28 protein-coding genes and 2 pseudogenes (1 of these 30 cut by a window edge) are annotated in these 41967 nt (G+C 68.6%); 19 read left to right on the top strand and 11 right to left on the bottom strand.

Going from position 1 to position 41967, the window contains the following annotated elements; genetic code table 11:
• Window positions 1-391: 391 nt before the first annotated feature.
• The 4 genes and pseudogenes from AB0K05_RS38215 to AB0K05_RS38200 form a co-directional block, all read right to left on the bottom strand.
• Window positions 392-6910 (bottom strand): polymorphic toxin-type HINT domain-containing protein, encoded by a 6519-nt coding sequence (locus AB0K05_RS38215; RefSeq protein WP_364235939.1) that lies wholly within the window; start codon window positions 6908-6910, stop codon window positions 392-394.
• A gap of 216 nt (window positions 6911-7126) precedes the next feature.
• Entirely contained in the window at window positions 7127-10492 is a 3366-nt protein-coding gene (locus AB0K05_RS38210) for a LamG-like jellyroll fold domain-containing protein (protein ID WP_364235937.1), read from the bottom strand.
• Window positions 10493-10694: 202 nt separating this feature from the next.
• Window positions 10695-13523, bottom strand: coding sequence for a BTAD domain-containing putative transcriptional regulator (locus tag AB0K05_RS38205; RefSeq protein WP_364235934.1), 2829 nt, complete (start codon window positions 13521-13523; stop codon window positions 10695-10697).
• Window positions 13524-13963: 440 nt separating this feature from the next.
• Window positions 13964-14182: pseudogene (locus AB0K05_RS38200) on the bottom strand (transposase); the annotation flags it as partial.
• A gap of 732 nt (window positions 14183-14914) precedes the next feature.
• Between AB0K05_RS38200 and AB0K05_RS38195 the strand changes: the two are divergent.
• Window positions 14915-15592, top strand: a complete 678-nt coding sequence (locus AB0K05_RS38195) for a hypothetical protein (protein WP_364235931.1) — start codon at window positions 14915-14917, stop codon at window positions 15590-15592.
• On the top strand, window positions 15589-16431 hold the full coding sequence (locus AB0K05_RS38190; protein ID WP_364235928.1) for a hypothetical protein: 843 nt from the start codon (window positions 15589-15591) through the stop codon (window positions 16429-16431). Before AB0K05_RS38195 ends, AB0K05_RS38190 begins: the two co-directional genes overlap by 4 nt.
• Window positions 16432-16680: 249 nt before the next feature.
• Here the strand turns inward: AB0K05_RS38190 and AB0K05_RS38185 are convergent, their stop codons facing one another.
• Complete coding sequence (locus AB0K05_RS38185) at window positions 16681-17109, bottom strand: transposase (protein WP_364235926.1); 429 nt, start codon at window positions 17107-17109, stop codon at window positions 16681-16683.
• A gap of 171 nt (window positions 17110-17280) precedes the next feature.
• Between AB0K05_RS38185 and AB0K05_RS38180 the strand changes: the two genes are divergently transcribed.
• The 9 genes from AB0K05_RS38180 to AB0K05_RS38140 all read left to right on the top strand — a co-directional run bounded on the left by AB0K05_RS38180 (window position 17281) and on the right by AB0K05_RS38140 (window position 28593).
• Entirely contained in the window at window positions 17281-17454 is a 174-nt protein-coding gene (locus tag AB0K05_RS38180) for a hypothetical protein (protein WP_364235924.1), read from the top strand.
• 90 nt (window positions 17455-17544) lie between these two features.
• Entirely contained in the window at window positions 17545-19002 is a 1458-nt protein-coding gene (locus AB0K05_RS38175) for a hypothetical protein (protein WP_364235921.1), read from the top strand.
• Window positions 19002-19445, top strand: coding sequence for a hypothetical protein (locus tag AB0K05_RS38170; RefSeq protein ID WP_364235919.1), 444 nt, complete (start codon window positions 19002-19004; stop codon window positions 19443-19445). The genes AB0K05_RS38175 and AB0K05_RS38170 overlap by 1 nt, the downstream gene beginning before the upstream one ends.
• 34 nt (window positions 19446-19479) lie before the next feature.
• Window positions 19480-20928 (top strand): hypothetical protein, encoded by a 1449-nt coding sequence (locus AB0K05_RS38165; protein ID WP_364235916.1) that lies wholly within the window; start codon window positions 19480-19482, stop codon window positions 20926-20928.
• Window positions 20925-23066: a hypothetical protein gene (locus AB0K05_RS38160; RefSeq protein WP_364235914.1), complete on the top strand. Its 2142-nt coding sequence runs from the start codon at window positions 20925-20927 to the stop codon at window positions 23064-23066. Before AB0K05_RS38165 ends, AB0K05_RS38160 begins: the two co-directional genes overlap by 4 nt.
• Entirely contained in the window at window positions 23063-23518 is a 456-nt protein-coding gene (locus tag AB0K05_RS38155; RefSeq protein ID WP_364235912.1) for a hypothetical protein, read from the top strand. Before AB0K05_RS38160 ends, AB0K05_RS38155 begins: the two co-directional genes overlap by 4 nt.
• Before the next feature lie 144 nt (window positions 23519-23662).
• Complete coding sequence (locus AB0K05_RS38150) at window positions 23663-25927, top strand: NACHT domain-containing protein (RefSeq protein WP_364235909.1); 2265 nt, start codon at window positions 23663-23665, stop codon at window positions 25925-25927.
• Window positions 25928-25936: 9 nt separating this feature from the next.
• Window positions 25937-26224 (top strand): hypothetical protein, encoded by a 288-nt coding sequence (locus tag AB0K05_RS38145; protein WP_364235907.1) that lies wholly within the window; start codon window positions 25937-25939, stop codon window positions 26222-26224.
• A 101-nt stretch (window positions 26225-26325) separates the two neighbouring features.
• Entirely contained in the window at window positions 26326-28593 is a 2268-nt protein-coding gene (locus AB0K05_RS38140; protein WP_364235904.1) for an NACHT domain-containing protein, read from the top strand.
• A 92-nt stretch (window positions 28594-28685) separates the two neighbouring features.
• Here AB0K05_RS38140 and AB0K05_RS38135 read toward each other — a convergent pair whose 3' ends face one another.
• Entirely contained in the window at window positions 28686-28820 is a 135-nt protein-coding gene (locus AB0K05_RS38135; RefSeq protein WP_364235901.1) for a hypothetical protein, read from the bottom strand.
• 466 nt (window positions 28821-29286) lie between these two features.
• Between AB0K05_RS38135 and AB0K05_RS38130 the strand changes: the two genes are divergently transcribed.
• Window positions 29287-29685: a hypothetical protein gene (locus AB0K05_RS38130; protein ID WP_271280123.1), complete on the top strand. Its 399-nt coding sequence runs from the start codon at window positions 29287-29289 to the stop codon at window positions 29683-29685.
• Between the two features lie 219 nt (window positions 29686-29904).
• Here the strand turns inward: AB0K05_RS38130 and AB0K05_RS38125 are convergent, their stop codons facing one another.
• Both AB0K05_RS38125 and AB0K05_RS38120 read right to left on the bottom strand, forming a co-directional pair.
• A complete protein-coding gene (locus tag AB0K05_RS38125; RefSeq protein WP_364235897.1) occupies window positions 29905-31563 on the bottom strand; it encodes an ABC transporter ATP-binding protein in 1659 nt (552 codons plus the stop codon).
• On the bottom strand, window positions 31560-33188 hold the full coding sequence (locus tag AB0K05_RS38120) for an ABC transporter ATP-binding protein (protein ID WP_271280125.1): 1629 nt from the start codon (window positions 33186-33188) through the stop codon (window positions 31560-31562). Before AB0K05_RS38120 ends, AB0K05_RS38125 begins: the two co-directional genes overlap by 4 nt.
• A 117-nt stretch (window positions 33189-33305) precedes the next feature.
• Between AB0K05_RS38120 and AB0K05_RS38115 the strand changes: the two genes are divergently transcribed.
• Genes AB0K05_RS38115 through AB0K05_RS38100 form a run of 4 tightly spaced genes read left to right on the top strand, consistent with a single transcriptional unit; the run spans window position 33306 to window position 37046 of the window.
• Entirely contained in the window at window positions 33306-34325 is a 1020-nt protein-coding gene (locus AB0K05_RS38115) for an ABC transporter substrate-binding protein (protein ID WP_364235894.1), read from the top strand.
• Window positions 34322-35308, top strand: coding sequence for an iron ABC transporter permease (locus AB0K05_RS38110; RefSeq protein ID WP_271280127.1), 987 nt, complete (start codon window positions 34322-34324; stop codon window positions 35306-35308). The genes AB0K05_RS38115 and AB0K05_RS38110 overlap by 4 nt, the downstream gene beginning before the upstream one ends.
• Window positions 35305-36276: an iron ABC transporter permease gene (locus AB0K05_RS38105; RefSeq protein ID WP_364235891.1), complete on the top strand. Its 972-nt coding sequence runs from the start codon at window positions 35305-35307 to the stop codon at window positions 36274-36276. Before AB0K05_RS38110 ends, AB0K05_RS38105 begins: the two co-directional genes overlap by 4 nt.
• On the top strand, window positions 36273-37046 hold the full coding sequence (locus AB0K05_RS38100) for an ABC transporter ATP-binding protein (protein WP_271280129.1): 774 nt from the start codon (window positions 36273-36275) through the stop codon (window positions 37044-37046). The genes AB0K05_RS38105 and AB0K05_RS38100 overlap by 4 nt, the downstream gene beginning before the upstream one ends.
• 19 nt (window positions 37047-37065) lie before the next feature.
• Here AB0K05_RS38100 and AB0K05_RS38095 read toward each other — a convergent pair.
• Window positions 37066-37374: pseudogene (locus tag AB0K05_RS38095) on the bottom strand (transposase); the annotation flags it as partial.
• A gap of 81 nt (window positions 37375-37455) precedes the next feature.
• On the opposite strand from AB0K05_RS38095, the gene AB0K05_RS38090 reads away from it, so the two are divergent.
• From AB0K05_RS38090 to AB0K05_RS38080, 3 genes are read left to right on the top strand one after another with little or no spacing between them, the layout of a single operon-like run.
• Window positions 37456-38334 (top strand): alpha/beta fold hydrolase, encoded by an 879-nt coding sequence (locus AB0K05_RS38090; protein WP_364235889.1) that lies wholly within the window; start codon window positions 37456-37458, stop codon window positions 38332-38334.
• Window positions 38335-38340: 6 nt separating this feature from the next.
• On the top strand, window positions 38341-39099 hold the full coding sequence (locus tag AB0K05_RS38085) for an ABC transporter ATP-binding protein (protein ID WP_364235946.1): 759 nt from the start codon (window positions 38341-38343) through the stop codon (window positions 39097-39099).
• A complete protein-coding gene (locus AB0K05_RS38080) occupies window positions 39096-40691 on the top strand; it encodes a hypothetical protein (protein WP_364235887.1) in 1596 nt (531 codons plus the stop codon). Before AB0K05_RS38085 ends, AB0K05_RS38080 begins: the two co-directional genes overlap by 4 nt.
• Before the next feature lie 141 nt (window positions 40692-40832).
• Here AB0K05_RS38080 and AB0K05_RS38075 read toward each other — a convergent pair whose 3' ends face one another.
• Together AB0K05_RS38075 and AB0K05_RS38070 are read right to left on the bottom strand one after the other, a co-directional pair.
• Window positions 40833-41330, bottom strand: coding sequence for a hypothetical protein (locus tag AB0K05_RS38075; protein WP_364235884.1), 498 nt, complete (start codon window positions 41328-41330; stop codon window positions 40833-40835).
• 219 nt (window positions 41331-41549) lie between these two features.
• On the bottom strand, window positions 41550-41967 hold the 3' portion of the coding sequence (locus AB0K05_RS38070; RefSeq protein ID WP_364235881.1) for a VOC family protein. Its footprint extends 8 nt past the window's final position; the window shows 418 of its 426 coding nt (coding positions 9-426); the start codon falls outside the window, past its right edge; the stop codon is at window positions 41550-41552.

The raw sequence follows: 41967 nt of genomic DNA, 5'->3' as shown, positions 1-41967 counted from the left end.
CGCGCCTTCACCGGCAACCTCTGGATGCCGCCGGTCGCACTCGAAGCCTGATCAGCACCTATCACCCAGCGTCACAGAACCTTCTGATTGCTTACGGCCGACTTCGCCAAGCTCGGCATGCCGACTTGGCGAGACCGGTCCACCGACGCGCTTCGATCTCTCGGTGGACCCGAGCCGCCGCCGTCCGGGGACGGTGTCTAGACACCGTCCCCGGAGGGGTCGGGCGGAGCTGTCGAATGACTGTCGCAGTCCAGCACTTCCACCTGGTGCAAAGAACATTTGCGGTCGGGTGGATCAGCGAGTGGGACTCCCAGGAATGTTGCGGTACCGAGTATTAGCCCCCGATATTGCTGTCCTGAACATTGCGATTAATCTCCCGTCGAATTGATAATCAAGGTTTCCTGCCTGTCGCGAACCCATAGACCGCGGCAGCGCCTCGGAGGCCCCACTGCACCCAGGTGTTGGGCACCCACGTCGTGAGGGTGTTGGCGGCCTCCTGACTGTGGACCGCCGCGTCGATGCGCTGGGTCGTGAGGAGCCCAGGCGGTCTATCTGGAGTACCTTGGGGCAGCCCGAGCTCGGCACGCAGTTGCGCCGCTGTGGGATTGTGGTATCTGGCCGCTGCCTGACGCTGGGCCCGTTCGACGTTGTAGTTCTGGTTGTTACGGCTTACATTGTCCCGGTGCGTCGGTCCACAATCGCCGGGCGTCCCGTTCGTGTTGTGCACCAGGACATCTGCGTATCCCGCGGTCACATAATATGTGTGCACTCCGTCGACCGTCAGGTTGTGGACGCGTTGCCTCGCTCCCCGTTCGTGCAGGGCGATTATCGGTAGCCTCTTCCCCTGTGATGTAAGTATTGTGTCGCCCACCTCCAGGTCGGTGGCGTCCACCCAGCGGCTTTCGGAGTCCACCCAGAATGGGTGGCCGCCGGTGGCGACCAGGAAGCCGGTCGCGTTCCCACGGGGGCCGTCGGTGTCCACCGTGACCTTCACCAGCTGCTTGTCACCGTCGCCGACGATGGTGGCGGTGACTGTCCGGTTGCTGGTCTCTCCGGTCTCGGGATCGGTGGCAGTCACCTCGTCGCCGGGCTGCACGTCTTCGATCGGAGTATGTGACCCGTCCGCCATCAGCACCGTCGTACCGGGCACGAAGCTGTTCGGGCAGGATGGGCCGCGGGTTCGGACCTTGGGCAGCTTCACTCCGTCAGGCGCCAGGCGTTGCAGGCCGTCGCCCACGCCGCCACCCGCTGGTCCCGCGCGTTTGGCGGAGTTGGCCGCATCCTGGGCCTTCTTCCACTTAGCCAGATCGTCCTGGTACTTCGCTGCTGCGGCTGCTGCCTCGTCGGCCTCGGCCATGACCCGGCGCGCCCATTTCAGCCGGTCGCGCCAGGCGAGGACGGCCTTTGCCGCTTTGTAGGCTCCCTTGAGCGCCTTGCCGAGCTTGAACCAGGGGACCACCCCGGCCACCGCCACCGCGCAGGCGCCGATGTTGCCCTGCAGGCAGTCCCGGACGTCGTTGTAGCCGATGATCTCTTTGATGATCTCGCCGCCGGCCTCGAGGGCCACCTCGGTCCAGGACTTCTTCCTTGTCTTCTCCGCTTCGTCCTGGTCTTTCTTGCTGGGGCCGGCGGGAGGTGGCGGAGGAGGATTGGAACCCCCGCTGGAACCGCCGCCGGAACCGCCGCCGGGCGGCCCATCCTGACACTGGCCCGGGTAATTGCCACACAGGTCCTTCATTCCTGATGGGTCGGTGTAGGTGACGGGGCTGTTGTCGCTGTAGGCGTAGCCGTTCAGGTTCTGAGGGTCGCTCGGCTCCATCAGGGCATCCACCGAGACGAACCGGCCGATCGACGGGTCGTACTCGCGAGCCCCGATATGGGTGAGCCCGGTTGGGTCGTCCACTCCGCCGACGAAACCGCGGTCTGACGGCCAGGAACTCGGCGGGGTACCGCGCGGGTTGCCAAACGGGTCGAAATGCCGCCGGGTGGCCGCCAGTGTGGCGGCGTCGATGGCGAGTTGGCCGGTGCCGTTGTGGTCGGCCACAACCCATGTGAGCTGCTGCGCGTTGGTCCGGACCGCGACCGGTTCGCCGCCGTGCGAGTAGAACCTGATCGCGGTGGTGGCCGTGGCGTTCTTGGCCAGCCGCACCTCCATGCCGGCCACGTAGAGCGTGGTGCCGGCCGGATCGCGACGGATGAGCCGGTTGCCGTCGGCGTCGTAGAGGAAGGTGGTGGCCCCGCTCGCCTCGGTGACCTTGGCCAAGCGACCCTCCGCGTCCCACTCCATGCGCTGCTCGGCGGAGCCCAGCTTGCGCAGGGTCATGTTGCCCGCGGCGTCGTAGGAGTAGGCGTCCAGCCTGCCACCGCCGGGCCCCGTCGTGGTCACCTGCTGGAGCGCGTGCGGGCGGGACTGTCCGGCGTCCGGGTAGGTGTACGTGCTGTTGGTGTCGCCGCCTGCGGCGTGGCGGGTCTCGGTGACACGGTTGCCCGTCTTGTCATAGCTGTAGGACTGCCAGTAGGGCGCCGCCCCGCCGACCACGGCCGCGTTGGGCGCCGACGTGCAGCCGTCGGTGGCCGTCCATGCCTGGCTGAGCCTGCGCAGGTAGTCATAGGTGAAGCACTGCACGTCGGCGGGCGCGTTCGCGGCGGGCGGGGTGTCGGCGATCTTCGTGATGTTCCCGGCCTGATCGTAGGAGTAGGCGACATCGGCCTGGCGTACCTTGTCGGCCGTCTCCCTGTCGGTGATGCGGCGCAACACCCGGCGGGTGCCCTCCTCATAGGTGTAGTCGTGCAGGACCTGCGCGCCCTCCGAGCCCCAGCGCACCTGCAATTGCTCGCCGCGCTTGCTGTAGAGCGTGTCGTTGACGTACATCGCCAGGGTGGACCGGGTCTGCACAGGCAAGCCCAGGTCGGTGTACGTGGTGCGGACGGTCTCCGCCGGCAGGTCGGCGGCCGCCGGGTATTTTACGGAGCGGACTGTGCCGTCCAGGTTGTAGCTCGGTTCGAAGGTGTACGCGCCTGCCAGCGCGCCCTCGGCCGCCGGGATCACCTGAGTCATCGACGTGGGCCGATAGCGCACGTCGTAGGCGTCGATTCTGCTGGTGTAGGCGTAGCCATCGACGTAACGGACAGCCGCAACAGGAAAGCCCTTCACCGAGGTGCCGTCGGACAGCGTGTCGTAGGTCCACTCCGCGATCTTCGGCCCGGTCGCCGAGCCCTCCCGCGTGGCGGTCTTGCGGCCCAACGCATCGTAGGCGAAGGCCAGGGTCCGCCCGCGGGCGTCCGTGCTGGAGGTCGTCTGGCCGAGCACGTCGTAGGTGTAGGTCGTCGTGCCCCGGTCCGGATCTTCTTCCTTCGTCACCCGATTGCGCAGGTCGTAGTGGGTGCGCCAGACGTTGCCCGCCGGGTCGGTAACGCTCGACTCCAGGTCGTTCCTGCTGTAGGCGTACTTGGTGGCGTCGTACTCGCCGGTCGGTGATGCCCCCTTGTACTGCCGCAGCTCGACGGTGCGGCCCTCGGCGTCGAGGATCGCCGTGGTCGGTACCGCCCCGACGGGCGGGTCCGTGTCGACCCTGTCGGGGAAGTGGGTGGTGGTGGTCCGCCACTTCTCCGTGCCCATCACCTTGAACGCCTCGGAGACGGTGCGGCCGAGCCCGTCGTAGCCGTAAACGGTCTGGGCGGGCACGGCGCTGTCGGCCACGCCGAGGATCGTCGTGCCGGGCGGGTCGGGGTTGGTGTACAGATCGTTCTTCTTCGCTACTTGGCCGAGAGTGTTGTAGACGGTGTCGCTGAGCAGGCGGCCGCCCCCGTGTGCGGGGAGTTGCGTCTGGCGGAGCCGCAGCAGGCCGTCGTACAGCTCGTGGCCCTCGGTGAAGGTGCCGTCATCGCGCAGCGTCTTGGTGGTGACGGCGACCGGACCGTTGTTCCGCACCAGGTAGGAGAACTCCCCGTTGGGGCTCTGGTCGGTCGTGCGGCCCGGCAGCCAGACCTTCGCCAGCCGCCCGATCGGGTCGTAGGCCAGTTCGCTGCGGCGACCGTTCGCGTCCTCCTGCGCCGCTACCGCGCCCCACTCGGGCTTCAACCACGTCTTCGTGACGTGGCCGAGCGGATTGGTGGCGGTCGTCTGCGTCACCGGGCCGCCGGTGGCGGGCGTGTAAGCGGTGGTGGACTTGCGATCCTGCGGGTCCTGGCTCTCGGTCACCCGCCCGTAGGTGTCGTAGACGTTGCGAGATATTGGAATGTAAACCGGCTGGCCGTTGGCGTAGGAGTCCAGCTCCTCGACTCTGGTCTGGTCGCCCTTGGTGGGCGCGGCGCCGTGTGTGCCGCCGTCATAGAACATTCGCGCGTCACCGAGCACGTCCCCGGGCCGCTCTGGGGTCGCCGAGCAGGCCACCCCGACGGTCTCGATGCGGCTGGGCAGGTGCAGGATCCACGCTGTGGTGTTGCGGGTATAGGTGTACCTCGTGCACTTGTCGTCGTCGGGGGTGGCGGTGTCACCCAGGTCGTCGATCTGGGAGATCGCGCCGATCGAGTCGTAGGAGCGGCGGGTCTCGGTACGGCGCCACTCGCCCGTGCTGAGCTTGGCGCGGCTGCGGACCTTCGCGGTGTCCAGCCGGTACGCCTGGTCGCCACCGCCGCTCGCGGTCGGACCCGACAGCCACGGATCATTGATGGTGCCCGACTGTTCGGCACCGCCCGGGCCGTCGAGGTAACGGGTCTCGCGCTCGAACCCCTGCAGCCGCCAGTGGTCGTCTACTTCGGTCCCCTCCGAATCGGTGACCCTGACGCTGCGGGTGCCGCTGGGCTGCTTGTCGCCGTGCATGCCACGGAAGAACAGGTGCTCGGTGGCCGTCCGGCGATCGCTGCTCTCGCCCTTGGTGACCACGACCTTCTCGTAGCCTCGCCACTGCGACCAGGTGCGCCGCTCGGCGGGCACCAGCTCTTGGTCGTCGTAGGCCCAGGCGGCCGGGCCCAGGTAGGAGTAGTCGGTGCGCACGATCGGGGAGCCGCCGGTGAGGTCGGCCTCCAACACCTGCACGGCCAGGTACTTGTGGAACCAGTCCAGATAGGGGTCGACCGCTCCTTCAGGTGCCCAGTAAGTGGGGAAGCAGCGCTTGGCGTTCGTGTGCGGCTGCGGTGTCGAACCGCGCACGCACTCCGGCTGGGAGTAGTTGACGGTGAGCCGTCCCCCGGTTTCGTTGTTCACACTGCGGATGCGCCACTTCATCATCGGGGCGATGCCCTCTCGGGCGTCGACCCGGTTCGGCATCTCCACGCCGTCTAAGTCCACGGCCGGCATGCTCTGCGTGCCGCCGACGTGTCCGGCGTGCTGGATCTTCTCCAGCCACAGTGCGGCGCTCATGCCGTCTCCCGGCTTGGGGAAGGTGTGCGTGAGCGTCCAGGAGTCGACGTTTTTATACGCTGTCCCTTCCAGCACCTGGCTGGTGATCTTGGCCAGCCGTTTGCGACTGAAGAACGTGGCCGAGTAGTTCTCGCAGTCCTTGCCCGCGGCGCAGAGCTGGTCGGCAGGCACGTCGGGCCAGTGTGCGGCGTTGGCCTCGGTGAGCTTGGCCGGGGCACAGTCGAACGTCGCGGTCGGCAGGCACCGCTCGGCGACGGTGAAGGTCACACGGGCGGTGGCCGGCGTTGTGTACACCTGGCCGGCGCGCTGTCCGTACTCAAGGCGCTCCAGGTAGCCACCCGCAACGTACGGCGTCTCGTCAGTCTTCTTGATGTTGCGCCCGTAGTGATTGATCTCCTGGACGTAGAAGTAGCTCAGCGTGTTGCCGTGCGTGTCGACGACATGATCGAGGTTCCACCGGTAGGCCTGCTGGCACCAGGAGGCGGCGTAGTCAGAGGCGTGGCAGGGCTCGCCGGAGTCGTCGCCGTACACCGGCATGGTCCACGCCGACTTAGTCTCCTGCTTGCCGCCGGTCCAGCCGGGCAGCCGGTTCAGGCCGAAGAAGTACTGCACGCCTTCGGACGTGGTGATCTTCCAGTGCTCGCCGTCGTTGTCGCCGTTGGCGGTGCCGGTCAGCTTCTGCACCCGCGAACCGTCGTCGTGCTTGGGCCGCCAGGCACCGCTGTCCGAGTCGCGTACCAACTCGGTGGAGCGGCCGCCGAGCATCATGATCGCGTTCTCGCCGGCCCAGCACTGCTCACCGTTCTTCGGCGTGACACCGTCGTCATTGCACGACTTGTACCGGCGCTCGATGAAGCCGCCCGGCGTGAAGTCGAACCCTTCCCCGGCCCAGCCGGGCTGGTTGTTGGTGGACACGGTGCGCCCGTCGACGCTGCCGGCGGAGTAGCTCAGCGCGAGCTGCGGGGTGGGCCCGCCCAGGGACGGCGGCGTGCGCATCGGATAGGACCAGGCGAAGTCCCCGGACTGGGCGCTCACCTGCCACTTGGCGGACGGGGCGAGGGTGCTGGCGGTGAACGACCCGGTGCTGCCCGACGAGGCGGCCATCACGGCGTACAGCCCGCCGGCCGCAGTGGCGGTGACATCGGCGGTGATCGTGGCCTGCTTGGTATCGTTCACCGTCGGCAGCGGCTTGGGTGGCGGGCAGATTGCCGACGTGGCGCCCTCGGACAGGCCACAGGACGGTAACTCGACCAAGTGGAGTCGCGCCGCCCAGTCCCCGCCGTAGGCGTGGCGGAAGCCGGAGTAGTCGAACGTCAGGCTCAGCGGCGCCGCGGCCGTGCCACCGTCGGCCCGGGTCACCCGCAGCGGCACCTGCGCGACGGCCGATACCGGCCGGTCCAGGACCTCCACCTGGACCCGCTCCGGCCCGGCGGCGGCCTTGCTCTGGGCAACCCGCACCGGCAGGCCGGACAGCTGGGCCGTGCTCTGGCTCACCTCGGTGTTCGCGCGGCCGGACCGGGGCCACACCACCTGAGGCGGCTCCTTCATGGCGCTTTGCTCAGCCGGGTCTGGTGGCGCGGTCTGCGCCGCGATTGGCTCACCTTCCACCAGTCGGTCGCTCTGCGGCGTCGGCGGATTCCAGCGGTCGGCGTACGCCGGCGTGGCCAAGCTGGGCAGAACAGCGGTGAGCATGACAAGTGTTGCGGCAAGGGCGATCCGGCGTCGTACGGCGCAACGCATGCGTCCCTCCAGGGCGCTGAGAGCCTACTCGTAGGCCAGGTCGGCGATCTCGTCTTCGGTGAGCACGCCCGAGTAGGCACGCACGTCGTCGATCGTCAGGTATTGGTGCTGCAGGGGGATGTTCCGCGCCTTGCCGATCACGAACTTGCCGCCGACGTACCAAGGGGGGAGGTGGGTCGCCGTGGTCTCCAGGACCCCGTCGACGTAGAGCCGGATCTCTCCGGTGGGGTAGTCGTACGTCACCGCCAGGTGCGTCCAGGTGTCGAAGGCCGGCGGGTCGGGCGCGTCCACCTCGACGCTCGTGCCCCCGGCGGTGCGCATGATCGCGCCCCAGCGGTTCTTGTCACGGTCATACGTGAGGGAGAAGGGCCCGAGCAAGCCGTCGTCCTGGGTCAGCACTATCCAGGTGCCGGAGTCGGTCGGGAGCCGGACCCAGGCGGCGACCGAGAAGCTCCTGTCGACGCGCAGCACGGGGCTGGTGGTGACGTGCCCAGGAGGGTCGGCGGTGCCATAGCGGCCGCCGAATCTGGCCGCGCCGCCCAACCAGCCGTCCGTCCACTGCGGTGCGCCCTGCCAGGTCCCGTGCCGGTTGCGGCCAGAGGAGTCGGCGGCGGCGTTTCCTGAAGCCTCGTCGAACCTCCAATGCCCCTCGGCGATGACAGGCCGGTTGGTGAGCTGGACGATCTCCGAGGGATAGATCAGCCGGTTGTAGACGCGGACGTCGTCCACCTCGCCCCACCACGGGACGTCGGGGTTCTTGCCTCTGCCGATGTTGATGACACCTGTGGCGTTCCACGGACTCGACTGCGTGCTGGTAATGGCCTGCAGGCGCCCGTCCACGTAGAGGCTGATCTGCCGGCTTACGGCGTCGTAGGTGCCCACGAGCTGGGTCCAGTTGTTCATCGCGGGCGGAGCGTCGGAGCGGGCCATGTGATAGGTGACCGCCTCGGCGGTGTCCGCGGAGGCCATGACCATCGCCCACCGGTCGAAGGTCGCGTTGTACATGAGATGGAAGCCGTCGCGATGGTTGCCGTCCACGCTGAGCGCGATCCGGTTGTTGGCCTTGTCGGTCAGCCGTACCCATGCCGCCACGCTGAAGTTGCGGTCGGTGCGGATCAGCCCGGTCTGCTGCGACTGGAACCGGCCGCCCTTGCTCATCCTCACCGCCCCTTTGTCCCTGGCCTTGATCCAGGTCGGTCCGTCGGCGGCGGTCGGGCCAGCGACGCGGGTGGCGTGGTGGCCGTTGCCTGAGGAGTCGTTCGCGATCTCGCCGGCGCTCTCGTCCAGCTTCCAGTGGGCCGCCGGGCCCGCCGCCGGGCGCACGCTGAACTCGTATCGCTTGTATGGGCCGATGTGGCCTGCCTTGTCGCGGCTCCACACGTACAGGGTGTTGAGCAGACTGCGCGAAGGGGTCGCCCGGATCACGGCGCTGCCGTCCGCCGCGGCGATGACGGCCGTCGCGGTGCCGGGGTCGTCGCTGTTGAGGGCGTACAGAAAGGTGTTCACGTCGGTGTCCGACGCGGCGCGGCGGATGGTGAAGGACCCCATGACGCCGACTCCGCCGCCGGGGACGGGGTCGCCGCCCTCGGGCGTCTCCGGAAAGTCCGTCGAGCTCACCGCGGGCACGCCCGCAGGTCTGCTCAGGTCCGCGATCACCTCGCACCAGGGCGACCAGGCGCTGGTGCCGCTGGTGGCGGTGCCGTCCTGAGCACGTACCCGCCAGGAGACGCGTGCGCCGTCGATGATCGCCCCGGCGGGGACAGGCGCGGTCACCGGCGTGCCAGAGGCGACGTAGGTGGTGATCCGCTCGCCGATTTTCGCGCCGCCGGTGCGGTGCCATTCGAAGTGGGCGCGCACGGTCTGTCCGTTGGCGCCGTCGGGGTCGCTCACTCGGGCGCGCAAGGTCGGCGTCAGCGTGGTGATGTACGGCGCGGCGGCCCCGGTGGCGCACGGCACCCCCGCGCTGACGCCGACGACGGCCGACCGCTGGTCGGGCACGTTCGGCGTGGTGTTGTAGGTGATCTCCAGTACGGGATTGTTGCGGAACTTCTTCCACCCGAACGTGTCCGCTTCGTTGGTGGCGCGCAGTCCTAGGGTGAGGTTGGACCACTTACGGCCCGCCGCCTCGACTACGGCCGACGTGGCGTCGAAGTCGACGCCGCCGTCGTTGCAGCTGGAACTGTACCCCTTGGCCACGTTCACCGTGGCGACCCGAGCGACCCAGGACGGCTGGTTGTTCCAGGTGGTTCCAGTGCCGATCGAGCCGGTGCGCCACAGCTCCACCGGTCGCGCCGAGCACGACCAGGAGTGCACCTCGAAGGTACGGAGCGTCGCCCTGATGATGTGCTTGCCGTTGACCGGCGCGGTGTTCATCCGAAAGAAGGACCGGTAGGTGTCCCTGGTTGGGCCGGTGGGCACGTTGGGGTCGTCGTAGTAGCCGACCCGGGCCACGTCGCCGCTGCCGTAGTACTTGGTGCCGGCGAAGTGCTTGGAGACGAAGGCGAAGGCGGATCGGCCGGCCGCGTGCATGGGCGGGTCGATGTACACCGGAAAGGTCAGGCCGGGCGCGCCCAGGAAGTCCTGGTCTAGGCTGAGCACGAGGGCGCTCCCCTCCATCCGCGCCCCCACCGCGGCGGTCGCGTCCCCGGTTCGCGGCCCGATCAGGCGGTCGCCGATCTCGGTGGCCGAGCCCGATGAGTCCCACATCTGCGGCGCGTTGCCATGCATCGCGACATCGCCGCTCTCGTCGAGTACGGTGATGTTCCCCACCTTGTCGATCTGCAGCGTGCCGCCCGTGACCTGAGTACCTAAGCGGACCTCGGCAAGGTCCGGTACTGGTTGCCGCAACACGAGTACCTGAGAGAAGCCGTCGGGTCCTGCGGTGAGCTTCAGGTCCACGCCGGGCAGCACGTCGGCGTAAGTCGCGGTCGCGCCGCTCAGCGTGGGCGCGGGCAGCGGCACCGGCCACGTGTACGCGACCGACACGCCGTCCTTGGTGGCCCGTACCAGCGGCCCGGAGCCGCCCCCGGAGAAGGCCATGTCGAGGTCGGCGGCGGCGGGCGCCACCGTGCCGCCGGCCTGCGGCTCCAGCGCTGGGTCGATGTCCACCCAGGACGAGCCCTTCAGCGCGAACATCGGCAGAGCCGAGGCGACCATGCGCTGGTTGCCGTCCGGCTCGGCGAAGACCTGCGTCGTGGAGGTCCGCCTCGACATGATCTCCACCGGCTGCCCGAGCTCTCTGGCCCGTTGCATCGCGGATGACTCGTCGTCGGGCGGCGCCACGCCCCCGACCGCCGCCGCCCGGCCTCCCCCACGGGTCTCCCCCGCTGCCGGAAGGCCCACGACGAGCCCCACGATCAGCGCAATGACCATGAACACCACTCGGAGCATCCTGTCCACCCCTGACCAGCCCATTTGTCCCGGCCTGCAAACCTAGGAAGATCCGGTCACACGCCGGTATGTCGTAGCGGACCCCGTGGTTGTCCAGCCAGGGCTGATCGGCTGGCCAATCCGGTGTTCGCTCGTTGAGGTGTGCATCGACGATGCTGACAAGTCGGTCTCACCGGGAACTGACCGGGAACTGACCGGGCTTTCACTCGGCGGCGGCGGCGCGCTCGCTCTGCTGCAGCAGAGTCTCGGCCTGTAGCCGTTCGGCTGCCGCGGCCTCGACATCGCCCATGTCCTGGTGAAGGGCGGCCAAGGCGTGGAGCATGTCCGCCTGCCACAGCGGCGCGCGCATGTCCCGGCCCACCGACAGGGCCTCGGTCAGGCAGGCCAGAGCCGCGTCGAAGGCGGCGCGACGGCGGTGCAGTTCGCCCAGGGCCAGCAGGACGTGTACCTTGTTGCGCCGCTCATCCAATTCGGTGCTCAGGGTCAGTGCGCGGCGCAGCAGCGGCTCAGCCTCCAGAAGACGGTCGTGACGTAGCCGAATCAGCCCGAGGCCGTAGAGCGCGTATGCCTGCAGATGAGGAGCGTCGTGCTGGTCGGCGTAGCAGCGAATCTGACTCAAGTCGGCTTCGGCCCGGTGGAAATCGCCTACGGCCAGCCGGGCCTGCGCGACGAACCACAGGGCTCGGGCCTGCGGGTGCGGGCCGAGCCCAGGACTGACGTGAGCCACCGCATGCGCCCGCTCCATGGCCGTCAATGCCCGGTCCGGGCGGCCGAGCTGGAGGTGCAGCTCGCCGATGCAGGCCAGTACCAGGAACTCACCACCCCGGTCCCCGGCCTCTCGCACAACGGCCAGCGCTTTCTCAATCCGGGACAGGACTCCATCGAAGGTTCCGCGCATGTAATCGATCCATGCGCCGATCACCGTGGCCAGGGCCAGCCCGCGTCGCTCGCCGAGCCGCTCGAACAGCTCCGTGGCTGTGGCGACCTCGGCCACGGCGCTGTCGTAGCGGTGCTGGTGGATGTCCACCAGTGCGGCCGCCGTGCTCATGACCGCCACACCGGTGTCATCACCGGCCTGCCGGGCCGCCGCCAGAGCCAGGGCGTGCACCTGCCGCCACTCGTCGTAGCGGCCTCTGGCCTCGAAGAGGTGCAGCGCCGAACCGGCCAGATCCCAGCACAGCTCGCTCGCGCCGGTCCGCGCGGCCTGCCCCACCGCCGCCACGATGTTGACCCACTCGGCGTCACACCAGCCCAAGGGGTCGGTCATCAGGTGCTCGACGCCCTCCTGAGGCCGCCAGCGGGCGGTGCCGCCGTGCAACACCAGGAAATCCCCGCCCCACAGCCCGTCGTTGGCGTACTCGGTCAATGCCAGCCAGCCGCCTAGAGCTCGCGCCAAGGCCGAGTCCCGGCTCGTCGGCGTCTCCTCTGCCTCTGCACGCTCCCGGGCGAAGGCCCGCACCAGGTCGTGTGGACGGTAGCGGATCTGGTCGCCTGCCAGTGGCCGTACCGCCTCCAGCAGGTGCGCATCGGCCAGGCGCTCCATCAGCTCCTCGGCGTCGGCAAGCGGGCTGTCCAGGAGCGCGGCGCCGACCCAGGCCGCGACATCATCCATCTCCAGCAGGCCGAGCAGGCGCAACAGGCGACGCGCGGGCTCATCGAGCGAGCGGTAGCCGACGGCCAAGACGGCGCGGACCTCCATCGCTCCCAGGGTCAGGTGATCGAGCGGCCGGCCCGCGCGTTCGAACTGGTCAGTCAGGCGCGTCACCGTCCAGTGCGGGCGTGCCGCCAGCCGTGCCCCGGCGATCCGCAGCGCCAACGGCAGGTGACCGCAGGCTTCGATGAGCCGCCGCACAGGTTCGGGCTCGGCCTCCGTACGGGCGTCGCCGATCAGGCGCTTGAGCAGCGCGACAGCCTCAGATGGCGGCATGACGGGCAACCGGATGCAGGTCATGCCGTACAGCGCCGCCAGATCGGTCCGGCTGGTCAGTATGGCCGCGCAAGAAGGGCCGGTGGGCAGCAGCGACTGGATCTGCCCGGCATCGGCGACGTTGTCCAGCACAATCAGCACCCGGCGTCCGGCCAACCGCGCGCGCAGCAACTCGGCACGCTCCTGCTGGCCGTCAGGGATCGCATTCGGCTGCTCGCCCAGGACCCGCAGCCAACGTCCCAGCACCTGGGCCACCTCGGCAGGGCGGCCGTCGGGCCCGTTCACATCGGCGAACAGCTGCCCGTCCGGAAATCGGCTGCGAAGCAGGTGACCCGCCCGGACGGCCAGGGCGGTCTTGCCGACCCCCGGCATGCCGCAGATCGCCACCGTGGACGTGATGTCCGCCTCGGCCGATAACACCGTGGTGATGCGGTCCAGCTCTGCTTGGCGCCCGGTGAAGTCGGGCAGGTCGTACGGCAGTAGGCAGACAGGCGGCAGTGGCGGGCCGGGCACCGGCAGATCGCCGCCGAGCAGCGCCACATGCGCCCGGCGTAGCCCCGGGCCCGGGTCCACGCCGAGTTCGTCGGCCAGATGACGCCGGATCAGTTCGTAATGCCGTAGCCCTTCGGCGCGACGGCCGGCATGCCCGAGCAGGGTGATCAGCTGACTATGGATGGTCTCGTCGTAGGGGAGCGCCTTGGCCAGGCGCTCCAGATGGTCGATGGCGTCGGCGGCGCGTCCGCAGCGGACGGCAGCCTCCGCCAACTCTCGCGCACTATCGATTCTGGTCTGCTGCAGTTCCGCGGCCGCAGGCAGGACGTGAGGCCACTCCAGATCCTCGGCCAGCACCGGACCACGCCACAAGTCCAGCGCCACGAACAGCAGATCCGTCCTGCGGCCCGGATCCCGCTCCTCTCGCGCGCTAGCGACGGCGATGCGGAAACGGGACGCGTCCACCTGCTCTGGCGGCACCTCGATGCGGTAGCCGCCACCTTCCCGTACGACGCCGATGCCGGTCAGCCTCAGCCACTCCCGCAGCCGGTACACCGCGCTGTGCAGCGCCGCCGGCTCGCATCCTGCCGGTCCCCACACGAACTCGATCAACCGCGCTCGATCTACCAACCGGCCCGGGGTGAGCAACAGCGCGCCCAACAGCCGACGCACGGCCGGCTGGGACACCGCGCGCTCCCGGCCGCCCACCCACACTCGCAACGAGCCGAGCACCTCGAAGGAGGGCAGGGAACTCCCGACACAAGCCACATCATTAAGAGATCGCCGTGAACCTCCTGATACACCGCAGGTGGATGGATCGGCGCCTGTCTGATAGAGGGGGCACCATCGCCTCCTGGCCGTGCGCGAGCACGGCCCGTGAGCAAGGAACTCGGGATCATGGCCCACGGACCCACCACCCGCAAGCTCCCGACCGCCTGACCGAACTGCTGGTGATGTGGAACCACAACCGGCCTGCCCGGCTGCGCATCACCGCTCACCCGCCGCCGCCCGCGCCATCTGCTGCCGGCTTCCGGATCGAACGGTCCGATACCCTCGTTCAGCCGCCGCCAGCACGTCATGCCCGAGCCGTAGCCGAGTTCCTGCGGCAGGTGCTCCCAAGCTATCCCGGTGTGCAGGACGAACAAGATGCCCTGCAGCGCCAGCCGGTCATCCAGCCGCTTACGTCCCGGATGTCGGAACCGGCGCTGACGCTGCGGCAGAAGCGGCTCGATCGCCGCCCACAGTTCGTCGCTGACCTCCCACGGCTTCAGCTTGGCCACCCGTGCCCCTCTCACCTGGCTACAGCGAGAGATCAAAGCACAACAAAGATCATTCTGTTAGGCGCTCTTAAGTCGCTGGGGTATCGCTTGCGCTCGCTCACCCGGCCATCCCAGCACAACCGGGCTCGCCGACCGGTGGTAACGCCACACATCCAGCCGATCACACTGCGACATCGCGGCCATCAACTCGCGAACCGCCCTCTGACAGCGTGGGCAGGGCTGGACGTCCGTCGCATGTGCCAATGCGACTTCCTTGGCCCGCGTCGGCCGGCCTGCTCCAGCCGCCTGCGGGGGGCGGCCGCCAGCTCGGCAGTCAGCCTGAGCTGGACCTGCAGGCGGTCGGGCTGGCTGACCTCGCCAGCGCGGACGACCCCGCCCGCGCCCTGGCTGACCTGGCCGCCGTCGGCCTGCCGGCAGACCTGCGCACCGCCATCGACGGCACCCGGAGCCGTTGTCGGCTCAGGTCAACCGTCGCGGGCCGCAAAGGAATATGGGCAGCTTCTTTGCAATCTCAGGCTGAAATACGTAGCAGCTAATGACAACATCATTCGATGAATTAATGGTTAAACAGAGTGGCGAAAAAGCCTGGCCAAGACCGGAATGGCTTCTCGGCGTCAGGGGTAGCAGTTCAGATGTCTACCAGACCTCAATTCTCCTTGGCGATGCCCCGAAAGGGAAACCATGCCAGGGGACGAATCGGCACCCCAACCGAAAAGGACAGCCATGCCTGGCGAAGAGAGACGCTATCCTGAGCCGCTGCCGCCACCTGGCCTATTCAGCGCCGAGATCCCCAACCTGGGACCCGTCATCGACCCCCCCTTCGTCGATGTTCCGGACTTCAGCCAATACCTGACCCCGGCGGACGCCACACCCGTGGACTTCGAGCCACTCGAGCCCAGGATCACCGACGAGAGCCGCCGGCAGGCGGTGGACTGGGCCCTCGCCTCCGACAGGGTCACCCGAAAGCTGGAAGGCAAGCGCTACGAGGTCCTGGAGGTGGGAACGCGTTCGCTGGATCGCCAGACCGACTATCCCTTGGTGATCATCTATAACTACACCGACGACGTCGTTGTGGAAGCCATGATCGACCCGATCCGCAGAGCGGTGCTCGAGGTGGACGAGAAGTGCTACCAACCACCGCTGACCGCCTCCGAACACAGTGAAGCGCTGGAAATGGTCCGCGACGACGACCGGCTGTCCGAGGCCGGCATCGACGTCGCCACCGGAGTGGGCCTGATCGTCGAGGACGTGAACCTCCGAAGCCCACGCCACGGGCACCGACTCGTGGACCTGCGCTTTGGTCCCGCGGACCGGTACCTGCCCACCGCCTTTGCCATCGTCGACCTCAGCGACCGGGAAATCGTCAGGACCGGCCTCGTGCCGCAGGAGGGGTCATCATGAGCGTTTCCGGCCGGGTGAGCTGGCCTCCTGAGGCTCCTGTGTGGACGTTTCTGTGGGAGCTCGTAGACGGCGACACCGAGGCCATCGCCTTTCGGGATGTGTATTTCCTGGGCAGGAAAGTCTTCCATAAGGCGAGCCTGCCGATGATCCGCGTCCGCTACGACTCCGGCGCCGGCCCTTACAAGGATCAGTTGAGCATCGGGAACATGCAGGGGCCGGTCAAGGTATTCGAGCACAATCAGTCGGGCTTTCGCCACTTGGTGGTGGAGAGCTACCACACAATCGGCCGTTACCACCTCGTCAACCGATGGTTCTTCCGCTACGACGGGCTCATCTTGCCGCAACTTCACAGCGCGGGCCTGCAGCATCCGTCCACCCACCAGCACCATGTCTATTGGCGGTTCGACTTCGACGTCGGCGGAGCATCCAACAACCTGGCGCTGGAATACACTCCGGGCGATAGCACGAATTGGGGTTACGGCATCGGCTGGAGACCGATCACGGGTGAAGAGGCCTTCTGGTTCTCGAACAAGCGCTGGGCGGTGATCAACAAGCAGTTCCCCAACGTCGGGTACTTCATCAACCGTGGAGAATTCGACGGCCAGGCTGACTCTTTCTCCCAGATTGAGGGGGCGGCGGTTCTCTACCGCGGAACCGAAGACTTGAGGGGACGCCTGGGATCGCCCATCGATGATGGAATCTATCAGCATGTCACCGGCGAAAACATCGATGGGAAGGATGTGGTGTTCTGGTATGTCGCGCACCTGAACCATCATTACCACGGCCCCGAGTTCGAGTGGCACGTGTGCGGACCGCTTCTCTGGCCGCATCGCTACTAGATCCTTTGGTGTCCTGCGTCAGAAATTCGTCGACTAATAAGGCAACTCGGTAGGGCGTTTTTGGCAGAAGGCGTGGATGTAGTTCCTTCGTGACCACCACGGACGATATCCGGCGTTGGGCCACGGCGGTGCTTGAGGTCGAAGAGATCAGCCACCACCGTTTCCGCGCCCCCGTCTTCAGGGTCCGGGGCCGGACCTTGCTCGGCATGGCGGCTGTATTCCGTTGCGGCACACGGTTTAGACCGTGTCCTATGTGGTGAGCCGGATGAACCTCTTGTAGCAGCACAGTGCGGCGGCCAGGCCGAGAAAGGCCAGGTAGTTGCCGGAGTAGCGTTCGTAGCGGATGGTGAGTCGTCGATAGCCGGTCAGCCAGGACATGGTTCGCTCGATCACCCAGCGATGTCGGCCTAATCGCTGGCTGGACTCGACTCCCTTGCGGGCGATACGAACCGCGATGCGCTTGCCGCGCAGCCACCGACGCAGGTCATCGCGGTCATACGCCTTGTCCGCGTGGAGCTTTCCGGGCTTGATGTGCTGGCCGTGGCGAGGGTCGCGTCTCGTTTGGAGCTCGGTCTCAATGGGCTTGAGGCCCTCGCTGTCGTGGGTGTTACGAGATGAGACACCGACCACGACGGGCAGTCCGGACCGGTCGGATTGCGTTCCCGGCTGCGGGAACATCGTCCGCACCGACCGGCACGCCGCCGGGCTGCGCGCCCGCGCCGACGTTCTTGACAAGCGAGCTGCGCATGCGCCTCAGCCGGTCGGCGACCGGCTCCTGGCTCGCGCCGCCAAACTGCGCGGCCTGGCCGACGACCATGACCGCACCCGGATCACTCTGGAGACGACGACGTGAGCCCCGCCTTCGACGAGCGTGAGCGCATCCGCGCCGCCATGGACCGCATCCTGGCCGGCGCCCCTGAGAACTCCACTGGCGCGCTGACGATCACCGCGTGGCAGGAGGCCGATGTCCCCAGGAACGCGCTCACGCAGCGCTTCTCAGGGCGGTTCAGTTCTGTCTCTTGACTGCGTCTAGCCTCCGCCATGTGCCCGACGCGCCTGTGATGGTTTCCGGTACCTCTTCTGCCAGCACTGTCTCAGACAGGGGAGCGTACGGTGCAGGTGTTCTACGTGAACGCGAAGCTGGCCAGGCGCCACATCGATCATCCGGCGATCTCCGGTGATGAGGTAGCCGGGCTGCTGGACGAGCGGGCGATCGCCGACGGTACGCCGGTGTACCTGGACGATGAGACGATGATGCCTCTGGAGCCGTTGTGCTCCTGGGGCCGGAAACTGTCGGGTGCGGAGCTCGCCGAGGGCACGCTAAAGGACTACGGCCGGATGGTCGCGCGGTTGGCGGACTTCCAGTCCGAGCGCGGCCGTGACCTTCTGTCGGCGACCGAGTCTGATCTTCAGGCGTACAAGAAGGTACGGACCGAGCTGCAGGAGCGGCCGGTCGGCGACCGGACGTGGCACAAAGAAGCCCAGCTCATCGACCAGTTCTACAGCCATCTGGTGGAACGCGGTGTGCTGCGGAGCCGGCCGCGGCGGATGGTCGTACGCGGTCGGCGGCTGAAGCAAAAGATGGACATCCGGCACCTGACGTTCGGCCAGTACCGGTACTTCCGCGACGTGGGCCTGGGCGGTCAACTGCCGGACTCGTCGGTGAACCGGTCGTTTCGCGGATGGGCGCCGCACCGCAACCGGGCCGCCGCGGATCTGGCGCTGAGCACAGGCATGCGCTGGCGGGAGTGGGCCACCGTGCTGCTGCCCGAGTTGGGCGTCGGGGCGGGGTATCGCGTCGACGAGGTGACCTTCACCGTCCAGGCCTGCGCGAAGTACGGCAAGGCCCGCACGATCTACGTGCCGCAGGACGCCATGCGCTCCCTGGAGCCCTACCTGATGATCGAACGGCCCGAACTGGCGGCGCGATCAGCGCGGAGCCTGGCGAAGCGGCACCGGGAGCTGTTCGTCGTCTCCCGGATCAACCACGAGTCCGGCGTGGTGCACGGCACGCTCGACGGGGTCCGGCGGGAGTTCGTGATGTCGGCGATGGAGCACTGGCTGCGGCGGATCACTGTCCGTGAGACGGACGCCGGGCTGGAGGCGCTGGCGGTGTTCATCTGCCGGGGCGGGTTGTTGCCCGAGGCGGACTCGTGGAAGCGTTACCGGCACGGGGCCTGGCGCCGCATGGTCGCCCTGCAGGACGAGAGCACGCCGTCGCTGCCCATCAAGAGGTGGCGATGGCACGACATGCGCCACACTTACGCCCTCCAGCTCCTGAGCTACCTGGAACGGCAGATGGACGGCGACGAGCCGGACGCGGCCGCGCGCCGCCGCCGGCACCGCTCCTACCTGTCCGGTCACATCCGGCTGAACCCGCTGCTGATCGTCAGCCGCCGCTTGGGCCACTCCAGTCCGGCCACCACGTTCGAGTACTTGGAGTACACCGACGACCAGCTCTACGACTTCGACGAGGCCTTCCGCGGCTGGGTCGGCGAGGTGGGCAGCGAGGCGAGCTACGCGAAGATTGCCGCCCATGCGTTCGGCCTGGAGCAGCGGGGGCAGGACTGATGCCCCGCAGAGGAGCCTTCACTCGCGACTTCCCGGCCATTGAGCCGGAGCCGGTCGTCCTGGCCGGCACGACCGGCGCGCGGGTCGTGCACGCGACCGGCACCAGAAAGAGCACCGTCAGCACGTCGCGGCTGGATCCGTCCCGCTACCAATCCTCGCGTCTGGCTGGAGAGTTGGCGGACGAGTGGGTCGAATACATGGCCGCAGCCGAGCTTTCGCCGGGAACGGTGCGGGCCTATCAGCAGGCGATCGACCTGCTGTGTGTGTCGGTGGACGCCGAGTTGGGCAGGGACGCGCCGAATGCGTCGCTGGCCGTTGATCAGCCTGACCTGGTCAGAGCGGCAGCGGCGTGGGAGCGCACGTTGCCGTCGGGCTTCCCCCTCTGCTTCGACTCGTCCGGCGCTCTTGGCGGGGGCGATCCGGCTGCTGATCCGCAGACGTAGCGAGCACCCGGGCCGCCCCGTAACAACGCGCCTCGTGGCGTTCGCGCAAGCCAGCACCGGAGTGCCGCAGGGAGAAAGCAGCGAACTGGACGAGTTCCCACGCAAGGACAAGCTGACCATGGTCCGAGCTGCTTGGGCGGCGGTGGTCGCTCTGGAGAAGCGCTTGGCCGCCGGGTGGGACACGGCAGCGCAGGGCCGACACCCCGACAACGGCTGCTGGATGTCGGTGGCTGACCTGCTCTGGGGACTCGCCCACGCGGCCATCACGCCCCGCGACATCAATAGGCACCTGCCCGTCGTGCGGTTGTGGCCGGCCGAGCTGGTCGACCACGTCGCACGACCGGATGGGACACTGCCCCACTTCGCCAAGCAGGCCCTGAACCGTCGGCTCGTCGGCCAGCTCTGGCCGACCTCGCTGGACCTGCACGCTTTCCGGATCTTGCTGATGGACGCCACCGGTCACGCTCCGGAGGAAGTCAGCGCCCTGCGTGAGAACGACGTGGAGTTCGTGCCCGGCGGGGTCCGGCTCACGCTCGTCAAGTTGCGTGCCAGGCGCCGCTCTCACCGCTCGTTCAGGGACACCAGCCCCTCCGAGGTCGCCGACGTGGGCGAGGCGGAGGAGTTCAGGGACCGGCCCCGCCGTGAGCCTGGCGTCATTGTCCGGCGCTTGATGGCCGTCACCGAGAACGCGCGGCTGCGAGCCGCCGATCCGGAGGGAAAGCTGTTCTCGCGTGCCTGCATGGAGAACGACCTCACGTTGCGGTTCAGCGAGTGGAACCCAGAATCACCGCGGGCACGGTTCGGCGAGTGGCTCCGCCAGAACCAGATCACGGTTAGCGGTGATCCCGACATCCGGCGGCTGCGCAAGTCGACCAAGGTCGAGAAGGTCGTCGCAGCCCGCGGTCACATCGCCGACGCCGCCGATGACCACTACGAGGAGACCTTCAGGGGCCACTACGCGCAGGGCACGACCCTGCGGGTGATCTCAGGCGAGGTGATCAACGCGGCCCAGGACCACTGGTTTCAGCAGGCGCTGGACGGGCCGACCATGCTGACCGCGCAAGCCGCCGAGGACACCACGACACTGCAGGCCCTTGGCCTGACCGAACAGCAGGCCGACAAACTGATCCAAGGAGAACTGGACATGGGGATCACCCATTGCAAGGACCCCTACGACTCGCCCTTCAGCCCGGCTGGCGAGTTGTGCTCCGTCGCCCCGCTGCGCTGCCTGGAATGCCGCAACGCCTGGGTCCTGCCTAGCCAGTTGCCCCAGTTGCTGCTGTTCAGGGACCACCTGGACCGGGTGCGGCAGCGCCTGACCCCGGTGCAGTTCACCGGCTTGTGGGGGCAGTCCTACGCCAACCTGCGAGCGGTCCTGGACGACCGGTCGGACGAGGAGATCACCCTGGCCCGCAAGCACATCGCCGAGGCCGGTATCAGGGTGAGCCTGCCGCTGAACGCGCATGTGGAGTTCGACACGTGACGGCCACCGTTGCCAGCTCGAAGCCGGTGTCGATCTTCGGCGATGGCGAGCCGGTCATCCAAAGCCATGCCCTGCTACCTGCCGCCCGGCAAAGCGACGCCCGCGTTCCGCTCTTCGGCGACACCGATGTGTGGGACTTCAACGGCGTCCTCCGCCGCAACGCCAACCTCTCCGCGGGAGAGTGGAGAGTCACATTCAGCAAGAATCTGGCTATGCCGGGGTGGAACTGGACTGCCCGAGAGATGGCCATGATCATGGCGAATCCTCGGCATGAGGCCGTCATCGACGCTGGCGTGCACCTGGCGCCGGAGCCCTGTGACGGCGGAACGATCATCCAAACCATCTCGCGCCTTCGGCGGCTGGCTGAGTTCGGAGGCTGCGTCGGTCTGCCCGATTGGCTGAGCGCCTGGCGTGCAAGTGATCTGCGCCGCTACGTTCGGTGGCTGCACGAGGAGAAGAGGATCCGGGCCAGCACGATGACCGGTCACATCGCGCTGATCAAGCGGCTGCATGAGATCGGGCCCGCACTGTCCTGTGGTGGGGTGCTGGAGGATCCTTGGCGGGGGATGAGCGCGCGCAAGGCCGCCAAGTACGCCGTCTCGGATGAACTGTCGACGCCGGTCGTGCCGCCGGAGGTCTGGTTCCCCCTGGTCCGCGCGGCCTGGGTTTACGTGCATACCTTCGCCCCGGACGTTCTGCGGGCATCGCGTCGTTACGACGAACTACGAGCGAGCGCCATCGATGTGAAGGATCTCAACCGGAACCGGGTGGATGAGCGCCTGGATGCATGGCTTGCCGACCCTGCCAACCGCATTCCTGTCCACATACCAATCGCCCCAGCACGGTTCGGTCAACCATATGAGGGCGTCAACTGGAACCTTCTCGCCCTGTTCGTCGGCTTCAAGGTCTCCAACAAGCTTCTCGGCTCTCACCACCAGTCCGGTCGGAATCGCCGCGCGAGGGTGCTGTGGGCTCTTGAGTCCGGCCGTCCGACCACGAACGGGCTCATCGATGACCTCGCCGAGGTGACCCACCCGGACGGGACAACCGGGCCGTGGCACCCAGGGCTTGACCCACGAGCGATGACACGCATGCTGTTCACGACCAGAGACGCGGCATTCTGCCTGGTCGTCGCGCTGTCCATGATGCGTGACAGCGAGATCCACGAGATCCGGCGCGGCTCAGTGGTCGAGCACTACAACGCGCCGGCGATCGCCTCCACCCTGGACAAGGGACATCGGGGTCGCCCTGGTAAGCATTGGTGGATCACCGAACCCGTCGCCGAAGCGATCGCCGTCGCGGAAGCGGTCTCCATCCATGCCGAACAGGTCTTCGCCCCGCTGAAACGACCGGAGACCGTCGCTCACGGCGACCAGATGCTCGACGGCTTCATGGCCGCCGTCAACGCTGGCCGACCTTGGACCGGGCTGGCGGAGATCCCGGCAAGTCGCGTCCGCCCGCACATGTTCCGCAAGACCATGGCCATGCTCACCGACCAGTTCCCCGGCTCGGAGATCGCACTCGGCATGCAGTTGAAGCACGTCGCCAAACGCGCGCTGGCCAACCGCTCCACCCTCGGCTACGCCGCCGCCGACGTCGCGTGGGCCGGACTGCTGGACCAAGCCCTCGACGCCGCCCGGTTCCGACGGCTGAAGGAGCTGTTCGGCCTGCACAAAGACGGCAAGCCGATCGGCTTCGGCCCCGGCGCTGACCGGGTCAAGGACGCCTTCGACGACATCATCGCGACCGTTCAGGCCCGCGGCGGCGACGCCCGCGGCGGCGACGCCCGCGTCGAGGAAGACCTGCTCAGAAGGGCGCACATCACCATCCGGTTCGGCGTGCTCAACAACTGCCTGTTCGACGAGAACAACCCGGCCGGCGCCGTCTGCATCGAGAACGCCGTCATCCCCGCCGGTCACACCGGGCCGGTGCACGACCGGTGCCGTCCGGACCGGTGCCGCAACAGCATGATCGGCATCGAACACGTCCCCCTGCACGACTCCCACCGCCGCACCCAGCTCAAACTGCTAGAGGTCCGGGGCCTGCCCGCGCCACGCAGGGCTCTCATCCACCGGGAGATCGACCGCGTCGACGCCGTCCTCGAACAGGTCCGCAAGAGCGAGGAGCAGGAAGCGTGACCGGGCCGGCCGACCGCACCCTCACCGACGACGGCGTCACCGCCCAGACCGCCGACGCCCTCCGCGCGGCGATGAAGCGACTGTTCGCCGGCCAGTCGCAGCGCACCGACGGGCGGTTGACCAAGCAGAACCTGTGGCAGGAAGCCGGCGTCAGCCGCGCCACGATGAACCGCGCCCAGACAATCCTGGCCGAATGGGACGCCCACGTCGCCGAGCACGGCACCGTCACCCGCGGGGAGGCCCGCCGCGACGACGAGATCGCCGACCTGAAACGGAAACTGGCCGACAAGACCCGCGAATGCGGCACCCTGCAGCGCCGCCTCGACGCGGCCGCCACCGCTATCGCTGCCCTTCACCACGACAACACGCTGCTGCGGGAGGACCTGACGGCCAAGGGCGGGACGGTCATCCCGCTGCACCGGCCTCTCAGCCACGAATATGACCAGCGATGAGCGCCTCGGATTTCTTGCCGGGCTCAAGCTGACGTGAAAAGCGCGAGCACGAAATTATCAACAGAGCCGTCCTCGCCATGATCAACAGAGCAGGATAAGGGGGTGAGTAGATCGCCTGCCCGCTGGCCAGTACGCTTGGTTGCAGTGGGGGCCGCGACCACCTTAGTCACGGTGGTAATCCTTTCATTGCGCTGGGTCACCTGGTCGGGGAACGACAGTGAGGCCCACCCACTTGACTTCATTGCCATCCTCTTGACCGCTCTAAGCCTTGTCGGCACGGCGGCCGGAATTTGGATGACATACCGACTGTCGTCAGGGCCCTCCGACGTCACCGACGTGAAGGCCGCTGCCCGGACCCTCGTCAACCACGTCCAACAGCAATGGAGCAAAGAATCCGCCATCCGCCAAGTGGACGACCCCCACCCAATGCCGGTCCGCTGGCGGCTCACCGCGGACCGGGCGCTAATGAGCCCGCGCCATCTGATCGCTTCAGAAGATGTCATCTTCGACGGCCACAGCAGCGACATCGCGCAATTGGTCTGCCAGTTCCGCGCCTTAAAGCGTCGTCGGCTGGTCATTGTCGGCGGGCCAGGCACCGGCAAGACCACCCTGGCTATCCAATTGCTGCAGCGGCTGCTCGCCACCCGCGACGCTGACCAAGCCGCAGCACTGCCCGGGGAGGTTATCCCGGTCCCGGTGCTGCTGCCAGTCAGCGGCTGGGACACCAACACCCATCCGCAACTGCAGGACTGGCTGGCCGACCGGCTCGCACGCGACTACCCGGCGTTGAAAGCACCCGAACTCGGCCCCGACGCCGCCGCCGCACTAGTCCGCAGCGGCCACATCTTGCCCATCCTCGACGGTTTGGACGAGACCGGCCAGGCCCACCGCGCCCGCGTCGTGGCCGCCCTCAACATGTCCCTGAGCGAGCATGACCAGCTGATTCTCACCAGCCGCACCGCTGAATTCCGCGCCGTCGTCAATCAGGGAGGCAGGCCGCTCACCGCAGCCGCCGTCATCGCTCCCCAAGCACTCAGCCGACAGGATGCGGCCAACTACCTGCGCGACTGCATGCCCGAATCGCCAGCCCCTGCCTGGCAGCAGCTTTTACACGCTATAACTCAGGGCACTGCCCCTGAACTGGCCAGATTGGCCGTCATCCCGCTCTGGTTATGGCTGATCCGCATCGTCTATCTCACTCCAAGCCCCACTCACCCCCGACCCGTCGACCCCAACCATCTGACCGGTCCTTTGGGCCATGATGCAGAAGCCCTGCGCACCCACCTACTGGACCGGGTCATCCCTGCCATCATCGCCGCTCGCGCACTCAGCAGCCATTCCACCGATCATTTTCGCCCCCGTCACTGCTGGAATCCCCAGGACGTCCACCGCTACCTGACCTTCCTGGCCCTCATCTTTCCTCCTACGCAGACCCGCGACATCACATGGTGGCGCATTCCTCATGCCACTCCGCACATCCGCTCAACTCTTGGGCTCGCATTCGGGCTCATATTCGCGCTTGTGTTCGGGCTCGTCGGATTTTTGAGTGGACTCGAGTTCGGTTTCATAAAGGCGTTCGTGAACGGAGTTGCGATCGGGCTGCTCGCGTTCGTGGTGGAGCTCGTGGCCGAACTCATGAAAAGTAAGCGTTGGCTGGACACCACCCCCCGCTCGGCCGACCTCAACGTGCGCGGACGGTTACGTCTTCTTTTCCGATCTGTCAGCGGTCCGATAATAGTCGGGCTCGCGGCCGCTCTCACGGCCGACCTTGCAACCACTCTCACGTTTGTATATGCGTCCGGGATCGACCTCTTCTCGGACATCCTGGAGACCGAGAACCCTGAGTATTTTGCCTATCACCTAACGGACCTCCTCGCCTTTTTCGGAGGTGGGTCCTGGGCCGAGATAGGGCTCGTGGTCGGGCTTGCACTCGGCCTCGTGGTTGGGCTGCTCCGCTGGGCGGAACAAACCAGCCTCGCCTCCACCACCACCCCACGCTCCAGTTGGCATGCCGACAGAAGACTTATGCTCTTTCGGACGTTGGTAGTCGGGGCCGCGTTCGGGCTTGTCGGCGGGGCCGCGGGCGGGCTCGGGCTCGGTCCCGGATTCGCGCGGGGGGCTGGACTCGGTGCCGGGCTCGTAAGCGGGCTCACGATGGGGCTCCTGGGCGGGCTCATGTTCGGAATCACAGCGGGAACACACCGCGCGTGGCTGGTATCTACTATCGCGGCCGCTCGGCAGGCGGCAGCGGGCCGACTTCCCTTGCGAGTCATGGACTTCCTCGACGACGCCCACCGGCTGGGTCTGCTACGCGCTGTCGGTCCGGTCTATCAGTTCCGTCACGCAGCCCTACACGACTACCTGGCTGCGGGCGGCAGCGAACGAAGAGAAGGGATGCAACCACCATGACGATGTCTCATGAGACAAGCAGATCGTGGAGAACGGCAGCACACGGACCTCAAGAACGAGTTTTACGAGCGCGTCCAAGCCCGCGGAGCTACCCCGGACGTCGAAGTGCGCCTGCGCGAGACGGTCAAGAAGCTGAAGAAGACGATCGCGAGCAAGAACAAAGAACTCAAGCAGATCCGGGAGGACGTTCCCGCGCTGGTCCGGGCCGTTCACCAGCTCACGCCGGAGAATCAGGCGCTGCGCGAGCAGCTGGACCGGCCTGAACCGAACGTCACCCCGCTGCATCGCCGACGCTGAGCGCCGCCAGGCCAGCGTGATGACTCTACGGCGCCGGTTCACCCGTCACGATTAGTGCGCAACCGCTGCCAAGCTGCCCTGCCAAGGGTGACGATGTCAGCGTGAGCAGACGCAGAGCCGGCTGGCGAATCGCCCTCGCCGTGCTGGCCATCCTGGCGGCAGGCGCGGTGGTGGCTGTGGTCTGGCGGGTCTTGGACCCGAAAGACACGGTCAACCGCGCGGACCTCGCCGCCGTGATGTTAGCCGCCATCACCCTGGCGGGCACGGTGGCCGTCTGGGCCCACCGCTCCGCAACCGCCGGCACCGAGCCCCCGGCACGCAACTCCGTGGACACCGCCGCGCAGGTGCTGTCCGGACTCGTGGAGCAGCAATGGCGCGCCGAAGCCCGCCACCGGCTGCTGGATGACCCCGAACCGATCCCGGTGCACTGGCAGCTCATCGCCGACGAATCAGTAATGAGCCAGCCCCGCCTGATCACCACCGAGGCTGAGCTGACCCTGAGCGGACGCAGTGACGACATCGCCGCCTTGGCGGAGGCTTTCCGCAGCCTCAAACGGCGGCGGCTGGTCATCGCCGGCGGCGCTGGCATGGGCAAGACCACCCTGGCCGTCCAGCTGCTTCTGCACCTGCTGTCCAACCGCGCGGCCGACCAAGCCGCCGCCGGCGAGGGCGAAATCGTGCCGGTGCCGGTGCTGTTACCGGTCTCCGGCTGGGACACGAACGCCCATCCCCGGCTGCAGGACTGGCTCGCCGTCCGCCTGGCCCAGGACTACCCGGCGATGAAAGCCCCGCAACTCGGTGGCGGCGCCGCCACCGCCCTGGCCGAAGGCGGCCACATCCTGGCCGTCCTGGACGGCCTGGACGAAATCCCCGCTCCCACCCGCGCCCGGGTGATCGCCGCGCTCAACGCCTCGCTGACCTCCCGCGACCAGCTCATCCTCACCAGCCGCCGCGCCGAGTTCACCACCGCCATTCACGAGGCCGGCCGCCCGCTCACCGCCGCCGCGGTCATCGTCCCCAAGCCCCTCACCCCGCAGGCCGCCGCAGACTACCTGACCGCCTGCCTCCCCGCCTCCCCGACCGAGGCCTGGGCCCACACCCTGACCGCACTGCGATCCCGCACCGCACCCGGCCTGACCCAGCTCGCCGCCACCCCGCTGGGCCTATGGCTGATCCGCACCGTCTACATCACCCCCGGCACCGACCCCAGCCCCTTGACCGGCCCGCTCGGCGCCGACGCCGACGCGCTACGCACCCACCTACTCGACCACGTCATCCCCGCTCTCATCGCCGCCCGCCCCCCCAGCACCGACCCCGCCGACCACTTCCGCCCCCGTCACCGGCTCGACCCCGCCGCCACCCGCCGCCACCTGACCTACCTCGCCCGCGCCTTCCCCCCCGCCACCACCCGCGACATCACCTGGTGGCACATCGCCCGCACCACACCCCACATCCGGTCAACAATCGGGCTCACGAGCGGAATCGTGACCGGGATCGGGTCCGGGGTATACGCGATCTTGGTTACGATCCAAGGCGGGGCCGAGTACGTAAGTGAGTACGGGCCTAAGTACGGGCCGTGGGGGCTCGCGTTCGGGTTCACGTTCGGGCTTGTCCGCGCCAGGCCCTGGGTTAACGAAAAACCCGGCTACGCCGAGCCGCGCCTGCGCGGACGAACAGCCCATCTCTTCCGCTCTCTTAAAGGCACCCTCACGTTCGGGCTCACGAGAGGGCTAGCGATCGGGCTGCTAGTTGGGCTCACGATCGGGTTGGCGACTGGGCTCGATCTCGACGTCGCGGTCTCTTTCGAAGAGTTCTACGGCGGAATAGCCCATTTTGAGGTCTGGGCCGATTTCAGCCTCAACGATTTTACGATCGGGCTCGTGCTAGGAGCCTTCGCCTGGCTCCCGATCACCCTGGCACACTGGCTCTTTACCTGGGCGGAACAACCCACGCTCGCATCGACCAGCACGCCCCGCTCCAGTTGGGGAGCCGACAGAACGCTATCCCGTCTACGAATGGTCGTGTCCGGGCTCACGTTCGGGCTCACGTTCGGTATACCGTTCGGGATATTGTCCGGGGGGGAATACAACGTAGTGTTCATGCTCGTAATGATCTTCGCGCCCGCGCTCATGTTCGGGCTCGGGGCCGGGGTAGCGATGGGCAAGCATCATGCGTGGCTGGTCTGCGCCATCGCGGTCACCCGGCTAGCCCTCCAACGCCAGCTTCCCTGGCAGGTCATGGACTTCCTCGACGACGCCCACCGACTCGGGCTGCTGCGCGCGATCGGCCCCGTCTACCAATTCCGCCACGCGGCCATGCACGACCACCTAGCGGCAGCTGCGGCCTCCGACAAGACCCCGCATCGCTGACGCTGGGACAACCTCTGCGCTCACGTCTGGTCCAACCTCGGACGCTCAGGCTTCCACCCCACGATGAGGTTGCGAGTCAGCGCCAAAGAAGTTCAACACGCAGACTTGACGGGGAACTCCACCTCGGCGATCACCTCCACCTGCCGGGCGGCGATCTTGTTCCGGTACTCCGCTACCGTCAGCGGATCCCCCTGCACCAGCCCGCCCGCCGTCATCGTCGCCCCCACCAGAGCACCAACCCGCGTGAAGTCCCCACCCGCGACTTCGTCACTGCGAGGGAGGCCTGCACGGCGTTGCGCCTATCAGCTGCGCACCCACCGGAAGGCGAGCCCGGCCGCTTCCACCACGGCGCGGGTGGTGAGCGACAGGGCCGCGATGCGCGCCGGATCACAGTCAAGCCCGGCGGCACACACCCGGTCCACCGTCTGGATCAGGCACCCGTCCGCGCCGCCCTCGATGGTTATCTTGGGTTCGCAGCCCTGCCCGCAGCTCAACGCGATGTGATCTTGTCAGGCACGTAAGGCAAGTAGGCCGCTTGCCGCCTTAAGACCGCGACGAAGAAGAACGTGTGGTTCCCCGGCCTCGCAATGTCTTGATCGCAAGCAAGACATCTTCAGATGCATCGCCGCTGCCGCTCAGATGGTCCGTTTACGATCACCTGACCCATGTTCACGACGATCAGCTGGAGGCCACATGTCAGTCAGCGGTTCACGTTCGAAAGCCTTTACGTTCGTCGGCGTCCTCACAGCCGCGGTCGTCGTGATCGTGGCAATCGTGGCCTTCCGCGGCACCGATGACCAGCGATTCATCCGCTCGGCGGCAGATATGGAGTCGTTCGCACGCACAATGAGGGACGGCGACCGACTCGGCCCCCGCACCGTCGGAGGGATGGACTTTGAGGAGGTCCGCCGCGAGCGCGGCGTTGTCGTCTTTCAGCAAGGCGAGGCGCTGGCCAGCCCTTACGGCCACGCCTGGAGTCCGCAGGGGGATCCAGCTCCGATCCTCGAGGACATGGAGTGGTCGGAAGACCACGTCGATCACTATTTCGAGCATCTGGAGGGCGCCTTCTACTCCTGGCAGGGAAGGCGCTGACCGCAGCGGGACCCAGGGCGAGGCGCCAGACGCGGCGCCTACAACAACCGCGTCAGGCACCGCAGCTTTCCATGATCATGCGCCAGGTGATCTGACACATTCGACCTGCCACGCCATGATTCTGGGACCGCCATGACTCCGGATGTCTCAGTCGACTTGGCGTCCACCAGGTCACACCTTGTCGCGCACGCCAACTCAATTGAGAAGGGACAGCATCATTCACGATTGCGCTGCGAACAGCTGCGACAACCTCTCGCTGAGCTGGTCGTAAGGGCCTTCGGCGGCGACGCGTCCCTCCTCCAGCAGCACGATGTGGTCGGCCTGCCGGATGGTGGACAGCCGGTGCGCGATGACCAGCGTGGCCCGGCCCGCGGCTGCTCGCTGGAGCTCCTCGGTGAGGCGGGCCTCGTTGTCGGGGTCGAGGTTGGCCACCGCCTCGTCCAGGACGAGCACCGGCGCCCGCGTGGCCAGCGCCCGGGCGACTGCCACCCTGGCGCGCTGGCCGCCGGACAGGGTGACGCCTCGTTCCCCGACGGGAAGCTCCGGGTCGACGGTGAGCTGGGCGGTACGTAGGGCACCGGCCACGTCAGCGTCGGGCGCGCCGAGTCGTACGTTCTGCCCGATCGTGCCGGCGAACAGGTGTACGTCCTGTGGCACCACGGTGACGTGCCGGTGCGGCTCGGCGATGTTCGGCAGTGGCACGCCGCCCACCAGGATGCGCCCGTCATCCGGATCCCAGTGGCGCAGCAGCAGTGACACACAGGTGGATTTGCCCGCTCCTGAGACGCCGACCAGGGCGACGGTCCTGCCGTACGGGATGCGGAAGGACACCCCGCGCAGCACGTCCGGCCCGTCCTGCGTGTAGCGGAAACGTACATCCTCGAAGATCACGTCCGGCTGGGTGGCCACCTCGCGGGCGTCTCGTGGCGGGGGCACGTTCGCGGGCGCGGTGACCAGCGTGCGCACCCGGTCGGCGGCGGCGCGCAGTGTGCCGTACTCCTTGAGCAGCAGCGCCACCTGGGCCGCCGGGCCAAGAGAGCTGGCGGCCAGCACCATGGCCACGGGGGCGGCGGCAGGGGTCCGGATGACCGTGACGACCAGGAGCAACGTCCCCGCCGCCGCGACGGCGAGAAGCAGGTCGGTGAGGGCCGCCTCCAGCCCGCCGCGGGCGGCGTTCGCCGCGTGGGCGCGGGCCAGCCTGCGGGTCTTGCGCGCGAGCAGGTCCCGCCGGCGTTCGAGCGCGCGGAAGGCGGTGAGCTCGCGCATGCCCTGGACGGTGTCGACCACGTCGGCGGTCAGTTCGGCGGTGGCGGCACGCAGTTCGTCACCGTGCCGCCGCGACGCCTTGCGCAGCCACAGGGGAACGGCCAGCACACATGCGGCCAGCGGGAGCGAGACGGTCAGCAACAGGGGGTCGATCATCGCCGCGGCCACGCTTCCGGCCGTCAGCACCGTGCCCGCCGTGATGAGCTGTGCAAGGGTGTGCGCGAACAGCCATTCCAGGGTTTCGATGTCCGACAGCGCGGCCGCCGACAGGTCGCCGCTGCGGCGGCCCAGCAGGCGGGCCGGGGTGATCCTGGCGACCGCGTCGTACACCTGTCCCCTGAGTCTGGCCAGCACCAGGTACGCCAGGTCGTGCGCGACGTAGGTCTCCCACCAGGCGGCCAGCGTGGCCACCACGACCAGCGAGCCGAGCAAGGCGCCGGCCAGGTCGAGGGGCGCGACGTGGCCGGCGATCGCCCGGCCGGCCAGCCAGGCGCCGGTCACGGCCGCCCCGAGCGCGGCCAGCTGGCCGAGCAGGTTCGCGGCCAGGGTGGAGACGAAGGCCCGGCGATGCGCGCCGACGGCTCCCGCGAGCCAGCGGATGGACGGGTTCATGCCGCTGCCTCCAGGACGGTTCCGTTCTCCAGGGTCACCACGTGGTCGGCCTGCCGAATGGTGTCGGGGCGGTGGGCGATCATCAGGCAGGTACGGCCCCGCCGCACCTGCGAAAGGGCCTGCTCGGTGCGCGGGTCCACGTGCGAGGTGGCCTCGTCGAGCACCAGGACGGGCGCGTCTGCCAGCAGCGCCCGCGCGATGGCCAGGCGCTGCCGCTGCCCGCCCGAAAGCGTCGCGCCGCGCTCCCCCAGTGGCGTGTCGTAGCCGCCGGGCAGCTCGGTGATGAAGTCGTGGGCGGCGGCCAGGCGGGCGGCGGCGATCAGTTGCTCGTCGCCGGCGTCCGGCCTGGCCAGGCGCAGGTTCTCGGCCACGGTGCCGTGGAAGAGGTAGGTGTCCTGGGCGACGATCGCGACGCCGCCGCGCAGGGCGTCCAGGGAAAGGTCGCGTACGTCGACGCCGCCGATGCTGACCCGCCCCTCGTCGGGGTCGTGGTGGCGCTGCAGGAGAGCTGCCAGCGTGCTCTTGCCCGCGCCCGACGGGCCGACCAGGGCGACGGTGCGGCCCGGCTCGACGGTGAAGCTGACCTCGCGGACGGCGGGCCGCTCGGAGCCCGGATAGGCGAAGGTGACGCCCTCGAACGTGATGGCAGGTGGCGTGGGGAAGTCGTGCCGCGTTCCCCGATCCGCGACAGCAGGGGAGGCCGCCAGCAGGACCTCGATGCCGTCGACCGCCGTTATCCCGAGATATCCGGCATGCCAGGCGTCGGAGAGATTCTTCACAGGGCGGAAGCACTCGACGGCGATCACCAGGACCGCGAACACCTCCCACGCGCTGCCCGAGGTCGTCGCGGCGAGAACGGCCCCGGCAGTGCCCGCCTGCACGAAGAACGCGCTGACCCCGGTCTCGACAAGGGAGACCCTGAGCTGACGCATCGTGGTCAGATAGAGATCATGGGCTCGCCCGGCCAGCCGCGTCCCCAGGGTGCCGACCGCGCCGAAGGCCCGCAGCGTCGCCATGCCCTGCATCGCCTCCAGGTAGTCCGAGGCCAGCGCGGCGAACGCGGCCCAGCGGCCACGTCCCCGCCGCAGCAGGGTCGCGTCCCAGAACCTGGGGATGATCAGGACACCGGCCACGGCGACGGCCAGGACGGCGGCCGCTGCCGCGTTGACCGTGAACAGCCAGCCGACCAGCGCCACCGGCACGCAGAAGGTGACCATGACCTGCGGAAGGTAGCGGCTGAAGTACGGGTCGAGCCCTTCCACGCCATCCACCAGCGTGGTCTGCACATTTCCCGTGCGGGTGCCGGTCAGGTAAGCGGGGCCCAGCCGTCCCAGGTGGACGATCAGCCGGTCGCGCAACCTGGCTTTGATCAGCCCGCCCGCCCACACGGTCACCGCCTCTCTGGCCCACAAGAGCGCCGCCCGCACCGCGATCACCGCGAAGACCCAGGCCAGCAGGCGCACCGCGGCCGGGGTGTCACCGCGGATCAGGGCTGCCAGGGCCGCGGTGAGCAGGACCGCCTGGGTGACGTACGCGGCGCTGACCGCCAGGCCAAGCGCCACACAGGCCGCGAACGGCCCCCGCACGCTACCGGCCAGCTGCAGCAGCCGGCGATGAATGATCAACGCGCTGTCCTTCCGAGTCCCTGACGCACACGATGTGCCGACTTGATGCGAAGCGAGAGTAAATGATAACTATTTTCATTGTCCATTTCGACAATGATTTTCACTACCGGAGGCCCCATGCGCTACGGCGCTTTCTCCATCGGCGGACACCACGCCCGGCCTGCGCTGAGGCGATGCCTCCTCGCCCTGATACCGCTCGTCCTGGTGGCGTCCTGTGGTCAGAGCGCCCCCCAAGCCGGCACCACGGCCACGGCACCTCCACCGGCCGCCACCGCGACCGCTGCCCCGGTCTCCCCGGTCCGCGCGGCCTTGACCATCACCGACCCGCACGGCAAGACGTTCACACTGAAGAAGAAGCCCGAACGCGTCGTCTGCCTGACCGGCCTGTGCGACGACGCCCTCGTCGAGCTGGGCCTGACCCCTGTGGCCACGACCACGCCCGGCCTGCTCTCCCACTCCGCCTACCTGGGCGCGAAGGGCTCCGACGTCCCGGTCATCCCCGGCAGCTTCGGCGGCGAGGACGTCGCCAGGATCGCCGAGGCGAAACCGGACCTGGTGATCGGCCTCGCCGGTGTGCACGACCAGCTCAGAACCGCCGTGGAGAAGTTCGCGCCGCTGTGGGTGGTCCAGGTCAAGTCGTACGACGACTCCATCGGCTACCTGCGCGCGCTCGCCCAGCTCACCGACCGCGGGCAACAGCAGGCCGAGGCCGAGACCCGCTTCCGCGCCAAGCTCGCCGACGGAACGACCCGGTCAAAGGCGGCCGGGCTGGACAAGACGCCGGTCCTGGCGATGTACGGGGGTACCTCCGTGGGCGTCAACACGACCGAAGACGTGCTGGGCCACTTCATGTCGCAGTTCTTCGCCTACCCCTGGCCCAGCAAGGGCGGCGGCTTCGAGACCGCGCAGGCCTACAGCATCGAGGAGATCCTGGCCAAGGCCCCTCAGATCATCTTCATCCAGTCTTTCGGCACCAAGGTCAGCGACCACTACAAGGACAACCCGGTGTGGAAGCGCGTTCCCGCCGTATCGGCCGGCAAGGTGTTCGAGGTGCCGACCGAACTGTGGGCGTCCGGCCGGGGCACCAGGGCGTTCGGCGTCATCCTGGACGAAGCGCTCGCCAAGGCCGCCGGGTGAGCGCTGCGCTCGGCGGGCGTCCGGTCGCGCCTTGGGCGGCCGGCCTCGGCCTCGCCGTCGCGGCACTGGCCGGCCTCTGCCTCGGCACGCCGTTCGTGGCTCCGCAGGACCTCCTCGCGATGGCTCCCGAGTCGATCGCGCACCTCGTGGTCTGGGAACTGCGCGTGCCCCGCGTGCTGATCGGCCTGGCGGGCGGCGCGGCGATCGGCACGGCCGGGCTCCTGCTGCAGGAGTCCCTCAGGAATCGGCTGGCCGTGCCTGAGATGCTCGGCGTCTCGACCGGGGCCGCACTAGCGGTGAGCGTATGCGTGATCTGGACGCTGCCCGTGCCGCCCTCGCTCTACCCGCTGGCGGGCCTGTCCGGCGCCGCCCTCGGCGGGCTCGTCACGCTGGCCGCGGCCCGTTCGGGCCGCAGCGCCGGAGGCGTCCTGCTGATCGGCGCCGCCGTCTCGACCGGCATCCAGGCGCTGCTGCTGGCCGTGATGGCTACCGCCGACCGCCTTCAGTACGACATGCTCTTCCGCTATCTCGTCGGCAGCCTGTCCGGTCTGATGTGGGAGCAGGCCTCGGAGACACTGCCGTGGTTCGCCGTCGCGCTCCCCCTCGTCGTGCTGTGCGTCCCCGCGCTCAGCCTGCTGCGCCTCGGTGACGACGCGGCCGCCTCGCTCGGCAGCCGGGTGAACCTCGCCCGTCTCGGGGTGCTCGCGGTGGCCACCCTGCTGATCGGCGCCGTGACCGGGCCGTGCGGCCCGATCGCGTGGGTGGGTTTCCTGGCGCCGGTGCTGGCCAGGCGGTTGCGCCCGCACGCCGGAGCCCGGGGCTGGCTTCCATGGTCGGCCGCGCTCGGGGCTCTGGTCACCGTGACGGCCGACCTGGCCGCCCGGCTGGCCTTCGATCCGGTGGAGACGCCTCTCGGGGCGTGGACGGCGCTGACCGGCGTGCTGGTGGGGGCCGTACTGCTGCGCCGGCGGGCGACCTCATGACGTCGGCGAGGCCCGCGCGGGGTGTCGCGGCGGCGGCCCTGCTCCTGGCGGTCGCGGCTGTGCACCTGCTCGCCTCCGGTCAGCCGCTCGGCGCGATCACCGGCCTGCTCGACGGCGCCGCGGACGGCCAGGCGGAGAAGATCGTGTGGGAGCTGAGCGTGCCGAGGCTGCTCACCGCCCTGCTCACCGGCGCCGCCCTGGGCGTCGCCGGATACGTGCTGCAGGCCACGCTGCGCAACACGCTGGCCGCGCCCGAGTTCTCCGGAGTGAACCCCGGCGCGGTGCTCGGCATCCTCGGCGGGCTCACCCTCGGCCTGTTCCCCGCCGACTCCGCGGCGGGGGCGCTGCTCGCCGCCCTCGCCGGGGGCGCGCTGGGCGGCGGGCTCACCTGGCTGCTGTCGGCGGGCCGTGACCCGGCCGGCCTGGTGGTGCACGGCCTGCTCGGCAGCGCGCTGCTGGCCGGGCTGACCACGATGCTGCTCGCCTACCAGCCGAGCAGGTTCGGCAACGCGCTGCGCTGGCTGATCGGCTCGGTGGAGGGAAGGGTGTGGGAGCACCTGGCCCTCACCTCCTGGTGGATCGCCGGCGGCATCGCCGTGGCCTGGGCGTGCTCGGGCATGCTGGCCGTCCTGTCGCCCAGCGACGACCACGCCGCCTTGCTCGGTGTGCACCCCGGCCTCGGCCGGGCCGTCGCGCTGACCGTGGCGATCGCGCTGACCGCCGGCGCGGCCAGCATGGCGGGGGCGATCGCCTTCGTCGGCCTGGCCGCCCCGCATGTCGCGCGCAGACTGGGCGGCCGCGTCCTCACCGTCGCCGTCGTCGGCGCCATCGCGCTCGCGGGCGCTGACAGCCTCGCCCAGCTCGCCGGGCAACTCCTCGACGGCACGCACCGGCTCGGCATCCCGACCGGCGTGATCACCGCACTGGCCGGCGCCGCCGTCCTCATCAGACTGGGAAGGTCACAATGAGCGTCAAGGTCGAGGACCTGCACTTCTCGTACACCACCCGCCCGGTCCTGACCGGCATCGACCTCACCGTCGAGCCTGGCGAGTTCGTGGCCCTGGTCGGCGTCAACGGCTGCGGCAAAAGCACGCTGCTGCGCCTCATCGCCGGCCTGCTCAGACCGTCGTCCGGCAGGATCCTGCTCGGCGGGGCGGAGCTGACGTCGCTGTCGCGGCGGCAGGTGGCGCGGCGGCTGGCGGTCCTGCACCAGAGCCTGCCCCCCGTCCCCGCGATGACCGTGCGCCAACTCGTCCGCCAGGGCCGCTATCCCCACCAGGGACCGTTCGGCCTGCTGCGGGAGTCGGACTCCATGGACGAGGCGCTGGAGCTGGCCGGGGTCGCCCATCTCGCCGACCGCGTCCTCGACACGCTGTCCGGCGGTGAGCGTCAGCGCGTCCGGCTGGCGCTCGCCGTGGCCCAGAACACCCGCATCCTGCTCCTGGACGAGCCGACCGCCCATCTGGACATCCGCCATCAGCTCGAGGTCCTGGAACTGGTGCGCGCCCTGCGTGAGATCCGCGGACTCACGGTCGTGACCGTCCTGCACGAGCTGGACCATGCGGCTCGCTTCGCCGAACGCATCGTCGCTCTCCACGAGGGACGGGTCTGGGCCGACGGCGCACCGAAGCACGTGATCACGCCGGAACTCCTGGCTGACGTGTTCGGCGTGGCCGGACGGGTGGTCACGGACGAACTGCACGGGTCACCCCGCTGCCTGCTCGACGCCGCCCTGTAGCCGCTGCCGAGACCGCGTATTCGCAGACCAGGTGGATCTTGCTGGTCAGCCCGCCGCGGGATCGGCCGAGGGCGTGATCTGCCGGCGAGCCTGTGACGAGCCCCCTTTACGGGCACCGGCGGCGTGCTGGTGCGCACGCACGATGGTCGAGTCCACCGCCACCAGTCCATCGATGTCACCGTGCGCATCGGCCCGGGCCTGCACCGCATGCGGCATCGCGGTGAACGTTGCCGTCCCTGGCCCAGCGCCGGAACCGCGTGTACAGGCTCTGCCAGGACCCGTACCGGGGCGGAACGTCCCGCCATGCCGCACCGGTACGGATCTTCCACGTATCGGCTCCCGTACGGATCTGGCGCGGCCAGTAGTTCTACAGAAGGCGCCCGTAGCCGGGGACGGCATGCTCTGAGACATGCAGAACGTGGACATCTGGAGTGAAGAGTTCGGCGCCGCGACGGACACGCCGATCCTGCTGATCATGGGTTCGATGTCGCAGGGCGTCCTGTGGCCGGACCAGTTCGTCGGTCGCCTGACCGCCGGCGGCCGCCGGGTGATCCGGTACGACCACCGCGACACCGGCATGTCCGGCACGGTCGACTTCGCCGCCGAGCCGTACACGTGGGACGACATCAAGAGCGACGTCTACCGCGTGATGGACGCCCACGGCTTGGAGAGCGCGCACCTGGTCGGGCACTCGGCCGGCGGCCTGCTCGGCCAGCTCATCGCCGTGGAACGGCCCGAGCGGGTCCGTTCGCTGACCGTCATCGCCTCCTCGCCGCTCGGCGGCGGCGAGGGCCAGGTGCTCGTGCGGGCACTGACGGGACAGCCGCAGCCCGAGGGCAGCCTGCCGGAGCCGGCGCCGGAGTTCGTGGACTTCTTCCGCGCCCTGGTGGCCGCCCCACCGCCGCAGGACCGCCGGGCGCTCATCGACGGCATGATCGCCGAGCAGCGGGTCCTGCACGGCACCGGACTGCCGTTCGACGAGGACGAGGCCCGCCGGTTGCAGGAGCGCGTCCACGACCGGGCTCGCGACCTGTCGGCTGTGGCCAACCACCGGCTGGCCGCGGCGGCCGACCCCGGCTTCGAGCCGGTGGGCGTACTGGACCAGGTGAAGACGCCCACGCTGGTCATCGAGGGCAGCCACGAGCCGGTCAAGCCGGGTCACGGCGCGATCATCGCCGAGCGGATCCCAGGGGCACGGCTGATGATCGTTGCGGGCATGGGGCACACGCTGCCACCGGAGACCCACCAGGAGCTGGCCGACGCGATCCTCGCCCACACGGCCGAGTGAGGAAGTCTGTTGAACGATCCCTGCGCCCCCGCTATCGAAGTACTGGACCTGACTCAGCGCTTCGGCACCGTGCTCGCCGTCGACCGGCTCAGCCTCAGCATCCCGGCGGGGATGTTCTACGGCATCGTGGGCCCCAACGGGGCCGGCAAGACCACCACGTTGACGGCCATGTGCGGGTTGCGGGAGCCGACCGCGGGAACGATCCGGGTCGCCGGTCATGACCTGCGCACCGCGCGAGAGGCCGCGCTCGCGCAGCTCGGCGTCATGATGGACGGATTGTCCCTGCCCGAACGGCTGACCGCCGCCGAGGTCCTGCGCTACAGCGCCGGACTGCGCGGCCTGGACGACGGCTGGCGGGCACGGGCCGGCGATCTGCTGGAGATCCTCGGACTCGACGCGGTTCCGCGCACACTGATCGTGGAGTACTCCACCGGCATGCGCAAGAAGATCAATCTTGCGCTGGCGCTGCTGCACCGGCCCCGGGTGCTCGTGCTGGACGAGCCGTTCGAGGCGATCGACCCGGTCTCGGCCCGCTCCATCGAGCAGGTGCTCAAGCAGTACGTCGACGCCGGCGGCACGGTGGTCCTGTCGAGCCACATCATGGACTTCGTCGAGCGTAACTGCCGTCGGGTGGCGGTGGTGGCCGGCGGCCGGGTGCTGGTTGAAGGGCCGGTGGCGGAGGTGGCCGCGGGCTCGACGCTGAACGAACGGTTCGTCGAGCTGGTGGGCGCCGATCCGGTGCGGCCGCTGGAGTGGCTGTCATGACCCGGGCCTTGCTCGCGCTCAAGCTGCGCCTGTTGTGCAACGGCCCGCACAACGAGCGCGCCTTCAGCCTGGTCGCCGGGCTCGTCCTGGCCGCCCTGGTGATCGCGGGCGCGTCATCGACCGCCGATGGCGTGATCCACGAGGGCTGGATCGCCGTGGCGCTCACGGTATGGGGCGGCATGTGGCTGTTCGGGCCGCTGGCCCAGCCTCGCCATGATCCGTCGGTCATCTCCCGCGAGTGGTTGCGCGGTTATCCGCTGCGGTCGTGGCGGCTGGCGCGGGCCCTGTCGTGGACCGAACTGCTGGGCGTCGGCCCGCTGATCACGGTGGCGTGCCTGTCGTCGCTGGCGGTACTGGCCGCGCCGGGTGGCACGGCGGCGGCCGCGACCGCCATCGCCGCGGTCGCGGCCCAGCTGTATCTCCTCACCTGGGCGGGCAAGACGGTGGCGGCGCTGGCGTCCTGGCTGCTGCAGACCCGGGCCGGGATGACGCTGGCCGCCGTACAGACCGCGATCATGCTCGCGCTGTCGTTCGCCGGATGGGTGCCGGTCGCGGCCTGGCTGCTGCCGCGTCTCGGCGAGGGGGACACCGCCCTGGTCACCCCCACGGCCGGGCAACTGCCCGAGCCGGTGATCGACGTCCTCGCCGCCTTGCCCACCGGCTGGGGGTATAGCGCGGCGCTCGCCGCCCGCGACGACGCCGGGACGGGAGCGGTCCTGCTGCCACTGGCGGCGCTGCTGACCTCGGGCGCCCTGTTACACCTGTGCTGGATCGCGCTGACGGCTCGCGCCCTGCGCCGGCCGCCTCACCGGGCGAATGCGCGGCGGCCGGCCGTACCGGCGCGTGGGCTGTCCTTGCCGTTCGCGACACCGCAGGTGGCCGCGGTCGTCTCGCGAGAGCTGGTCACCTGGCTACGTGACCCGGCGCGCGGCGTCGAGCTGCGCAGCGCCTGGCTGACACCGCTGCTGATGGCGCTCATCATCGCCTTCACCGACTGGAGCTGGGCGCTGCCCCTGGTAGGCCCAGCGGCCGCCGTGTTCGGCGCGATGGTCGCGATCAACACCTATGCCCTGGACGGCACCGCCCTGTGGCAGCTCCTCACCACACCGGGCGCCCTCAAGGCCGACGTGCACGGACGGATGGCGGCGTGGGCGCTGCTGTTCGGCCTGCCGGCCATCGCGCTGGCGGCCGTGCTGTGGGCCGCGACCGGCTCACCCTTGGGAGGTGCCGCCCTCGGCGGCGCCATCACCGCGGCCGCGGCGGTTTGCGCCGGAGCGCCGTTGCTCGCGCTCGTGATGCCGGCCGTGGGCACCGACGCCCGCGACCGCATCTACCCGGGACAGCGAGCGGGCGATCCGACGGGCGGACAAATGACGATCTTCCCCGTGGTCCTGCTGGCCGCCATCCTGCCCGGCGTCATCGGCGGTTCGTGGTGGGGGAACGTCCTCGTCGCCGTCCTTGTGGCCACCGTTCTGGGCGCGACACCCGCGCTCACCGTGCGCCTGCTCCAGCGGCGCGGCACCGGCCTGCTGGAGGCGATGACCACCGGCGACACCGGGCTCCTGCGCGCAGCCGCCCGCACGAAGAGCTGACCTACCTGGCCGCTCCATGATCCCTTCACCGGTCACCGGCGTCCGCTCAGGCCACGCAGACGTCCAGGCCGGGTTTCCATGTCCAGCCGGAACCGGCCGTTGAGTTCGAGACAGTCGTCAGCACTGAGCGGAGCTGCGGCGTCAATAGCAACGCATGTCCAACCAGGTGCCGTCGTACATGCCGTCCAGGTGGAGAATCATGGAGTTCGTGGCGGAGGTGCCATCCACAGGGGTGCCGGACTCGTCGAATGGTGTGTAGGCGACCAGCTCGTAGTCGCCGAGGTCTCCGTCGGGGTCCTCGATCTTCGCCTGGCGGTAGTGGTTCAGCACCTCCTGGATGGGCCGGTCGGTGGAGAGCTCGAAACGGATGGTGTACCAGCAGTCGCCGGAGTCGCCGCTCACCTCGACGTGCCGGTCGAAGTACCCGAGGTCTGCTCCCGCCGGCGGCGGATACTCCTGGATCCGGTCCACCATGCGCGCCAGCCGGTGGTCATCGATCCATGCCGGCGCCTTGACGATCGCCGCCAGCAGCAGGAGCGGCACTAACGCCACGGCCAGGCAGCCGATTCGGCGGGCCGTTCGTGACCGTCTGGACTCTGGCGGTGGTGCGGGGGTGGGCAGGTCCGGGGGGATCGACATGGATCACATGATCGCGTATCCCGTTCCCCCTCTCGCACGAAGTCCCGCTCTGCTCGGCGACGGCTAGCGCATCGACCGCCGTCGCGCAGGCGCTCCTGCGCGACCAGCACACCCGACGCGCAGCTGATCAGATCGACATCGAGGGGCCGTCCGGCAGCACGACACCACCACCAGAAGGGAATGGGTATAGCCGGCCGGACTCTTCCTCCTGCCTGCCACTCAGCCGAGGCAGAACTCGTTGCCCTCGACGTCTTGCATGACCAGGCACGACTCGTTCTCCTCATCGGCAGGCAGGAGCCGCACGCGTACCGCGCCGAGCGGGATCAGCCGCGCGCATTCGGCCTCAAGGGCCGCCAGGCGCTCCTCCCCCACCAGTCCGGTGCCGACCCGCACGTCAAGGTGCAGCCGGTTCTTGACGACCTTCCCTTCGGGAACGCGCTGAAAGTACAGCCGCGGACCCACGCCCGAGGGGTCACTGCATGCGAACCATGAATCCCGCTGCTCAGGCGGCAGCGTGCGATTGAAGTCGTCCCAACTGGCGAACCCCTCCGGTGGCGGCGGCGCGACGTACCCCAGCACCTCACACCAGAAACGAGCAACGCGCTCAGGTGATGCGCAGTCGAAGGTGACCTGAATC

Source organism: Nonomuraea sp. NPDC049486, assembly GCF_040676925.1.
Lineage (GTDB): Bacteria > Actinomycetota > Actinomycetes > Streptosporangiales > Streptosporangiaceae > Nonomuraea > Nonomuraea ferruginea.
The sequence above is the reverse complement of the archived record's forward strand: the minus strand, read 5'-3'. Positions and strand labels throughout refer to the sequence as shown.

Coding starts and splice junctions, on each gene's coding strand:
- AB0K05_RS38215 (WP_364235939.1), bottom strand. CDS start 6,910: ATGAAGGAGCCGCCTCAGGTGGTGTGGCCCCGGTCCGGCCGCGCGAAC.
- AB0K05_RS38100 (WP_271280129.1), top strand. CDS start 36,273: ATGAGCGTCAAGGTCGAGGACCTGCACTTCTCGTACACCACCCGCCCG.
- AB0K05_RS38130 (WP_271280123.1), top strand. CDS start 29,287: ATGTCAGTCAGCGGTTCACGTTCGAAAGCCTTTACGTTCGTCGGCGTC.
- AB0K05_RS38125 (WP_364235897.1), bottom strand. CDS start 31,563: ATGAACCCGTCCATCCGCTGGCTCGCGGGAGCCGTCGGCGCGCATCGC.
- AB0K05_RS38210 (WP_364235937.1), bottom strand. CDS start 10,492: ATGCTCCGAGTGGTGTTCATGGTCATTGCGCTGATCGTGGGGCTCGTC.
- AB0K05_RS38185 (WP_364235926.1), bottom strand. CDS start 17,109: ATGTTCCCGCAGCCGGGAACGCAATCCGACCGGTCCGGACTGCCCGTC.
- AB0K05_RS38195 (WP_364235931.1), top strand. CDS start 14,915: ATGCCTGGCGAAGAGAGACGCTATCCTGAGCCGCTGCCGCCACCTGGC.
- AB0K05_RS38105 (WP_364235891.1), top strand. CDS start 35,305: ATGACGTCGGCGAGGCCCGCGCGGGGTGTCGCGGCGGCGGCCCTGCTC.
- AB0K05_RS38080 (WP_364235887.1), top strand. CDS start 39,096: ATGACCCGGGCCTTGCTCGCGCTCAAGCTGCGCCTGTTGTGCAACGGC.
- AB0K05_RS38090 (WP_364235889.1), top strand. CDS start 37,456: ATGCAGAACGTGGACATCTGGAGTGAAGAGTTCGGCGCCGCGACGGAC.
- AB0K05_RS38145 (WP_364235907.1), top strand. CDS start 25,937: ATGAGACAAGCAGATCGTGGAGAACGGCAGCACACGGACCTCAAGAAC.
- AB0K05_RS38115 (WP_364235894.1), top strand. CDS start 33,306: ATGCGCTACGGCGCTTTCTCCATCGGCGGACACCACGCCCGGCCTGCG.
- AB0K05_RS38075 (WP_364235884.1), bottom strand. CDS start 41,330: ATGTCGATCCCCCCGGACCTGCCCACCCCCGCACCACCGCCAGAGTCC.
- AB0K05_RS38170 (WP_364235919.1), top strand. CDS start 19,002: ATGCCCCGCAGAGGAGCCTTCACTCGCGACTTCCCGGCCATTGAGCCG.
- AB0K05_RS38190 (WP_364235928.1), top strand. CDS start 15,589: ATGAGCGTTTCCGGCCGGGTGAGCTGGCCTCCTGAGGCTCCTGTGTGG.